Origin of the sequence: Limnothrix sp. PR1529 (genome assembly GCF_002742025.1) — a bacterium.
Classification (GTDB): domain Bacteria; phylum Cyanobacteriota; class Cyanobacteriia; order CACIAM-69d; family CACIAM-69d; genus CACIAM-69d.
This window is the reverse complement of sequence record NZ_LIRO01000064.1, coordinates 1-57,671: the sequence shown is the minus strand read 5'-3', so window position 1 is coordinate 57,671 and position 57,671 is coordinate 1. Positions and strand designations below refer to the sequence as shown.

48 protein-coding genes and 1 pseudogene (1 of these 49 running past the window's edge) are annotated in these 57,671 nt (G+C 56.5%); 19 read left to right on the top strand and 30 right to left on the bottom strand.

Annotated features, from left to right (window positions below):
- A protein-coding gene (locus AMR42_RS10265; protein ID WP_099533356.1) for a glycerophosphodiester phosphodiesterase family protein crosses the window boundary here: on the top strand, nt 1–522 show its 3' portion. 228 nt of this gene lie to the left of the window's left edge; 522 of the gene's 750 nt are visible here — the last part of the coding sequence; its start codon lies beyond the left edge, outside the window; the stop codon is at nt 520–522.
- Between the two features lie 51 nt (nt 523–573).
- Here the strand turns inward: AMR42_RS10265 and fldA are convergent, their stop codons facing one another.
- The 6 genes from fldA to AMR42_RS10235 form a co-directional block, all read right to left on the bottom strand.
- Nucleotides 574–1,086 carry a flavodoxin FldA gene (gene fldA / locus AMR42_RS10260; RefSeq protein WP_099533419.1) on the bottom strand — a complete coding sequence of 171 codons (513 nt, stop codon included), beginning with the start codon at nt 1,084–1,086 and terminating at the stop codon, nt 574–576.
- 387 nt (nt 1,087–1,473) lie between these two features.
- Nucleotides 1,474–2,979 carry a chlorophyll a/b binding light-harvesting protein gene (locus tag AMR42_RS10255; RefSeq protein ID WP_099533355.1) on the bottom strand — a complete coding sequence of 502 codons (1,506 nt, stop codon included), beginning with the start codon at nt 2,977–2,979 and terminating at the stop codon, nt 1,474–1,476.
- Nucleotides 2,976–4,046, bottom strand: a complete 1,071-nt coding sequence (locus AMR42_RS10250) for a chlorophyll a/b binding light-harvesting protein (protein ID WP_099533354.1) — start codon at nt 4,044–4,046, stop codon at nt 2,976–2,978. The genes AMR42_RS10255 and AMR42_RS10250 overlap by 4 nt, the downstream gene beginning before the upstream one ends.
- A 331-nt stretch (nt 4,047–4,377) precedes the next feature.
- Nucleotides 4,378–5,556, bottom strand: a complete 1,179-nt coding sequence (locus tag AMR42_RS10245; protein WP_099533353.1) for a DUF58 domain-containing protein — start codon at nt 5,554–5,556, stop codon at nt 4,378–4,380.
- 107 nt (nt 5,557–5,663) lie between these two features.
- Nucleotides 5,664–6,794, bottom strand: coding sequence for a branched-chain amino acid ABC transporter permease (locus AMR42_RS10240; RefSeq protein WP_099533418.1), 1,131 nt, complete (start codon nt 6,792–6,794; stop codon nt 5,664–5,666).
- A 141-nt stretch (nt 6,795–6,935) separates the two neighbouring features.
- Nucleotides 6,936–8,093: a GUN4 domain-containing protein gene (locus AMR42_RS10235; protein WP_099533352.1), complete on the bottom strand. Its 1,158-nt coding sequence runs from the start codon at nt 8,091–8,093 to the stop codon at nt 6,936–6,938.
- A 202-nt stretch (nt 8,094–8,295) separates the two neighbouring features.
- Between AMR42_RS10235 and AMR42_RS10230 the strand changes: the two genes are divergently transcribed.
- Nucleotides 8,296–9,900, top strand: a complete 1,605-nt coding sequence (locus tag AMR42_RS10230) for a glucose-6-phosphate isomerase (protein WP_099533351.1) — start codon at nt 8,296–8,298, stop codon at nt 9,898–9,900.
- A 236-nt stretch (nt 9,901–10,136) separates the two neighbouring features.
- Here AMR42_RS10230 and AMR42_RS10225 read toward each other — a convergent pair whose 3' ends face one another.
- Nucleotides 10,137–11,195: an agenet domain-containing protein gene (locus AMR42_RS10225; RefSeq protein ID WP_199312091.1), complete on the bottom strand. Its 1,059-nt coding sequence runs from the start codon at nt 11,193–11,195 to the stop codon at nt 10,137–10,139.
- Between the two features lie 424 nt (nt 11,196–11,619).
- On the opposite strand from AMR42_RS10225, the gene AMR42_RS10220 reads away from it, so the two are divergent.
- Nucleotides 11,620–12,915 carry a Glu/Leu/Phe/Val dehydrogenase gene (locus AMR42_RS10220; RefSeq protein WP_099533349.1) on the top strand — a complete coding sequence of 432 codons (1,296 nt, stop codon included), beginning with the start codon at nt 11,620–11,622 and terminating at the stop codon, nt 12,913–12,915.
- Between the two features lie 32 nt (nt 12,916–12,947).
- Here AMR42_RS10220 and pdxA read toward each other — a convergent pair whose 3' ends face one another.
- The 3 genes from pdxA to AMR42_RS10205 form a co-directional block, all read right to left on the bottom strand.
- On the bottom strand, nt 12,948–14,009 hold the full coding sequence (gene pdxA / locus AMR42_RS10215; RefSeq protein ID WP_099533348.1) for a 4-hydroxythreonine-4-phosphate dehydrogenase PdxA: 1,062 nt from the start codon (nt 14,007–14,009) through the stop codon (nt 12,948–12,950).
- Entirely contained in the window at nt 14,002–14,817 is an 816-nt protein-coding gene (locus AMR42_RS10210) for a hypothetical protein (RefSeq protein ID WP_099533347.1), read from the bottom strand. The genes pdxA and AMR42_RS10210 overlap by 8 nt, the downstream gene beginning before the upstream one ends.
- A gap of 115 nt (nt 14,818–14,932) precedes the next feature.
- Nucleotides 14,933–16,879 carry a S9 family peptidase gene (locus tag AMR42_RS10205; protein ID WP_099533346.1) on the bottom strand — a complete coding sequence of 649 codons (1,947 nt, stop codon included), beginning with the start codon at nt 16,877–16,879 and terminating at the stop codon, nt 14,933–14,935.
- Between the two features lie 231 nt (nt 16,880–17,110).
- On the opposite strand from AMR42_RS10205, the gene AMR42_RS10200 reads away from it, so the two are divergent.
- Both AMR42_RS10200 and AMR42_RS10195 read left to right on the top strand, forming a co-directional pair.
- Complete coding sequence (locus AMR42_RS10200) at nt 17,111–18,094, top strand: sodium-dependent bicarbonate transport family permease (RefSeq protein ID WP_099533345.1); 984 nt, start codon at nt 17,111–17,113, stop codon at nt 18,092–18,094.
- Nucleotides 18,095–18,141: 47 nt separating this feature from the next.
- Nucleotides 18,142–18,435, top strand: coding sequence for a transcriptional regulator (locus AMR42_RS10195; protein WP_099533344.1), 294 nt, complete (start codon nt 18,142–18,144; stop codon nt 18,433–18,435).
- A gap of 140 nt (nt 18,436–18,575) precedes the next feature.
- Here the strand turns inward: AMR42_RS10195 and AMR42_RS10190 are convergent, their stop codons facing one another.
- Nucleotides 18,576–19,286, bottom strand: a complete 711-nt coding sequence (locus tag AMR42_RS10190) for a DUF2993 domain-containing protein (RefSeq protein ID WP_099533343.1) — start codon at nt 19,284–19,286, stop codon at nt 18,576–18,578.
- Between the two features lie 36 nt (nt 19,287–19,322).
- Here AMR42_RS10190 and AMR42_RS10185 point away from each other — a divergent pair, with 36 nt between their 5' ends.
- From AMR42_RS10185 to opcA, 5 genes are all read left to right on the top strand, one after another.
- Nucleotides 19,323–19,571 carry a hypothetical protein gene (locus AMR42_RS10185; RefSeq protein ID WP_304441465.1) on the top strand — a complete coding sequence of 83 codons (249 nt, stop codon included), beginning with the start codon at nt 19,323–19,325 and terminating at the stop codon, nt 19,569–19,571.
- Nucleotides 19,572–20,183: 612 nt separating this feature from the next.
- Nucleotides 20,184–20,477, top strand: a complete 294-nt coding sequence (locus AMR42_RS10175; RefSeq protein ID WP_099533340.1) for an RNA-binding protein — start codon at nt 20,184–20,186, stop codon at nt 20,475–20,477.
- Nucleotides 20,478–20,880: 403 nt separating this feature from the next.
- The gene (gene fbp, locus AMR42_RS10165; RefSeq protein ID WP_099533339.1) at nt 20,881–21,933 is read left to right on the top strand and encodes a class 1 fructose-bisphosphatase; all 1,053 of its coding nucleotides are present in this window, start codon (nt 20,881–20,883) and stop codon (nt 21,931–21,933) included.
- A gap of 163 nt (nt 21,934–22,096) precedes the next feature.
- A complete protein-coding gene (gene zwf, locus AMR42_RS10160) occupies nt 22,097–23,626 on the top strand; it encodes a glucose-6-phosphate dehydrogenase (RefSeq protein WP_099533338.1) in 1,530 nt (509 codons plus the stop codon).
- A 136-nt stretch (nt 23,627–23,762) separates the two neighbouring features.
- Nucleotides 23,763–25,076, top strand: coding sequence for a glucose-6-phosphate dehydrogenase assembly protein OpcA (gene opcA, locus AMR42_RS10155; RefSeq protein WP_099533337.1), 1,314 nt, complete (start codon nt 23,763–23,765; stop codon nt 25,074–25,076).
- A gap of 59 nt (nt 25,077–25,135) precedes the next feature.
- Here opcA and AMR42_RS10150 read toward each other — a convergent pair whose 3' ends face one another.
- The 7 genes from AMR42_RS10150 to queA form a co-directional block, all read right to left on the bottom strand.
- Nucleotides 25,136–25,630 carry a molybdenum cofactor biosynthesis protein MoaE gene (locus AMR42_RS10150; protein WP_099533336.1) on the bottom strand — a complete coding sequence of 165 codons (495 nt, stop codon included), beginning with the start codon at nt 25,628–25,630 and terminating at the stop codon, nt 25,136–25,138.
- A 156-nt stretch (nt 25,631–25,786) separates the two neighbouring features.
- The gene (gene mnmA / locus AMR42_RS10145) at nt 25,787–26,887 is read right to left on the bottom strand and encodes a tRNA 2-thiouridine(34) synthase MnmA (RefSeq protein WP_099533416.1); all 1,101 of its coding nucleotides are present in this window, start codon (nt 26,885–26,887) and stop codon (nt 25,787–25,789) included.
- A gap of 159 nt (nt 26,888–27,046) precedes the next feature.
- Entirely contained in the window at nt 27,047–27,988 is a 942-nt protein-coding gene (locus tag AMR42_RS10140) for a glycosyltransferase family 2 protein (RefSeq protein WP_099533335.1), read from the bottom strand.
- Nucleotides 27,989–28,103: 115 nt separating this feature from the next.
- The gene (mreD, locus tag AMR42_RS10135) at nt 28,104–28,676 is read right to left on the bottom strand and encodes a rod shape-determining protein MreD (RefSeq protein WP_099533334.1); all 573 of its coding nucleotides are present in this window, start codon (nt 28,674–28,676) and stop codon (nt 28,104–28,106) included.
- Between the two features lie 54 nt (nt 28,677–28,730).
- Complete coding sequence (gene mreC / locus AMR42_RS10130; protein ID WP_099533333.1) at nt 28,731–29,600, bottom strand: rod shape-determining protein MreC; 870 nt, start codon at nt 29,598–29,600, stop codon at nt 28,731–28,733.
- A gap of 397 nt (nt 29,601–29,997) precedes the next feature.
- Nucleotides 29,998–31,002 (bottom strand): rod shape-determining protein, encoded by a 1,005-nt coding sequence (locus tag AMR42_RS10125; protein ID WP_099533332.1) that lies wholly within the window; start codon nt 31,000–31,002, stop codon nt 29,998–30,000.
- A gap of 521 nt (nt 31,003–31,523) precedes the next feature.
- Nucleotides 31,524–32,693, bottom strand: a complete 1,170-nt coding sequence (gene queA, locus AMR42_RS10120; RefSeq protein WP_099533331.1) for a tRNA preQ1(34) S-adenosylmethionine ribosyltransferase-isomerase QueA — start codon at nt 32,691–32,693, stop codon at nt 31,524–31,526.
- A 111-nt stretch (nt 32,694–32,804) separates the two neighbouring features.
- Between queA and AMR42_RS10115 the strand changes: the two genes are divergently transcribed.
- Entirely contained in the window at nt 32,805–33,194 is a 390-nt protein-coding gene (locus AMR42_RS10115; protein ID WP_099533415.1) for a hypothetical protein, read from the top strand.
- A 718-nt stretch (nt 33,195–33,912) separates the two neighbouring features.
- On the opposite strand, the gene AMR42_RS20415 is transcribed toward AMR42_RS10115, so the two are convergent.
- Nucleotides 33,913–34,056: a hypothetical protein gene (locus AMR42_RS20415; RefSeq protein WP_158234437.1), complete on the bottom strand. Its 144-nt coding sequence runs from the start codon at nt 34,054–34,056 to the stop codon at nt 33,913–33,915.
- Between the two features lie 23 nt (nt 34,057–34,079).
- Here AMR42_RS20415 and AMR42_RS10110 point away from each other — a divergent pair, with 23 nt between their 5' ends.
- Both AMR42_RS10110 and AMR42_RS10100 read left to right on the top strand, forming a co-directional pair.
- Nucleotides 34,080–35,621, top strand: coding sequence for a carotenoid oxygenase family protein (locus AMR42_RS10110; protein WP_099533330.1), 1,542 nt, complete (start codon nt 34,080–34,082; stop codon nt 35,619–35,621).
- Nucleotides 35,622–36,005: 384 nt separating this feature from the next.
- Nucleotides 36,006–36,608, top strand: coding sequence for a superoxide dismutase (locus AMR42_RS10100; RefSeq protein ID WP_099533328.1), 603 nt, complete (start codon nt 36,006–36,008; stop codon nt 36,606–36,608).
- Between the two features lie 538 nt (nt 36,609–37,146).
- Here the strand turns inward: AMR42_RS10100 and AMR42_RS10095 are convergent.
- The 3 genes from AMR42_RS10095 to AMR42_RS10085 all read right to left on the bottom strand — a co-directional run bounded on the left by AMR42_RS10095 (nt 37,147) and on the right by AMR42_RS10085 (nt 40,457).
- Nucleotides 37,147–38,745, bottom strand: coding sequence for a matrixin family metalloprotease (locus tag AMR42_RS10095; RefSeq protein WP_099533327.1), 1,599 nt, complete (start codon nt 38,743–38,745; stop codon nt 37,147–37,149).
- Nucleotides 38,746–39,014: 269 nt separating this feature from the next.
- Nucleotides 39,015–39,779 carry a pentapeptide repeat-containing protein gene (locus tag AMR42_RS21505; protein ID WP_143473018.1) on the bottom strand — a complete coding sequence of 255 codons (765 nt, stop codon included), beginning with the start codon at nt 39,777–39,779 and terminating at the stop codon, nt 39,015–39,017.
- Between the two features lie 9 nt (nt 39,780–39,788).
- Nucleotides 39,789–40,457, bottom strand: coding sequence for a hypothetical protein (locus tag AMR42_RS10085; protein WP_099533414.1), 669 nt, complete (start codon nt 40,455–40,457; stop codon nt 39,789–39,791).
- Nucleotides 40,458–40,705: 248 nt separating this feature from the next.
- Between AMR42_RS10085 and AMR42_RS10080 the strand changes: the two are divergent.
- Together AMR42_RS10080 and rimM are read left to right on the top strand one after the other, a co-directional pair.
- A pseudogene (locus AMR42_RS10080) lies at nt 40,706–41,596 on the top strand (methylenetetrahydrofolate reductase); the annotation flags it as partial.
- Between the two features lie 197 nt (nt 41,597–41,793).
- Nucleotides 41,794–42,342, top strand: coding sequence for a ribosome maturation factor RimM (rimM, locus tag AMR42_RS10075; protein ID WP_099533324.1), 549 nt, complete (start codon nt 41,794–41,796; stop codon nt 42,340–42,342).
- Nucleotides 42,343–42,551: 209 nt separating this feature from the next.
- Here rimM and AMR42_RS10070 read toward each other — a convergent pair whose 3' ends face one another.
- The 8 genes from AMR42_RS10070 to AMR42_RS10035 all read right to left on the bottom strand — a co-directional run bounded on the left by AMR42_RS10070 (nt 42,552) and on the right by AMR42_RS10035 (nt 51,835).
- Nucleotides 42,552–44,831 carry a PhnD/SsuA/transferrin family substrate-binding protein gene (locus tag AMR42_RS10070; RefSeq protein ID WP_099533323.1) on the bottom strand — a complete coding sequence of 760 codons (2,280 nt, stop codon included), beginning with the start codon at nt 44,829–44,831 and terminating at the stop codon, nt 42,552–42,554.
- Nucleotides 44,812–45,171 (bottom strand): rhodanese-like domain-containing protein, encoded by a 360-nt coding sequence (locus AMR42_RS10065; protein WP_099533322.1) that lies wholly within the window; start codon nt 45,169–45,171, stop codon nt 44,812–44,814. Before AMR42_RS10065 ends, AMR42_RS10070 begins: the two co-directional genes overlap by 20 nt.
- A gap of 172 nt (nt 45,172–45,343) precedes the next feature.
- Nucleotides 45,344–46,150, bottom strand: a complete 807-nt coding sequence (locus AMR42_RS10060) for an ABC transporter permease (protein WP_234406938.1) — start codon at nt 46,148–46,150, stop codon at nt 45,344–45,346.
- A gap of 218 nt (nt 46,151–46,368) precedes the next feature.
- The gene (locus tag AMR42_RS10055; protein ID WP_099533320.1) at nt 46,369–47,691 is read right to left on the bottom strand and encodes an ABC transporter substrate-binding protein; all 1,323 of its coding nucleotides are present in this window, start codon (nt 47,689–47,691) and stop codon (nt 46,369–46,371) included.
- Nucleotides 47,688–48,722 carry an ABC transporter ATP-binding protein gene (locus AMR42_RS10050; protein WP_099533319.1) on the bottom strand — a complete coding sequence of 345 codons (1,035 nt, stop codon included), beginning with the start codon at nt 48,720–48,722 and terminating at the stop codon, nt 47,688–47,690. Before AMR42_RS10050 ends, AMR42_RS10055 begins: the two co-directional genes overlap by 4 nt.
- On the bottom strand, nt 48,719–49,957 hold the full coding sequence (locus AMR42_RS10045) for an acyl-CoA dehydrogenase family protein (RefSeq protein ID WP_199858145.1): 1,239 nt from the start codon (nt 49,955–49,957) through the stop codon (nt 48,719–48,721). The genes AMR42_RS10050 and AMR42_RS10045 overlap by 4 nt, the downstream gene beginning before the upstream one ends.
- A gap of 100 nt (nt 49,958–50,057) precedes the next feature.
- Entirely contained in the window at nt 50,058–50,585 is a 528-nt protein-coding gene (locus tag AMR42_RS10040; RefSeq protein ID WP_099533318.1) for a DUF4242 domain-containing protein, read from the bottom strand.
- A 332-nt stretch (nt 50,586–50,917) separates the two neighbouring features.
- Complete coding sequence (locus tag AMR42_RS10035) at nt 50,918–51,835, bottom strand: sulfurtransferase (protein ID WP_190353975.1); 918 nt, start codon at nt 51,833–51,835, stop codon at nt 50,918–50,920.
- Nucleotides 51,836–52,044: 209 nt separating this feature from the next.
- Between AMR42_RS10035 and AMR42_RS10030 the strand changes: the two genes are divergently transcribed.
- From AMR42_RS10030 to AMR42_RS10015, 4 genes are all read left to right on the top strand, one after another.
- Entirely contained in the window at nt 52,045–52,239 is a 195-nt protein-coding gene (locus tag AMR42_RS10030) for a hypothetical protein (protein WP_099533316.1), read from the top strand.
- Complete coding sequence (locus AMR42_RS10025) at nt 52,236–53,381, top strand: glycosyltransferase (RefSeq protein WP_199858144.1); 1,146 nt, start codon at nt 52,236–52,238, stop codon at nt 53,379–53,381. Before AMR42_RS10030 ends, AMR42_RS10025 begins: the two co-directional genes overlap by 4 nt.
- A gap of 180 nt (nt 53,382–53,561) precedes the next feature.
- Nucleotides 53,562–55,400, top strand: coding sequence for a DNA repair protein RecN (gene recN, locus AMR42_RS10020; RefSeq protein ID WP_099533315.1), 1,839 nt, complete (start codon nt 53,562–53,564; stop codon nt 55,398–55,400).
- 562 nt (nt 55,401–55,962) lie between these two features.
- Nucleotides 55,963–57,671: GAF domain-containing protein (locus tag AMR42_RS10015; RefSeq protein WP_143473017.1), on the top strand; the 1,709-nt coding region annotated here is incomplete at its 3' end.

Below are 57,671 nucleotides of genomic sequence, written 5' to 3'. Positions count from 1 at the left end.
GGATCCTGGCTTAGTCCCCGGTTTGCGGGAACCCGGATTCCGACCCTGGCGGCGGTGTTGGCCCAAGTGGGCGATCGGGTGGCCCTGAATTTGGAGCTGAAGTGTCATGGCCAGGAACGCCAACTACCGGAAGCCGTGGTGGCTTTGTTGAGGGCGTTCCCCCAAGTACAGGTCATGCTCACGTCTTTTAATTGGGCAATGCTGCAACGGGTGCGGGCGATCGCGCCTGAGTTGCCCTTGGGCCCGATTGCGGCTGACCCGCTGGATTGGGCCGCGCTCGATCGGGAATTGGGGGCGGTGGCGGTGGTGTCGTTGCACCATGGCCAGCTCACCCCCGAAGTGGTGGCTCTGGCGCGATCGCGGCAGGCGGCCCTCTGGGTTTGGACAGTGGACGATCCCATCGAAATGGAGCGGGCCCTGAGCTTGGGGGTGGATGGCGTGATCACCAATGCTCCCGATCGGGCCCGGTTCGATCGGCTGGCTGCGGCGGCTCCTAGCCCGATCGGCTTGGACGGTCAATAGCTCACCAGCGCCCAACGGGAACCCCAGAATTTCAGGGCCAAACTTGCCCAATTACAGGCCAAATTCGCGCTTAATCTGGGCCACCCAAGTGGCAATTCGCTCATCGGTCAAGTCCGGTTGGTTATCTTCATCCAGCGCCAACCCCACGAACCGATCGCCCCGTTGGGCCTTGGATTCGCTGAAGTCATAGCCCGCGATCGGCCACATGCCCACGGTTTGGCCGCCCAGGCTGGCGATTTTTTCTTCCAGTAATCCCATCGCGTCTTGGAAATTGTCCGCGTAGCCCACCTGGTCGCCGGGGCCAAAATAGGCCACCTTTTTGCCCGCAAAGCTGATGTCGTCTAGCTCTCCGTAGAGGCCGTCCCAGTCGCTTTGGAGTTCGCCGATGTTCCAGGTAGGACAGCCCACAATCAGGTAGTTGTAGGGCGCAAAGTCTTCGACGCTGGCATCCGCCACATCGTGCAAATCCACCACGGAATCGCCGCCCAGGGCCGCTTGAATTTTTTCAGCCAAGGATTCTGTGTTGCCCGTTTGCGTGCCGTAGAACAGTCCGATCGTTGCCATAGGTTCGATTCGTTGAAAGGTTGAGGTTGTTGAGGTCGGCCGGCCGAGTACCGATCTCGCTTCAGGGGTGATCGCCATGCACTGCTGGTTACTGACGATTGACCCTTGAAAGCTTATCTAATGAAATTAACTCTCAATAAATAAGCAATAGCAGCATAGCAAGCTTTTCTTAATTGAGAAAGAATTTTAATAAACTGAAAATGCCCACCCAACCAGAAAAAAGGGGATCGATCGCCACCCCCAGCGACGGAGCGGCCCCGAATCCCCCCAGTCCTCGTAATCAGCCCTCCATGACCGATTTCGATTTCTGTAAATGACTGACTTATGGATCAAAAACTCAAAAAACGGTTTGAACGATGCTGACCAATCAGGCTGGTCGCGGATCGCCTAGAGCGCCAACAGGCCCGCCCCCTGGGTCAACAGCAGGAAGGCAAAGATCGCGCCGCCCATGCCACCTACCAAGAACATGGCGCTGAACTGGCTCCAGCCGTCCGCCGTCCGCAGGTTTTCGGGCAGCACAGCCGCATTCGCGCTCACGGCCTTGGCCATGCCTCGGAATTGATCCAGGGAGCGATCGCCCCGGTTCGGGAAGGTCACGGCTCCATAGAGCGACAGACACAGGGACAAAATCAGCAGCAGCCCCATGGTGGCAATCAGCCCCACCAGTTCCGCCGATTGGCTCGATCGCATTGGCCCCAGCTTGATGAACGGCCCCACCAGGAAGTAGCCGTGGGCCATGCCAATTTCCAGACCCCGCGACAGGGGCGACAGGTTCGGGCGATAGATCGGCAGGTATTGCACCAGGGCCAGGGTCACATCGGAGGCGCTGACGGGCGTGTCCAACGTGCCCGCTTCCGGGGAGCCGCCACCGGGCCGGACAAAGCTATCGCTGCCGAACTTGAAGCCCACGGCCTCCGCCCGCACCCGCAGGGCGTGCCACAAATGCCCCGCCAAAAACAGGATCGCAAACACAAAGTGGAAGGTGGCCAGCCAGCCCCGAGCGGTTACCGTGCCGTCCTGGGTGACGATGCCCAGGGGCCCATAGAACACTTCGGGATAGGCAAAATCATTCACCGACACAAAGTAGGCGGCGAAGAAGCCCATATAGGCCAAGGCTCCCAGGCTGTAGGACAGGTAGGCTTCTCCCGTCCAATAGAACACCCGCTCCACCCAGAGCCAAGGACGGCTGAGGATGTGCCAGAGGCCGCCCGCGATGCAGAGACCGCCGACCCACACATGGCCACCCACCAGGTCTTCGAGGTTATCGATCGCCGCCATCCCTTGGCTGCCGTGGGATCCGACCAGATAGCCCCAAATCGTGCCGAACTCCAGGGTGGGGTGCTCAACCAAGCGCACGGAGCCGATCGCCGGGTCATAGAGACCGCCCCAGGCCATGGCCTTGGCCACCAACAGGAAGGCCCCCGATCCCAACAGCAACAGGTGAATGCCAATAATCGTGGTCATTTTGTCCTTGTCGCGCCAGTCGTAGCCAAAGAAGCCACTGAAGTTGGCGCGATCGGTCGGCAGCACCTCGGGGCCCAGCACGGCGTGATAGATGCCGCCAGCTCCCAACACTGCTGCACTGACCAGGTGCAACATGCCCACCACCAAATAGGGATAGGTGTCAGCGATCGCCCCATTGGGCCCCAAGCCAAACCCCAAGGTGGCCAAGTGGGGCAACAGAATCAGCCCCTGAGTCCCCATCGGTTGGCTCGCATCGTAGCGAGACAGCTCAAACAGGGTCATGGCCCCCGCCCAGAGCACAATCAGCCCCGCATGGGCCACATGGGCCCCCAGCAGTTTGCCCGACAGGTTCACGAACCGACCGTTTCCGGCCCACCAGCCCAACTGCGGCATCGCGGGGGCCGCCGTCCGAGAGATCACAGCGCTCATGCAGCAGCCTCCTGGGTGGATTGAGTGGACGAATCAGCGGTGTTAGCAGTGGCCGGGGTGGTTTGCCCAAAGCCAAACCGCACACCAGCCGCTTGCAGGGCGTGGAAAATGTGCCCTTGCAGGAAAAAGAATCCGAGCCAGAAATGGGCGTTGGCCAACCAAACGCGGGAGGTCAATGCGCCATCGGGGCTGAAGAAATAGGGCACGCGATCGAACCCGATTTGCAACGTGGGGCCAAAGAACACCTCGGGAAAGGCGACGGCATTCACGGACACAAACAGGGTGGCCACAAAGGCCATCAGGGCCAGCGCCCCCAGGCTGTAGGACAAATAGGCCTCGCCTGACCAAATAAACAGGCGCTTCACGGCCGCGGACGGCTCCGAAACGATGTGCCAGAGGCCGCCACCGATCAGGATTGCGCCCAACCAAGCATGGGCCCCGACGATCGTGGGTAGGTCATTGACGCTAGCCAGCCAGTAGCGACCGCCGGCCCCAAAGAAGTAGCCGAAGATTTGCCCCAAATCCCAGTTCAGGTCACTGACCAACTGGACGCGGCCCACCGCCGGATCGTAAAGACCGCCAAAGGTGGTGGCCTTCAGCACCAGCAGCCAAGCGCCCAACCCGAGCAACACCAGGTGAATGCCCAGAATTTGGGTCATTTTGTTGGCATCATCCCAGCGGTAATTGAAAAAGCCGGTGCGATCGAGCCGTTCGGGCCCCTTGAGGGCATGGAACAAACCGCCTGCACCCAGGAAGGCGGCGCTGATCAGATGAATCGCTCCGATCACAAACCAATCATCGGTTTGGGCGATCGCCCCGTTGTTGCCCAGGCCCCAACCCAACCGGGCCAGGTTCGGCAACAAAATCAAGCCTTGCTCATACAGCGGCCGACTCAGATCGCAGCGGGAGACCTCAAACAGGGTCATTGCCCCCGCCCAAAGCACGATCAGTCCCGCATGGGCCACATGGGCCCCCAACAATCGTCCCGACAGTTCCGTCAGGCGGGCATTCCCCGCCCACCAAGGAATCGCGATTGCCGTCTGTGGCGGCGTGGTGGTGACAGTCATAGGAAGTTCCCAACAACAGCTTGCAGCGTTTGCAGTTTTTGCAGGTATGCGCCATTCGGTGCAGATTCGAGTAACTCTCGAACCTTTATTGAAACTTTATAGCAATAAAGCCTGAATCAAGATTTGGAAAATGTCAAGAATAATTTTCAATAAGATTTGAACAAGCAAGTCCAACGGCTAGAGATCCAACGGCTGACGATCGCCCCGTTTCGTCGCGCCGGTTTCAACCGATGCTCTGGACGGCCTGAAGTAGGGGCGTACGGCCGCACGCCCCATCAAGGGTCAATGATGCGAACGGTTGAGCGAAAACCGTTGAGCGAAAACCGTTGGGTTAAAGCGGATGGTTGCCGGCTTGCAATTGCTCAGAAATTGGGCGATCGCGCGAGATGACGCGGCCTTGGGCCTGGCGACCGAGCAGGCTGCCTGTCAACTCACTGCCGGGGGGTAACCACAACAACCAACGGCTGCGATCGGGCAATTGACTGACCCGATCGACCGCTGAAGTGAGCCACAGCACGGCCCGGGAAGGCGGTTCATGTTCAGCTAGCTCCCCGGCTTGGGTTCCGGCCAGGGTTTCCAACACCACCTGTCGCCCTCGCACCAGCCCCGTGGCCGCCGTCCAAAGGAAGGGATCGAGGTAACAGCGGCTGGCATAGACATACATGGAGGCGGCCGCTTCCACGGCCTGCTCAAAGTCTTCGGGATCCCAGGCGATCGCACTATCGAGGGCCACAATCAGATCGGGCCCCGTGGCGGCGGTTTCCAATTCGCGCACCTGAAGCTCCCCAAACCGGGCACTGCTGCGCCAATGAATGAGCCGGGTGGAGTCGCCCCAACGGTAGGGCCGCAGGGAGCGGGTGAGGCCTTCGGTTCCCAAACGTAAGGCGCGATCGCCCGCTGCGTTTTGGGCATCCCCTTCGCCCATCCAATCCACGATTGGGCATTGGGCCAGGGGCCAAACTCGAGGATAAACCACCAACTTGGCCGGTGCAGCGATCGGCTGTTGTCGCCAAAACAGGCCGAAGGGCGCACCCGATCGCAAAGTGAGACTCGGCCAACGGTGGATGCCGCGCCGCTGGGCCCGAAATTGGGACTGGATGGTGATGCTGCCTTGGGCGGGAATCAGGGCGATCGAGCCGCTAGCAATGGGCAGGGGGGTCGGTGGCCGATCGACCCATTGCAACAGGGAGCGGGCCGATCGGGCATGGTTGGTGATCCGGCATTCCACCACGGCTAAATCATCAACACTGATCGGTGGAATGGGTGATCGGCTGGCGCTCAGACCCCCGAGCGATCGCACCGTCAGCACCGCCGCCACCAACATCAGCGCCAACAGCACCCCACTCATCACGTAGAGCCAGCCGGCCATGGCGTTGGTGGCCGCCCCAAACAGAAACAGGGCGATCGCGCCCAGCAAAGCCCCTTGAAACGAAGGACTCACCAAACGGGTCTCCCAGCCCATCAGCCACATAACCCAGCGATGGCGCACCGTTGCCAGCAGTTTGAACATGATTGAAAGGGGGATCAGGGCCTTGCGATCGCAGCTTGGACTCTGGAGATCACTTGCACTGTTGATTAACCCATCATAGGGCGATCGCCCCGAATCGCCAGAGCCGCCTATTGGCCGAGGGTCAGCTCTTCCTTCTTGCCCAAAATGCCCTGGGGCCGCCACATCATCAGCACCACCAAAATCAGCCCAATGACCATTAGCCGGAAAGCACCCAAGCGGGCATCATCCAAGGGCAACAGGGCCGGCAACACAAACCGGGTGAGGGTGGTGTATCCCCAAAACAGGACAGAACCCAACAGCGTGCCCGCATTGTTGCCCGCACCGCCCAAAACCACGATCGTCCAAGCTTGGAAGGTCATCAGCGGAATGAAGCCATCGGGGTTAATGAAAGTGAGATTCCAGGCATAGAAGGAACCAGCGACCCCCGCGATCGCGCCGCCCAACATCAGGGATTGCAGTTTGTACCAAAACACGTTTTTGCCCAAGGCCCGCGCGATTTCTTCGTCTTCGCGGATTGCCTTGAGCACCCGGCCCCAGGGCGATCGGCCCAGTTGTTCCAGTTGCCAATAGACCAGACCCAAGACGGCCACCACCAGCAACATCAAGCCGCCTTTGTAGTTGAAATCCCAAAGGGCGATCGCCCCACAGATATAGAGCAGCAGCCCCAGTAGGGCCGAGATGCCACCCAACACCAGGCGACCCTTGGAGGGGGGCTGTTGGGTTGTGCCGGTGACTTGTCCTTGGGCGGCCTGTTGGCGCGATCGCAAGGCTTGCCGGAACCAACGCCACAGGGACCAACCCGCCGCCCCAAAGATGCCCGTCCAAAGGGCGATCGCCACCGGAGCCACCCAAGGCGCGTCCGGCACTTGGGCCAAGGGCAGCGGGTAGCCATAAACGCCCCTTGCGCCTCGGGTCAGCCACTCTTCATTCAAAGCCACCAGCCGCACCACCTCCGACACCCCGATCGTGACGATCGCCAGGTAATCTTCCCGCAGGCGCAGGGTGGAAATGCCCACCAACAGGCCCAGCAGAGCCGCCAACCCTGCCCCGATCGCCACCGCCAGCACAATCGGCCAACCCTGAAGCGACAGCAGAATGGTGGTGTAGGCCCCAATGGTCATGAAGGCCACATGGCCAAAATTAATTAAGCCCGTGAGACCCCATTGCAAATTCAGACCCAGACCAAAGAGGGCAAAGATGCCTGAAAAGATAATCAGTGAGGTGAGGTAAGCAATCATGGGGGCGCGATCGAGCCTCAGCGTAGGAATAGCCCAAATTTCACGCCCCATTGTAGGGCAGGGAGCTGATGGATCGATGGTTTAGGCATTGGTTGAGGCGCTGATTTAGGCGCTGGTTTCGCCTGGCGGGCCAAGGTTGGCTTAGGCGCTGCCCAAGGCCGCATTCACCACCTGAGGAAACAGACCCGAACACCACCAAACCCCCACGGCAGAACAGTAAGGCAAATGGCCCGCCGGGGCGCTGAGGCTGAAGTTACGGCTCTTTTGGCTGGTCCAACCCAGGCGATCGCCAAACCGACACCAAGCCTCCACGGGGCTGGCCGTTTGGCTGGTGACCTCTAGCCAAATGTCGTACTGAATGCGGAAGCCAAAGTGATGGTTGCTGTGGATGGTCCAGAGGCGATCGATCTCGGTTAAATCGCCCTTGGGAAATTGCTCAATATCTTCCACCCGCAACCAACTGGCCCCCTCGCGGCCCACCACCTTCAGCATGATTCGAGTGGTTTCCCGATCGGCCTCCAGCCACTTTTGCGCTTCCAACAACTGGGACAGCCGCCCGTAGCGATCGACCGGGGCCGGAGTTGGCCCCGGCGAGGGCATCACAAACTGCAAAATGGTCACCTCCTCCTCCGTGGGCAGCCCGTGGGCCGGCGGCATGGGGGCAGAAGGGCGATGTTCCGGCAAGTGGAAAGGATTTTCGTTGCGATCGGGACTTGCCAAGGTTGGGTCAGGATTGACCGCCGAACTCGGATTGCCCTTGTCTTGCAGGGCGGCCGTGTCCAAGGGGCCCAAATCAAACGGCAAGGGATCGGATCCCGACTCGATCGGATGGGATTGTGTCGGGGATCCTGCCTGGGGCGATCCTGTCTGTGGTGATCCCCTCTGTGGTGACCTTTGGGGCCCCGCACTCTGTTTCAGGGCTTGGATTTGTTGCTGGAGCTGACTCTGAAGCTGTTGCAGCGTTTCCAGCCATTCCGGCGACAGGGTTTGGAGCAGCAGTTTTTGCGATTCTTGTAGTTGTGTTAGTTCCAAATACAGGTGCGATCGCTCCTGGCGGGCCCGTTTCAGTTGGCCTTCAATGTGGTTTAACTTGGCATCCAAATTTAATCGCTGCCAAAACTCCCGGGCCCAAGTGGTGCGCACCTGGTCGCGGGCCCGCAACAGGGCAATGGTCGCCCGATCGCTCCCCGTGCCCACCAGCGCCTCCGGTAACGGGGAATTATCCCAACCACAGGTTGGGCACAGCACTTCGGTGTCTGACAACTCGGTGGCACAGATAGGACAACGCACAGCAGCCATGGGTCAAGAGGGGGGTGAGGGCAGGGGGATGCTACTGCCGCCCCTATTCTACTCAGCCGGTTGGCACTGTCGGGAACTGCGCGCTCGGCCCAGACGCAGGGGGGCCGGTGTCTGATGCAATCGTTACCGTGATCGGGGGTGGGAGCTGGGCTACACTCAAGGCGCGATCGGGACGATAAAAAGACGATAAGAAGGAGTGTTTATGACCGGCACTGCGTCATTGTGGCAGCGTTACCAAGACTGGCTCTACTATCACGAGGGCTTGGGGCTGTATCTGGACGTGAGCCGGATGCGGTTCGATGATGCATTTGTGGCTCAGATGCAACCCAAGTTGGCGAAAGCGTTTGGGGACATGACCGCTCTGGAATCGGGGGCGATCGCCAATCCCGACGAACAACGGATGGTGGGTCACTATTGGCTGCGGCAACCGGACTTGGCCCCAACACCGGAATTGCGAGACGACATCATCAATACCCTTGACCGCCTCGAAACCTTCACGGCGGCCATCCACAACGGCCAGCTCACGGCCAACGGTCAGCCTTTTACGGATGTGTTGTCGATCGGGATTGGCGGTTCGGCCCTGGGGCCGCAGTTCGTGGCGGAGGCCTTGGCTCCCAATCAGCCGCCCTTGGCCATTCACTTTGTGGACAACACCGACCCCGACGGCATCGATCGGATTCTGTCCAAGAGCACGGGCGGCTCCCCCCTGCGCGATCGCCTGGCCACAACCTTGGTGTTGATCATCTCCAAGTCCGGCGGCACACCCGAAACCCGCAACGGCATGGTGGAAATTCAAGCGGAATTTGGCCAAGCCGGTTTGCCCTATCACCGCAACTTTGTGGCCATTACCTGTGAGGGCAGCGCCTTGGATCAACGGGCGATCGCGGAAGGCTGGCTCGATCGCTTCCCGATGTTTGATTGGGTCGGTGGCCGCACCTCGGAACTGTCGGCGGTGGGGCTGTTGCCAGCGGCGCTCCAAGGGATCCAAATTCGAGAAATGCTCTTGGGCGCGCAAATGATGGATCAGGCCACCCGAGACCGCAACCTAAAAACCAACCCCGCCGCCCTGTTGGCCCTCTGCTGGTATTCCGTGGGCCGAGGCAAGGGCGAAAAAGACATGGTGGTTTTGCCTTACAAAGACCGGCTACTGCTGTTTTCGCGCTATCTCCAGCAATTGGTGATGGAATCCTTGGGCAAGGAACGCGACCTGGATGGCAACTTGGTCTATCAGGGCATTGCCGTGTATGGCAACAAGGGCAGCACCGACCAACATGCCTACGTGCAGCAGTTGCGCGAAGGGGTTCCCAACTTTTTTGCCACCCTGATTGAAGTGCTGGAAGATGGCGGCTCGGGCGTGGTGGTGGAAGACGGGGCGATCGAGTCCGGCGACTACCTCAGTGGGCTATTGCAAGGCACGCGCCAAGCGCTCTACGACAACGATCGAGAGTCAATCACCATCACGGTTCCCCGCGTCAGTGAGCGCATTGTGGGGGCCCTAATTGCGCTCTACGAACGGGCCGTGAGCTTCTATGCCTCCCTGGTGAACATCAATGCCTATCACCAACCGGGCGTTGAGGCCGGCAAAAAAGCCGCCGCCAACATCTTGGCCCTGCAAAGGCGGCTGGTGTCGGTCTTGCAAGACGCGGGAGAACCCCTGTTGATTGCGGAGTTGGCAACGCAGGTGGGGGCGATCGAGCAGGTGGAAACGATCTATTGGATCCTGCGGCACTTGGCAGCCAATGGGCGCGGCCCGGTGCTGGTGGGTAATCCTGGACAACCGGCCAGCCTGAAGGTGTCTTGGAAATAGGTGTTGGGGAAATCTTGATCCATTGCTGAGTTTGCGGTTGCCGGAATTCAATCGCAATTCAACCATTTCCCGGTTTACATTAATGTCCAAACCAATGTCCAAACCAATGTCCAAACCAATGTCCAACTAATACCCAACTAATGTCCAAAAGCGAGTCGGGGTAGATGCAAACCTACCCCGATTTTTTGGGCGATCAATTCCCAATTTGGCTTGATGCAACCACGCGCCCCGCTGCCCTATTCCGGTTCTCGCAGGCGATCGGGCCCCACCCACTCATCCCAATTTTCGTCGTAGTCGTCATAGCTAATATGGTGCAGGCCATACCAAGCCTTTTTGATTGTTGCGGGATACCAATCGCCCGCCTCATCCTGCACCTCCACCGCCGCTCCCAGGTCATACATCACCGGTTCGTAGGGACGGATGCGATCGGGCGTGACCCACTCTTCTGACTGATCCACCACGTATTGCACTCGGTATTGCGGATCGCCGTCTGAATCGCTCACCTCCACAATTTTTGCCCGATACCAATCCTCCTCATATTCCACCTCCACCCGGCGGCCCAATTGGGGATCGAACTGATCGGTCACTCGTGACAGTTGCATTTGGGGATCAAAATCATGAGTTGTGAAAAACATTGATTTTTGGTCTTCAATGAATGCCACTTCCAATTCCGTGTAGCGGGCAAAATCATAGAGCGTAATCACCCGATCTTCATCCAAATCAACCGTGGGATCTCCTTGTAATCCCTTCAGCAAAGAAGCCGTAAAAGTCCAAGCGCCCGTTGAAGTGTTGTGGGCATAGGCAGAGGTCACACAGGCGTAAGCAATTTCGCTTTCCCGCCGTTTGGCTTCATCAATCAGTCCCCCAGAGAAGCAACAGTCCGCCATCAGCAAGGCATGGGAACCATTGAAGTTTTCTTCAATATCATCAAAGATGCTGGACACTTTCCAATAGGTTTCCGTATCTTCCGCATCGGCATCATAGTTGTAAAAATAATGTTCTCCCGATTCGGAATCCCAGCCGCCATGACCAGCAAAGTAGAGCATTAAGAGAGCATTTTCATCGGTGCTGGCCAAAAAATCCGGCAGTTTAGATTGAATGGCGGAGAGGGTGGCTTGACGATCCTGAAGATAAATAATTTGGGATTGGGGCACGCCTTGGTTGCGGAAAAATTCCACTAACTGCGCGTCCGATCGATTGGGGACAGCATCAGGAAAAGGGGCGAAGGCTTCTGAGTCTTGCCACTCCAGCAAACCCACCGCAAAGATCCAAGTTGTTTCGGGATTCCATTCCATGGTCAAGGGCATTCTAGGAGGATGCTGTGGGGAGGATAAGGCTACGACTGGGTTCGATCGAACGGCTCTTGGCCGCCCTTGAACTTAGGACAATCGCGATCGGGCGGCGCAATTGAGGGGCAATTGGGGCGCGATCGAGCCATCCTCCGCACATCGGGCCCATCTTAATCCTGGCGTTTGGGATCTGACCACGGGCCCAGTTCGGTTTTGGGTTGCCAGAGGATGATCCCGGCCACCGAGCGATCGCCCTGGTTTTCAGGATTTGGCTCGCTTTCCACATGATCTTGACTTGATCTTTCCTTGATCTCTACTTGATCCCTGCCTGGTTCTTGCTTGAACCCTGTGGCTGGCGAGCAAACCGTAACAAAGACTACAATTTAAACAGGAAGGTTGCTCCAACTACCTTCAAGGAACGACCCGAAGCATGGAAAGCCAATCGCTGTTTGTGGGTGCGCGCCAAAATCTCGATTTGGCCCTGAAGCATATCGCCATTTCGGAAGATGCGATCGAACATTTAAAGCATCCAAAAGCCAGTCTGCAAGTTTCAATTCCCGTGCGGATGGATGATGGATCGTTACAGGTTTTTCAGGGCTATCGAGTTCGCTATGACGATACGCGCGGCCCTGCGAAAGGCGGGGTTCGCTATCATCCCCAAGTGTCCTTGGATGAGGTCACATCCTTAGCATTTTGGATGACCTTTAAATGTGCAGTTTTGGACTTGCCCTTTGGCGGTGGCAAGGGTGGAATTACGGTTAATCCTAAGCAGCTTTCGCGCTTGGAGTTGGAGCGTTTAACGCGCGGCTATATTGATGCGATCGCGGATTTTATTGGGCCCGATGTGGATATTTTGGCCCCCGATGTTTACACCAACGCCACGATTATGGGTTGGATGATGGATCGCTACAACATCATTCAGCGCAAGTCCTGTCCGGCGGTGGTGACGGGCAAGCCGATCGCCCTGGGCGGCAGTGCGGGCCGAGAAACGGCCACGGCCATGGGAGCTTTTTTTGTGATGCAAACCATTTTGCCCAAGTTCGATCGCCCACCGGCCGAAACCACCGTTGCGATTCAAGGATTTGGCAATGCGGGCAGTTTTTTGGCGGAACAAATCTATCGTGCGGGCTACCGAGTGGTGGCGGTCAGCGATTCCAAAGGCGGAATCTATGCTCCGGCGGGGTTAGATATTCCTGCCATCCGCCACAACAAGGAAGCGGGGCGCGGCATGGAGGCCCTTTACTGCCATGGCACGGTTTGCAACATGGCAGATCATCAATCGATTACCAATGCAGCACTCTTGGAACTGCCCGTTGATGTGTTAATTCCGGCGGCGCTGGAAAATCAAATTACACCGGAAAATGCCGATCGAATTCAGGCCAAACTGATCTTTGAAGTGGCAAACGGGCCGATTACCTTTGAGGCCGATCGCATCCTGAATCAAAAGGGAATTTATGTCTTGCCGGACATTTTGACCAATGCAGGCGGCGTGACCGTTAGCTACTTTGAGTGGGTGCAAAATCGGAGCGGTTTGTATTGGTCGGCGGCGGAGGTGGAACAGCGGTTGGCGGAACGGATGACCCGCGAAACGGAACGGATTTGGCAGCTCGCCCAATCGCTGGATTTGTCCCTGCGGACGGCGGCCTATGTCCATGCGCTCGATCGCCTGCGAGCAGCGATCGAGGTGAAGGGCACACGCGACTATTACGCACAAGCCAAAGCCTAAGTTCCAATTTCAGCCGAGTTCAACAGCCGGGTTCATTCCCGGTGGGCAGCGGTCACAACCCGATCGCGCCATTGGTTGCGGGTTTCCGTGAGTTCGATCGCCCAATGGATTGCCTCAATCATGCTGGTGGGGGTGGCGATCCCTTGGCCAGCAATGTCAAAGGCCGTGCCGTGGTCGGGGGAGGTGCGCACAAAGGGCAGGCCGATCGTGGTGTTGACGGCGCGATCGAAGGCCATCAGCTTCACGGGAATCAACCCTTGGTCGTGATAAAGCGCTAAGTAGGCATCGGGCAACCCGGCTGGAAGGGTGGGCCCAAACCAAGCTTGGCCCGCTGTCACCCACATGGTGTCTGGGGGAATGGGGCCGCGCAGGGTGGCGTTGGGGTAGCGATCGCGTGCTTGGGCTAACCAGGGAATCAGCCAATCGCGCTCCTCAGTGCCCAGTTGTCCCCCTTCGCCGCTGTGGGGATTCAGTCCGGCGATCGCGATGGTGGGATGCGTGATCCCCAAGTCTCGATCGAGCATGGTGATCAGCAAATCTAGCTTCCGATCGAGCAGTTCTGCCGTGAGCACCACAGGAACCTGATGCAGGGGAATGTGAGTGGTGGCCAGGAGGGCGCAAAGTTTCCAACCAGTTTGGGGTGATCGACCTACAAAGGCCATCCCAAACCGATCGACCCCGGCCCGTTCGGCACAAACCTCCGTTTGTCCAGGGAAGGCGTGGCCCGCTGAATGCCAGGCGGCTTTGCTGATCGGCGCGGTGACCACTCCCGCAAACCGGCCGGCCGCCGTGGCCGCCAAGGCCGCATCGAGCCAAGTGAAGCTGGCGGCTCCGGCGGCCGCATTTTCAACCCCCCAATGAATCGATCGCTCCAACAGCGGGTCGATCGGAATATCCAGAATCCTCAATTTGGCCGGATCCGCGATCGGCTGGGAACTGCGCGGCTGAAGTTGCGCATAGGTGCGGCTGAGAATCGATCGGCTGCCCACCAGCACCGGCCGCAAAGCCGCCACCGCCGGATCCGCCAGCGCCTTCAGCACGACTTCCGGCCCAATGCCCGCCGGGTCGCCAATGGAAATAGCTAGTCTAATCATCTTGGGATCTGGAGCGTTGTTGTCGAGAGAGGGGGTGAAGGATGGGGCGCGGCATTGCCAAGGGCCTCGGGTCGATCGCCTGGTTGAGTTCGGCCCCGGCCGCTTGGGCGAAAGACCGAAACGTCCAGCCCGCTGCCCGAAACACCGGCCGATGGTCTAACCAGACGGCTCCTAGGGTCAGGGTCAAAAACCAACGATGGGCCACATGGGTCAACTTTTGATTCAGGGGCGATCGACCCCGGCGCAATTGGGCCAGTAACTGACCTTGCATTTGCAAATGTTGGCTTTCGTCCCACTCAATTTGCCATGCAACCGCTTGGGCGATCGGGTGGTCTGTGGCCCCCTGCAATGCCCGGGCATACAACAACCCCATCACCTCCGCCGTTAACAGCATTGCCAGCGCCAATTCCCAATTCATGCCCCCCCGCAGCCACCGAAAAGCCGCGTCGGCCCAGTGGTGTCGCAGGCGGGGAAGCTGTTCGCGATCGAGCAGTCGCCCCAAGTCCGCCGCGTGGCGCTGTTCTTCCCGCACAAACCACTTGAACACATCCACCCAAACGGGATCCGCTCCTTGGGCAACCCAAGCCCGCACCGTTCGCATCAACCGATGGCCCTCGGAACTTTCCCCCAACTGGAAAATCGCGATCGATTGGCGAAACCGTTTTTGTTCTTGGGGGGTGAAGCCCCCAGTTTGCTGCCAATTAATCGGCAACAATTGGCTGTGATTCTGTTGGAAGTAAGCGAGCCAATCGGCGGCCGTGACGCGATCGGCTGTTGTCGATCGCGCCAACGAAATTGGGTGCAACATAGGATGTTTTTGCCCATGCTAGCGCACCCATTTTTCTATGGGGTTAATAATCGCCATTGGGTCGATCGCCCTTTGGTTAACCGGAAAGGTGCTGACTGTTGCTCGGTTGGGGAGTTTAGTCACCCATTGAGTCACCCAAATTAGCAATTTCGATCGGGTCGATCGCCTCCGCCGGTTCAAAGCCAAAAACCTTGGCATAAAAATAGAATTCTCCATCCAGAGCGCGACGGATATTTTCTGCCTTGCGGAATCCGTGCTGCTCCCCTTCAAAGGGCACGTAGGCTACCGGAATTCCCTTTTTCTGAAGCGCATTCACCATCATTTCCGCTTGATTAGGCGGCACAATTTTATCTTCAAGTCCCTGGAAAAAGGCCACGGGGCAATTGAGCCGATCGATGTGATGAATGGGCGATCGATCAATGTAGATATCCTGGCGCTCCGGGTAGGGGCCAATCAGTCGATCGAGATAGCGAGCCTCGAACTTATGGGTATCTCGGGCCAGGGCTTCCAAATCGCTCACGCCGTAGTAGCTGGCTCCGGCCTTGAACTGGTCGCGGAAAGCCAAAGCGGCCAGGGTTGTGTAGCCCCCGGCGCTGCCCCCGGCAATGGTCAAGCGATCGCCATCCACCAATCCCCGATCGACCAAATATTGCGCACCATTCACGCAATCATCCACATCCACCAGCCCCCATTGGCCATCCAACCGGCAATGGTAGGCGCGGCCATAGCCCGTGCTGCCGCCATAGTTCACATCCAACACCGCAAAGCCGCGACTCGTCCAATATTGAATCGACAAACTCAAACTACTGGAAGTTTGGGACGTGGGGCCGCCATGAATCTTGACTTTTAATGGTGGCTTTTCGCCCTCCGGTGCTTGGAAATCACGATTTTTCGGCAGATACAAGAGGGCATAGGCTTCCCGATCGCCCGTGGTGGGAAACGCGATCGATTGCGGTTCCGACAAATAGCCCGAATCAATTTCTAAAGTGCTGCTGGTTTTTAAAACCTCGATTGTTTCCGTTGCCAAATCCAGCCGGACAATCGCCCCTGACTTAACGGCTGAACCACCCCCAAAAATGACGAAACTCTGCGCCACAAAGGGATCAGAAATTGAAGTATAGGGCTGGTTAATGACCGTTAGTTTTTCATCAGCAAGGGCCAATTTCGCCAATTGCCACAGACCATTTTGGGTATAGGCACAAACAAGGGTTTCTGAGTCCACAAACCCATAGGTGGTCATCCCAAAAACCCACTGCGGCAAGCCAAATTCTGCCTCCATGGGGCAAAGATGCCGCGCCTGGCCGTCCGATTCCTGGCGATATAAATTCCACCAGCCGGAGCGATCGCTCACAAAATACAATTGGCCGTCGGGCGACCAACTGGGCTGAAACACGGATTCTTCGGCCCCGCCGGCCACGATCTGGGAATTTTGCAGGGAGCCATCATCGGCAATCGCCGCCACCCACAGGGTGGTGCTGTCCCAAGGCAAATTGGGATGGTTCCAAGTCAACCAAGCCAACTGCGACCCATCGGGACTGAGGGCCGGCGAGGCGTAAAAGTCCCAACCCGTTGCCAATAGGCTCACCTGTTGCGATCCATCCAGGGCGATCGCCACCAACTCGTTCACTGGCTCCCGATCGGGCTGGCTGTGATCTTCACGGATGCCAATCACCCGATCGCGCTGGGCATCCACCACAAAATCCGCATAGCGCCAGGGTTGTTCAGGCGTGAGGGCGATCGGCTCCTGGCCCGGCCGGGTGCGATACAGTCGCTGATCGGCAAAGTTCACAAAATAAATCCAGCCCCGATCGACCGTCCAAGCACCGCCACCATACTCATGCACCCGACTGCGAGCGTTCCAAGGAGCCGCAATCACATCTTGGGTTTGGCCCTCGGGCGATCGGGTCACGATTGCCACACGTCCGCCCTCAGCCGGCCGCGATTCACTCCAATACAACGTTTCGCCTTCCGCACGGCCACCGCCCAGCCCGATCGTTCCCGCCACGATCGCTTCGGAAGTAATCGGCGATTTCCAAGTCCCGTAGGGCGCAATTTGAGGCATAGAACCCACTACAACCAACAGTTTCTAAACAATTTCTCATCATCATCCAGCCTTGATTCTGTCGCAAGCAAGGGGAACCGTGACACCTATGGTGGAGAGTCTTCATCAGTGAAAGCGAATAATAGTGAATAATTATGAAGAATAATCTTAATTAGTTTCAGAGGTTTACCTAACCCTAAACCTGGGCTAGGTTGGAATTTATCCCTTTCTAGTTTTTGCCCTGGATAGCCGATGGATAGTGGACTGATTCTTTCCAATATTCTCAATCCTCCCATTTTGTTCTTTTTCTTGGGAATGTTGGCCGTTTTCTGTAAATCAGATTTGGAAATTCCTGCACCACTGCCCAAGCTATTTTCGCTCTATCTATTGGTGGCGATCGGGTTCAAAGGGGGCTATGAGCTACTAGAAAGCGGCATTACTCAGCAGGTGGCTGGCACGCTGCTTGCTTCGATTGTGATGGCTTCTTTGGTTCCAATTTACACATTTTTTATCCTAAGAATTCGCCTGGATCCACCCAATGCGGCTGCCATTGCGGCCACCTATGGCTCCATCAGCGCCGTGACTTTTATTACGGCCAGTTCTTTTCTGGATCAACTGCACATTAGCTATGGCGGCTACATGGTGGCAGCTTTGGCGCTAATGGAATCACCCGCCATTATCATCGGCCTAATTTTGGTGCGAATTTTTGATGCCAAGGATGATAAGGACGATCCCGATCATCCCTTTGCTTGGGGTGAAGTGCTGCGAGAAGCCTTTTTGAATAGCTCTGTGCTGCTGTTGGTGGGCAGCGTGATTATTGGAATGCTGAGCGGCCCCAGCGGTTGGCACAAACTAGAACCCTTTACGCAGGGCATCTTCTATGGTGTGCTGACGTTTTTCTTGATGGATATGGGCATCATTGCCGCCAAACGAATTCGAGATCTGAAAAAAACAGGACTATTTTTAATTGGCTTTTCGGTAATTGTGCCGCTGCTGAATGCGGTGTTGGGGATTGTGATTGCCAAGCTGCTGGGCATCGGTGAAGGCAATGGGCTACTGTTTGCGGTGCTTTGTGCCAGTGCTTCTTATATTGCGGTTCCGGCAGCAATGCGGATGACGGTTCCGGAAGCAAATCCGAGTTTATATGTTTCGATGGCGCTGGCTTTGACCTTCCCATTCAACATTATTGTGGGAATTCCGCTGTATTTAGAACTGGAAAAAATCCTGGGGCTGTAGGGGCGTTTTTGGGGTTCATGGATTGGCTTGTTGGCTAGTAGGTTGATATGCAATTAACAAAACGTGTGGAAATTATTGTTAGCTCTTTGGAGCTAGAGGAAATTTTGGAAATGCTGGATGGCCTGAAGTTTCCGGGCTATACGGTAATTCGCGATGCTTCGGGAAAGGGTGATCGGGGAGAATTTACCAATGATTTAGGTCGAGAATTTGGCAATTGCTATATTCTGACCACTTGCCAGGATGTGACCCAATTGGATCAGTTGGTGACGCTAATTCGCCCGATTTTGAAGCGGGTTGGGGGGCTTTGCTTGGTCAGTGATGCGGCTTTGGTCATTCACTAAATTCCGATGCAGCTAGATCCGCCAGATGGGGCCCGCCTCCCCGTTCGGCCAACTGGATTGAGTCAAATTTGCCCCATCTATCTATATAGACAACTGGATAGGCAACTGCCATAGATAGACAACTGCCATAGATAGATCGATTAAGGGCGCACTAGCAAAGTACCGGTGCATTGGAGTCCTTCCGGTTCGATCGACAGGCTGTTGATGGCCACGTCTTCGCCTAATGGTAGGAGCACGGAGGATCCCTGGGCGATCGGCTCACCTGCCTGGTTCAGCCACTGGGGATTGCAGAGTTGCAAGGTTTGGGGGTCAACCAATTCCAACCCCAGGCAGAGTTGCACCGGTTGCTGCTCGATCGCCCCTGACAAAATTAACTGCCCCCCGGCTAGGGTGGCTTGGGGTTGCTCGAAGGTGACGGGTCGCCCCCAAAGGGCCAACAGCGGAGCCAGAAAGTCTGCCAACGCCGGGGCCAGCAGGGGAGCCGCCAAAGAGGCTGCCAAGTCGGGGGCAAAAAGTTTTAATTCCGCACTGACGGGAATGGGTTGCAGTAGCCTGAGGGGTTTGCCGCGCAGCACTTGCCCCAAATTGACGGCAATGTTGGTGGCTTGCAGGTTGAGATGGCTGAGGTGCAAGCCCTGATAGATCACGGATTCGGCGTTGATCTGGGCTTGGGGCAGGCGGCCCGCGAGAATGTCTCGATCGCGCCCATCCAGCCGCACGGTGATTTCAGTGGCGGCTTCCACCTGGGATCGCAGCCAGAGTTTGACCGCTGGCGCAACTAGGGAGGTAATGAGGCGGCTGCCCTTGCTGGAGTTGCTTGGGGCGATCGACTCTTGATTTCCACTACCCATCAACCAAAAACCTCTTGATACACTGGACAGCAATTCTTGCAATTTGTAAACGGTGTGTCCGGCCCTATGTTCCTAGAAGAACTCAAACCCCTTGTTGAAGAAGGCCTCAAACAGCCCGTGAGCTTCTTGGGTGGACTGGCTTCCGGCCTGTTGCGCCTGGATCTGAATCAGGATCCAATTAAGAGCTGGTTGGAGCAACAGTTGGGGAGCGATCGCCCCAATGGCTCCACGGAGTCTGCACCCAGCAGCCCCAGCGGCGGCCCTCAGTCGATCTCGATCGAGTAACTGGATTCAAGTCAATGAATTTGAGTGAATGGGTTCAAGTCAGTGAATTTGAGTCAGCGAATTCCTGACCCCGTCGTCAACGTCTGAATCTGAGCGGCCAAAGCTCAAGGCTCAATGGGCGGGATCCCGCTGAGGGTTCCTGGGTTATTGGGGATCCTTATCCATCGGGGATCTTTATATAGATAGATAGAGATCCCCGGGGGATCGAGGCTGAGAGCCGGGCGGGAAGCAACGGGGCGATCGCCCACGGCCGCCAAGGATCCGGACAATTGGGGGGAAAGGTCGTCAACAATTGGTAACGATCGCGAAGGGGCAATTTGCCCCCAAATCCAAGCCATTTACCCGCTGCCAACCCCTGACTTACCCCGGATTGCAAAATAAACTCCCAAGTTTACGCCAGTAGTACCCCTTTAGGGCGCTATCATGGTGATGTCCTTTCAGCTTCTTTTGTTTTGAGCGCGATCGCGATCAGGCACAATCTCAATAGACTTGGGGCCTAGCACCGCGTGGGAATTTAGTTTGTGGAACTGTGTCCCAGTCCGCCAACCCAAGTTCTCATGAGACAAATTGAACTGAAGACTTCACGCGCTTGTTTTACCGTTCCGGACTCAAATGACGATTTACGTTGGCAATCTTTCTTACGACGCTACCGAGCAGGATCTCCAAGAAGTTTTCTCGGAGTATGGCGTTGTTAAGCGTATCACCCTGCCGATCGACCGCGAAGTGAACCGAATTCGCGGTTTCGCCTTCATCGATCTTGAAAGCGACCAGGCCGAAGAGCACGCCATCAAAGAACTCGATGGAGCAGAATGGATGGGCCGCCAAATCCGTGCCAATAAGGCTCGTCCTAAGGAGCCTCGCTCCGGTGGTGGCGGTGGGCGCTCGTTTTTCCATAACGCGTTCTAAGTCTTCAGAGATGGAGCGCGGCGGAAAACAGTCTGCCTAATTCAGAATTGCCCGATCGGGGAACCAAGGTTTTGGTTCCGCTGAAATAGCAATACTCTTCTGGAAAAGGGGTCAGTCTACGAGACTTGGCCCCTTTCGTTTTTGGATCTTTCTGGGTTTTGAGCGATCGCTTAGAGGCTGAAAAGTTGGTTGAATGCTGGCCAGGACACCAATAAACGGGCGCAGCGGATCATCCATCGGTCAATTGCGACGGACTGCAAAGGACTACGACGAACTACGACGAACTAATGAAGTTTCTCTAAAAACGCCCCAGCTTTTCGGAAATCGGTTCCTACACTGAAGGCATGACCCCCGGGGGCAATGTTTCGTTGTCGTTCCGTCGTCAGTCACGAGAGGTTCTGAGATGGCTGATGCTGCCAGTGTTGATTCCGCCAGTTATGTCGTGACCCAGGAGCGATCGCTCGATCGAGATTGCACCACGCTGGGTCGCCATGTGCTGCAACAACTGCAAAGTTTTGGCTCCGATGCCCAAGATCTCAGCGCCCTAATGAACCGAATTGCCTTGGCGGGCAAGCTCATTGCTCGCCACCTGAGCCGATCGGGTTTGATGGAAGATGCGCTGGGCTTCACGGGCAGCACCAACGTCCAAGGCGAGGCCGTCAAAAAGATGGATCTCTACGCCAACGATGTTTTTATCTCGGTGTTTAAGCAAAGTGGCTTGGTTTGTCGCTTGGCTTCCGAGGAAATGGAGCACCCCTATTACATTCCCGAAAATTGCCCGATCGGTCGCTATACCTTGCTTTATGACCCGATCGACGGTTCCTCCAACATTGATATTGACCTCAATGTGGGATCCATCTTCGCCATTCGCCAGCAGGAAGGCAACGACGAGACGGGTGAAGCCGCCGACCTGCTGCAATCGGGTCACAAGCAACTGGCCGCTGGCTACATTCTCTATGGCCCCAGCACCATGCTGGTTTACTCGATCGGGCGCGGAGTCCATGCCTTCACCCTCGATCCCAGCCTTGGCGAATTTATCCTCAGCCACGAAGACCTGAAAATTCCCCCCAGTGGCAAGCTCTACAGCGTCAATGAAGGCAATTTCGGCCAGTGGGAGCCAGCCACCCAAGCCTGCATTCAATATTTTCGAGAAGTGGGCGGCTATTCCTCCCGCTACAGCGGAGCCTTAGTGGCCGACCTGCACCGCATTCTGTTTCAAGGGGGCGTGTTTCTTTATCCAGGAACCCGCCAAAAACCTCAGGGCAAGCTGCGTTTGCTGTATGAGGCAGCTCCCCTCGCTTTTTTGATTGAGCAAGCGGGTGGCCAGGCCAGCGATGGCCAGAAACCGATCATGGATCTGATTCCCGATCGACTCCATGCCCGATCGCCCCTGATTATTGGCAGCCCCGAAGAAGTCAACCGAGTGGAATCTTTGCTACAGCGGGGATCGGGCTAACCCCTGACGATCGAGATCAGCAGCCCCTCAAAACCCCAACTGGGCGATCGACCCTCGGCCTTCCCTCCGCGGCCCGTGATCATCGATTTTCCTGCCCAACCCCCTTCCCCATTCAGCCTCGATCTTTCGCCTCGATCGCCCTTTTCAGATCCCACTTTCCCCAATGCTGACCTTCCAAGAAAATCCCCTGCGCGTTGGTCTTCAGCAAGAACGCATCCCCGAACCCCAAATCCTGATTATCTTTGGGGCCTCCGGTGACCTCACCCAGCGCAAACTGGTACCCGCCCTCTACCAAATGAAACTAGAGCGGCGGCTGCCCCCCGAACTCACCATCGTCGGAGTTGCCCGCCGGGAATGGAGCCACGACTTCTTCCGCGAGCACCTGCGCGAAGGCATCGAAGAATTTGGTGGCGGAACCCAAAGCGACGACCTTTGGGAAGACTTTGCCAAAGGCCTGTTCTATTGGCCCGCCAACATTGACGTACCCGAAGACTATCAAAAGCTCAAAACCTTCCTGGCAGAGCTAGATGAACTCCGAGGCACTCGGGGCAACCGAGTCTTTTACCTGTCCGTAGCACCCAAATTTTTTGGGGAAGCGATCCAGCAACTGGGGTCTGCCGGGATGCTTGCCGATCCCGACAAGCAACGCCTCGTGATCGAAAAGCCCTTTGGGCGCGACTTGGCCACCGCCCAACAGCTCAACCGCGTTGTGCAGGCCGTCTGTTCCGAAAAACAGGTCTATCGGATTGACCACTACCTCGGCAAAGAAACCGTTCAGAATCTGTTGGTGTTTCGGTTTGCCAACGCCATTTTTGAACCCCTCTGGAACCGGCAGTTTGTGGACTGTGTGCAAATCACCGTGGCGGAAACCGTGGGACTGGAAGGACGCGCCGGATACTACGAAACTTCCGGGGCCCTGCGGGACATGGTGCAAAACCACCTGATGCAACTGTTTTGCCTCACGGCCATGGAGCCGCCCAACTCCCTTGATGCGGACAGCATTCGCAACGAAAAGGTGAAAGTGCTGCAAGCAACCCGGCTCGCAGACCTGCAAAATTTGGATCTCTGCGCCGTTCGGGGCCAATACAGTCGCGGTTGGATGCGTGGCAAGCCGGTTCCGGGCTACCGCGAAGAGGACGGGGCCAGCCCCACTTCCACCACGCCCACCTATGCGGCCCTCAAGCTGTGCATTGATAACTGGCGCTGGAAAGGTGTGCCCTTCTATCTACGCACGGGCAAACGGATGCCGAAAAAGGTGACCGAGGTGGCCATTCAATTCAAGGAAGTGCCCCTGTTGATGTTTCCGTCGGCGGCGCGCCAAACTAACCCGAATGTGTTGGCCATGCGGATTCAGCCGAATGAAGGGATCTCGATGCGTTTTGAAGTGAAAATGCCGGGCGCATCCTTGAAGACGCGATCAGTCGATATGGACTTCCGCTATGAAAGTGCCTTTGGCCAATCCCAAGGCGAAGCCTACGGTCGTCTGCTGATGGACTGTATGTTGGGTGATCAGTCCCTGTTTACGCGAGATGACGAAGTGGAGGCTTCTTGGCGGGCCCTCACGCCGGTTTTGGGGCTGTGGGATGCTCCTGCGCCGCCGGAAACGATTCCGCTCTATGAAGCGGGGACTTGGGAGCCGGTGGAGGCGGAGTTATTGCTGGAGCGTGACGGTCGGCACTGGCGACGACTCTAGGCAGAACGGGAGGTTATCGAAATCAGGTGTTGCAACTCGGCAATTCGGAAATCAGGCGTTGAACCGTAGGTCGTTCAGCGTGCTCAAGCAGATTCCTCAACCAGATCTTTCAATCAGATCCCTCAGCAGGCAAACCATGACCACAACGATTACACTCCAAACCCCCAAGGATATTTCGCTCGGGGAAATTGAGGCAGAGTTAAACAAGATTTGGCTGAGTCAGGGATCCGGTGATGCGGCGATCGCCACCAGAGCTGCCACGTTCTGCATGGTGGCCTATGAGCCGGAGGAGTTTCAGCAGTTGTTGGGTTCCCTGGGGTTTTATAAGGGGGCGATCGATGGGTTGCATGGCCCCGACACCCGTAATGCTATCAAGTTGGCCCAGTCGGCCTATGGGTTTCGGGCAACCGGGCGCGTGGATATGGACACCCTGCGGGCCTTGCGCGAAGACCACGTGAGCTTTGGGCAAACGCGCTCCCCCAATTTAGATTTGCGCGGGGCCACCGTCAGCGATGCGATCGCGGCGCAAAATCCTTCTCGGATCATTGCCCTTTGTCCCACCCTGGGGCCCGATGAAGGGGTGACTGCCCAAGTGTCCGCCTATTGCCCCGTGCAAAAGAGCAAGAGTCGGAATTTGGTTTGCTGCGAATACATCACGCTGCGCGGAACCAAGGAGGCCCTGGAGCGGGTTGCCGATTTGGTGGTGTCGTTGTTGATTCCTGATTTGCCGAAGTTTGCCTGGTGGAAGGCCACGCCCAATCCTGAACAGGGCCTGTTCCAAACCCTGGCGGAAACGGCCAATTGCCTGATTTTGGATTCGTCTTACTTCAGCGATCCCGAGGCGGAATTTTTGAAAATTCAGTCGCTGATTGATCAGGAAACCTACATTGCTGATTTGAATTGGCACCGGCTGTCCCTCTGGCAGGAACTGACGGCGGCTTCGTTTGATCCCCCGGAGCGGCGGATGTGGCTGGGAGAGGTCGATCGAATCTCGATCGATTACGAAAAAGGCAGCGCGGCCCAAGCGTTGATGTTCCTCGGGTGGTTTGCGAGCCGCCTGGGGTGGGAGCCGATCGCCTATCGGGCCACGGGCGGTGACTATGACTTGGTATATGTGGATTTTGAACGCGGTGACGGGCGATCGATCCAAGCAGAATTGGCCGCCATTCCCACGGCCGATGTGGGTGAAATTCCGGGGGATTTGATTGGGCTGCGTTTGGCTTCCACCAATCCCAATGCTGACTGTGCCACGATTCTTTGTTCAGAAATGACGGGCTGTATGCGGATGGAGGCGGGGGGCAGTGCCCAATCGGCCCGCACCGAGCAGGTGACGGCTTTGCCCGACCAAAAGGCAGAATTGCTCATGGCCCAACAGCTTCAGCGTTGGGGCCGGGAGGTGCTGTATGAAGAAAGCATGGCCGTCACCATCAAAATTCTGCAATTGCGGTAGCCCAGAAAAGACCGACTAATGATCGACCAATCATCGATTCACGGTCGCCTAGCGGTGGCCTAACAGTCGCCGGTTTGTTCGCAAGCGCCGATGCTGACCCAGTTGCTGGAACCATCGGCCCAAAATTCTTTTTTCCAAATGGGGGCGTTGTGCTTCAGTTGGTCGATCGCGTAGCGGCAGGCCTCGAAAGCTTCCGATCGATGGGGAGACCCGATCGCCACCAGCACGCTGATTTCGCCAATTTTTAGCTTGCCGATCCGATGGTGAATCACCACCCGATTCACCACGGGCCAGCGTTGGCGAATCTGGGCGGCAATTTGCTGAAAGATAACGATCGCCATGGGTTCGTAGGCTTGATAATCCAGGGCCACCACGGGTTTGCCGTCTGTTTCTTGGCGCACAGTGCCATTCATCACCACGATCGCGCCGTTGGCCGGGTCATCGGCCAAGCGATATACCGCGTCCAGCGAAAGGGGCGCAAAGGTAATGGCGAAGGAGTCGCGTGAGTCGGCCAGGGGCGCGGCTTTGGCAAGGGGAGACGGCACGGACAACATGGCTCTGATCAGGCTCGATCGGGAACGGCGACTCCTGCTATCCTAACGCCTGGCCTTGGACGATCGACACCAATGGCGAGATGGAATCCTAGAACAGATCCATCAGCCGTTCTTAGCTTGCGGTTAGCCTGAGCTTGAAGTCAGCCTTAAACTGGCTTAACCGGCGCTTGAGCTGGCCGCGTCCTCGAAGCGATCGATGATCCCGCCGCCGAGCAACACTTCACCCCGATACCAAACGGCCGCTTGACCCGGCGTGACGCTGAATTGTGGCTCATCAAACACCAGCTTCACCCGATCGCCCCCCTCTAAGGGCACGATCGTGACCGGCACGGCGGGCGATCGATAGCGAATTTGCACCTCCGCGTGAATCGGGGTGCGGGGCGGGGCGATCGACACCCAATTCACACGGCTGACCGTGCAACTGGGGCGGGTGGCTCGATCGCGCGTGGCCACTACCACTCGATTTCGCACCGCATCCAGCGCTACCACGTAAAGCGGTTCCGGCGCTGAAATGCCAATGCCCTTGCGCTGCCCGATCGTGTAGTGATGAATGCCTTCGTGTTGGCCCAACACCTTGCCATCGAGATCCACAATCTCGCCCGCCTTGGGGGTGATGTACTTGTCGAGGAAGGCCTGCATGGAACCATGGGCCTCAATCAGGCACAGGTCTTGGCTTTCGGGCTTGTCGGCCACATGCAGCCCAAACTTGCGAGCAAACTCCCGGGTTTGGGCCTTGTCATATTCCCCTAGGGGAAAGAGCACCGCGCCCAACACGTCCTGATCCAGGTCGTAGAGGAAATAGGATTGATCCTTGTTGCGATCGAGCGCCCGCAGCAATTGATAACGCCCTTGATCCGGGTCGTAGTCCGTGCGAGCATAGTGACCGGTGGCAATGCGATCGGCTCCCAACTCCTCGCGGGCATAGCGCAACATGGGGCCAAACTTCACCGCCTTGTTGCATTGGGAACAGGGGAGCGGCGTGGTACCGCTTTGGTAGCCATCCACCAAATAATCAATGATGTAGCTTTCAAAGGTGTCGCGAATATCCACCACATGGTGGGTAATGCCCAATTTTTCGCAGAGTTGGGCCGCGTCCACCATGCCTTCCGAGCAGCATTGGCCCTTGCCGCGCATCAACCAAAGGGTGACACCCAGGACTTCAAACCCCTGCTCTTTCAGCAACACGGCCGTGGTTGAACTATCGACTCCACCGGACAAACCGACGGCGACTTTGGAATGGAGGGTGGCGTTGCTCATGGCGCGACGAAAGCTGACCCAAGGGGTGTTTTCAACGGGGCGTTTCCTATGATATGGGCGATCGCGGATCTTGCGGATCCAGACCGACTCCAAAAAAATGGCGAATTCCGGACGAATTTTCCTGGCCGGTGCGGTCTGGTTGCCTGGCAATTGCTGGCGTTAGGGGGCAACTTCCACGCCCGATCGGGCCCGATAAACCGCCTGCACGTTGTACCAGTTGAGGAAAACCCGAGCCACCTCCAGGGCCAGTTGCGGCCGACCCCGATCGATCAACCACTGCAACAGGGGGCGAAGCGTGCGCTCGTTCAAGCGGCCGCCCAAAGACAGCAACCCCCACAGGGCCACATGCAGCCAGGTCATTTGAATCATCAAGCGTACATTCCAGGTGGGATGCTTGCGATAAAACTCAATGCCCATTCGGCCCCGTTCCATTTCCCGCCGAATCAGGCCCGGAATCTCATCGAGGCTGAAGGGAGGATGCCAGTGATAGCCCACGGCTTCCGGACAGGGAATGAGGCGCACGCCCAAAGCCTTGAGCCGCACCCCCAATTCCAAATCTTCCCAGCCATAGAGGGTAAAGCGCTCATCAAAGGCCCCCGCACGATCGAGCCAATGCTTCGCGATCGCCACATTTCCCGTCGCAAAAAAGGCACGGGAAAGATCCGTGATCTTGAAGGGTTCAGCGGTGGGATCGTCAAAATTGCAAGTATTCACCACCCGCCCGTAGGTGAAATAGGCATCACCACCCGATCGGGTCTGAGCCGCCGCCAGCGCTTGGGCATGGCACTGCAAAAAATCCTCCAGCACCACCAAATCGCTGTCAATGAAGACGATCGTATCTCCCTTGGCCGCCCGCAAGCCCCGGTTCCGGGCCGCAGCAGGCCCGCCATGATCCTGCTCAATTAAGCGCACATGGGGCAGGCGATCGCGCGACTCCGACAGCCAAGCCACCGTGCCATCCGTCGAGCCATCATCCACCACCACGATTTCATAGCCCGCGATCAGGTCGGGGCCATGCCACCGCTGATGCTCCATGGCCAACAGGCACTTTTGGAGGATGGGCAAGCGGTTATAAGTTGGAATGATGACACTAATAAACACAAGTAGGGGCAAGACCGGGATCTATGGTTGATTGCTTTCTAGGATTGATTGTAGAAGGGGGGCTTGGAAAGGGGGTGCTCAAGGAGGGGGAAATTCTGGAAGAGAAGGCTGGGGTTCAACGATTGCCCAAGGATTCCATCATCCGCCACCAACGCCCCAAGGGCCAGGACACCACCGGCGACCACAAACTGCTGAGAATCGCAGAACAAAGCGTGACCTTTTGATGCAGCGCCCACACGTCGCCCGCGTCGCGGCCATAGAGATAGGCAAATTGGGCCGCCATCGTGGTTTCCGAAACCGCCACCAAAACAAAGGTGGTTAGGGGAATCATCACCCAGGCCGTGGTGGTGGCGCGTTGGTGGATGCGGGCCGTCAGCAGGGCTACCAGGGCCAACCCCCAAACATGGCTGGGCCAAAACTCCGTCATCCCATCCTGAAGCAGGCCCGCCACCACGCCACCGAAGATGGCCACCCACCAGGGGCGACCCACACTCCAGCTCACAACCCAAATTAGGGGCCAGTCAACGCCTACCCCCAGCAGTTCCAGTCCGGGTAGCCGCAGCGGCGTAAGGGCAGCGCAAAGTAACAAGGAGCCGGCCGAAACGGCAACGTTAATCGCCACCTGCACCAGCACAGGGTAGCGGTCGAGAATATCGCGTAGTTGGGGTTTTTGCTTGATTCCGTTCAAGGCCTAGACGGCAACCATGCCGATCGAATCAATGGTGGGCTAATCAATGGTGGGTTAGTTGGCCGATGCGCGGGGCGTTGCGGGCGGCTTGGGTGCTGGGTTGGTTCCGGAATTGGGGTTAGGCTTGGGGTTCCCCGATCCGCTGGGCGTTACGGGGGTGGGTTCCTGGAACTGCTGAAAGAGTTCTGGGTTATGGGGCAAGACAGTCACCCATTCCAACGTGCTCAGGGGAGCGGATAGTTCCACCACCGCTTCCGGGGCGAGGGATTTCTTGGTGTCGATCGCGACGATGCGCCCGATCGGCAAGCCCGCTGGGAAGAATTGACTGTAGGCAGAGGTGACGATCGCGTCGCCTGGTTTCACATCGGGCAACTTGTCAAAAAATTCCACCGTTGCCGTGCGATCGCTCTTGCCCCGGAGATAACCCATATAGCGCGATCGGGTCACCGAGATGCCAATGCGGCTGCCGGGATCGCTAACCAACAGCACCCGGCTGGTGTGGGGAGTCACGGCCGTGACACGGCCCACCACGCCCCCGGGAGCCATCACAATCGCCCCCTGTTGAATGCCATCGGCTGTGCCGCGGCCCAAGGTAATTTGTTGCCACCAGCGATCGGCACTGCGGCCAATGACCGGCGATGCAATGCCCTCCACGGGCAGAGTTTTACGGTAATTCAGCAGGGTTTGCAACTGAGCATTGCGGCTCTCCACCTCCTCAAGCCGCTGCTGAAGTTCACGGACTCGGGCATCCGCGAGGTCACTTTGAGAAGGTGCTCCCAGGTGCAGGGGCAACGTCAAGGCCCGGTAGGCTTCCACCAAAAAACCGGCCCGGCTCTGTCGCACACCAAGGGCTAAGCCCAGTGCAGCGACGGCTAGGACTGCCTTTAGCCAATTGCGCCCCCACCATCGTCGAACGTCATACACGACCAGCGCTCCGTTCTAGAAATTGAGTGGCTTGCTTGCCCACGAAAGTTGCTGATTAATCCTGAAATTAAGGGGTTTGTTGGCGGGTTGGCTCCAGGATTTGCGGTGATGCATTCCGGGCTACTTCCGTCTAACCAAGATGGGCGACCCGTGATTGGCCATGACGAACGGTGGTTGGTAAGGGCCAATCGATACCGGTTAAGGAAACGGTGAATTGGGGTCAGCCAAGATCAGTGCAGTGCAGGCTGAGCAATGCAAGCTGAACGCCAGAAGCTGAACAGTGCAGGCTCAGGCTGAATGCAAACCGAACTCAAACAATGCAACGCAGAGGCAAGCTATGCAACGCAGGCTTAAACTGCACCTCCACCTTAGCGGAGGTCAGGTGCTTCAGTCGGTCTTAGAGATTACGCGAGCTGCCACTAAAGACCCGCTCTAATTGTTTGAAGTTTTCGAGAACGCGACCGGTTCCCAACACCACACAGCTCAGCGGATCGGGAGCCACGTGAACCACGATGCCCGTTTCATGGCTGATCAGGGTGTCTAGGCCCTTGAGCAGTGCGCCGCCGCCCGCCAGCATAATTCCCCGATCGATGATGTCTGAGGCCAATTCCGGCGGGGTTCGTTCCAAAGTCCGCTTTACGGCTTCCACAATCACCGACAGCGGCTCCGACATGCTTTCGCGCACTTCGCCCTGTTTTACGGCAACGGTGCAAGGCAGACCGGACAGGAGGTGCAGTCCGCGCACTTCCAACACCACGTCATCTTCGTTGCTGGGGTAGGCAGAGCCAATTTGGATTTTGACTTCTTCCGCCGTCCGTTCCCCAATGACGAGGTTGTGGACTTTTTTCATGTATTGGGTGATGGATTCGCTGAGTTCATCGCCCGCCACGCGCACGGATTCGCTCAACACCGTTCCCTGTAAGCTGAGAACGGCAACTTCGGTTGTGCCGCCGCCGATGTCTACGATCATGTTGCCAGTGGGTTCCGCCACGGGCAGACCGGCCCCGATCGCCGCTGCGACCGGTTCATCAATCAAGTAAACGTCTCTGGCTCCGGCTTGGTGTGCCGCTTCCATGACGGCTCGCCGCTCCACGCCGGTCACGCCGCTCGGAATTCCGATCACGATCCGGGGTGGCACCAGGGCTTTGCCTTCGTTGACGCGCCGAATGAAGTGCTTCAGCATCAACTCCGCTGTGTCGAAGTCGGCGATTACCCCGTCACGCAGGGGCCGCAGGGCCATGACGTTGCCGGGCGTTCGACCCAACATCTTTTTGGCATCTTCGCCAACCGCTAGGGGGACTCGCTTGTCTTGATCGATCGCCACGACGGACGGCTCTTGGAGCACGATGCCCTTGCCGGACACATACACCAAGGTATTGGCCGTCCCGAGGTCGATGCCCATATCCCGAGACAAGGAGAAGCCATTAAAAAGACCCACGTTTTAAGCCCCCACAAGGTCAGGAACTGAAGTTGCTTCGCCAAAAATGACTGTACCGGTGACAGTCGAGCTGGATTCTATTACGTTTTGTACCAGCCGTCTATCCCTGAGTTGGGCGATCGCCCGGGCCGTTGAAACCCTCCTCTCAGTTGCAGGCAGGCTATTTAAAAGAAGCGATGGCATGGTGTGTGGCGATCAGTGGCGATCCGGTAAGTTATGCGCTGGATTCTCTGGATCTTTCCAAGGAGTACGGGGGCGAATCCTGATGGATTTGCAACCCGCTTTCCTGAAGATTTGGGCCTGAGATTTCGGCTTGCCTAGGGATTTGGGAGGAGATTTTGGCCGGGAATCCCTAGGTTTACAAGGAATGGGAAAACAAACGAATTGACAGGGCGTTGGAGAAAAACCGGCTCAGGCAGAGATTGGAATGGGATGAGGAGATAGCTGCCGAATCTGGACTGGTCTTGCCACCAGTCTAGCGTTGATTAGTCCTCAGTCTCGAAACGGGGGGCGATGCAAGCATCCGGCAGCAGCAACATGGCATCTCCAAAGGAGTAGAACCGGTAGCGATCGGGGTAGGGATCCGCTGGCGCATCCAAGGCAGCCTGATATAGCTCCAAGAGACGGGCCCGTCCCACAAAAGCCCCCACCAGCATCATCAAGCTCGATCGGGGTAGGTGGAAATTGGTGATCAGGCCGTCCACAACCCGCCATTGATAGCCGGGATAAATAAACAGATCTGTTTTGCCGCAAAACGCTTCCACTTGGCCATGGCGTGCGGCGGACTCCAGGGTTCGCACCGCCGTTGTGCCCACCGCAAATACCCGGCCGCCATTGGCCCGAGTCGTCCGAATTTTTTCGGCCACCTCCTCGGACAGCAGGGCCCATTCCTCATGCATTTTGTGGGCGGTGATATCTGGGCTGGCCACGGGCCGAAACGTTCCCACGCCCACATGCAGCGTCACGAAAGCCCGCCCCACACCAGCGGCACTCAGGCGATCGAGTAATTCTGGGGTAAAGTGCAAGCCGGCCGTGGGAGCCGCCGCCGAACCGGGATCGCGGGCATAAACCGTTTGGTAGCGATCGGGCGGGGCCGCCGAATCGGTAATGTAGGGCGGCAGTGGCATTTCGCCCCAAGCATCCAGAATTTCCAGCAGGGAGTTGACCCCTGGCGGCAACTGAAACCGTAGCAGGCGGCCCCCCGTGTTCCGGTCAACGGCCACCACTTCGGCGGACAGTTTGGCGACTGTCGGAACTGCTGTCGGATCTGCTGTCGGATTCGTCTGTGCCATGCCGGGCGGTGGGTCAAATTCAATTTGGGTTCCCACCAGCAGTCGCTTGCCGGGCCGCACCAGGGCCAGCCAGCTATCGGGCGATCGCGCTTCCAGCAACAACACTTCCACCGCCGCTCCGCTGGCCTTGTGGCCATGGAGCCGAGCTGGAATCACGGAAGAATCATTCATCACCAACAGATCGCCGGGTCTTAAGAATTCCAGCAAATCGCGAAACTGTCGGTGAACAATCTCGTGGGGCGAGGTGGCCACCAGCAATCGCGATCGATCGCGGGGTTCTCGCGGATTTTGGGCAATTCGATCATTGGGTAGCTCGTAGTGATAGCCGTCCAGCGATCGATCGGGGTCGTTGATGTATCCCATAAAAAGGGAATAGTCACGTTTTGTAAGAATCGCTTAAGATTTTAAGTCAAGAAACGTAAATCTTGAGAGAATATTAAATGTATCGATCGCTTGGAAATCCAAGCTCGGGCCATGGAATACCTCTACCGCTTCGCCAACGCCAGTCTAACGCTCCGAGCGATCGAGCATGTCAGCACCTCCTGGCGCTCCTCTCTGCAATTTGTCACCGTTCTCCATCAGATTGATGGATGGATTTTGCGTCTCAAGTTGTTTTCGCCGCTCATTTCCAAAGCCCATCTCGATTTGCAAGCCTTTTTGCAAGAATTAGGCTCGCCTTACTTGCCCTCGCCGCAGCTCAAAGTTGTGCTCTGGAGCCTTGAATTGGGTCAATCTCCTATTTCCGTCATGGAACGTCATCAGGTAGCCGTCATTTCCCACGGTCGTCCGGACAAGGAAGAAATAGAGGAATTCTGCAAGCAATTTATTGCTGGTTTGGGTTACTGCCCCGCAACCCTTGCTTGATGAAGAGGCTATCGTCTTTTCTATCAGGGCCAAAGCGGCTGATGTTTCTTAAAGCTCAAACCTGAAGGACAGCTACTTTGCTCCCTGATTTTTAGGTTCAGGAATTGTGGTCTCTGCTCTCCAAATGACTGCTAAGAATCAGGAAAGTTGGGACAAATTCCGGAAACCCCAAAGAGATTGATCAATCAATAAATAGTGGGGATGAATAATTATCATGGGCGATCGCAACGATCCCCAACCATGATAACGACCTCACCCCCTGCCCATAGCCACCTGAAAGATCAGCGCTAAATTCTGAATAATACCCTGACTGAGATTCATTCTCGAACTCATTTGCTAAATAATAAAACAACTTAATTATTGCCTTGATTGTTTTTGAAGATTGACCAATTTGATCGGGTTTATACTTAAAATCTGACCATCAAAACCCATGAAAATCCATGAATTCTTATGAAAACAAGCCGATAAAGATCAAATCAAAATAAAATCAAGATAAAATGAAAATAATTGAATTTGAATAATTATTTGAATAATACAAATTAAAGCAAAAATCAAGCAAAAAATACGAAAAAGCACCTAAAAATCTTTGATAAATATCTGGAATACCTAAAAGATCAATTTTGACCCGAAACAAAATTCACTTGATCGCGATTTGCACCAATAGGGGCTAATTGCCCGGGAATTCCCGGTTCTGCGCGGTTCCAGACAAGACAGACCATTAGACTAGAGAAGCAAGCCTTACGGATTGGGCGTTGGAGCGATCGCCCTGTGTGATTGTCCATTGTGATTGTGCATTGCGGTCACCCATGGGCCGCGATCGCTCCGAAATTGGTCGCCCGATCGAGTCTTCTGCAACCGCCACCCAACTCGATTTGATTGCGATCCATGCAAAGCCTTGAAACGAAAACCTCATCAAAACCAGTGCCCTATAGTCTCGCGGACTGGCAGCGGGGCTATGAATCTCAACCCCAAGAGTTTGAGACCTGGATTGATGACATTGAAGGGGAAATTCCCAGCAACCTCACCGGCACGCTGTTTCGCAATGGCCCCGGCCTGCTGGATGTGGCCGGCGAGCCGATCGGACATCCCTTTGATGGGGATGGGATGATTTGCCAAATTACCTTCCAAAATGGTCGGGCCCATTTTCGCAATCGGTTTGTGCGCACCGAAGGCTATTTGGCCGAACAGGCAGCCGGCAAAATTCTCTATCGCGGCGTGTTTGGTACGCAAAAGGCCGGCGGTTGGCTGGCGAATTTGTTGGATCTGAAGATTAAAAATATTGCCAATACCCATGTGATGTATTGGGCCGATCGACTCTGGGCCCTCTGGGAAGCGGCCGAACCCCATCGTTTGGATCCGGAGACCCTGGAGACGATCGGGCTGGATTCGATCGATGGACTGCTGCAGCCCGGCGATGCCTTTGCCGCCCATGCCCGCATTGATCCTGGCACGGTTCCCGGCGCGGCCGAAACAGCCACCGGAGCCAACCGCTGGGCCATGAGTCCCAACTCGGCGGGCGATCGGCGCTTCGTGAACTTTGCCGTGAAGCCCGGCCTTTCCACCAACATCACGATCTATGAATTAGACGAAGCGGGAAAACTCGCCAGCCGCCAAACCCGTAGCGTGCCGGGATTTGCCTTTTTGCATGATTTTGCCATCACTCCCCATTGGTGCATCTTTTTCCAAAATCCCGTCAAATTTAATCCGCTGCCTTTCATGCTGGGATTCAAAGGGGCGGGGCAATGCCTGGAATTTGACCCCAAACAACCCACTCGGGCCCTGCTGATTCCTCGGGATCCGAGCCAAGCGGTGCGCGTGCTGGATGTGCCGCCTTGCTTTGTGTTTCACCACGGCAACGCCTTTGAAAGCCCCGATGGTCAACAAATCACGATCGATTCCGTTTGCTATGACTCGTTCCCAACCCTGGAACCGGGCGCAGACTTCCGATCGGTTGATTTTGGTAGCCTGCCGGAAGGACAGCTTTGGCGATTTGAAATGGACTTGACCACCGATCGGGTGCGATCGCACTGTATCGAAAGTCGCTGCTGTGAATTTCCCAGCTTGCACCCCAATGCCGTGGGCCATGAACATCGCTACCTATATATCGGGGCAGCCCGATCGCCCCAAGGCAACGCGCCCCTGCAAGCGGTGTTGAAATTGGATTTGCAAACGGGCGATCGGTCTCTGTTTGACCTGGGCGCGCGGGTTTTTGGCGGTGAACCTCTGTTCGTTCCCAATCCCCAAGCCACCCAAGAGGACGATGGTTGGGTGTTGCTGCTGGCCTACAATGCCGAGCGCCACGCCTCCGATCTGATCATCCTGGCCGCTCAGGATCTGTCCCTGGTGGCTCGGTTGAAACTCAAGCACCATGTTCCTTATGGTCTGCATGGCAGCTTTGTGCCCCAGGTGTTTGGCATCGCAGACTAGAGATCGCAAATCTAGAGATCACAAATCTAGAGATCACAAATCTAGAAATTGCAGAGCTAGAAATTGCAGATTAGAACCGGAAAAACCCGATCGACTGGGCTGAACCATTTGAGCTGGGTGATTTGAGCTGGGTGATTTGAGCTGGGTGATTGCCCAGCCAAGACCCAGCCCGGTGAACGGTTTCAACCCATCGGCCAAGACCAACCAGCAAACTTGTCCCTGCACGGGATGCACAGATTTTGCGATACCCTAGAGGGCGGCTGTTTTGCTCGCCAGAAGTTGTTTTAATCGGCTGGCCGGTGGCGTGCGATCGCCCCAGTCTGCCGCCAACAACCGTGCAATCGCCAAGAACCGAGAGAAGCACCAAGAGAAAGCACTGCAATCATGGCTTACCAACTTCCTGCCCTGCCCTACGATTACACGGCGCTGGAACCCTACATCAGCAAGAACACCCTGGAGTTCCACCACGACAAGCACCACGCCGCCTACGTCACCAACTACAACAAGGCCGTTGAAGGGACTGAGCTGGACGCACAGCCGATCGAAGACGTAATCAAAGCCATTGCTGGTGACGCATCCAAAGCTGGCATCTTCAACAACGCTGCCCAAGCCTGGAACCACAGCTTCTACTGGAACTGCATTAAGCCCAACGGCGGCGGCCAACCGGCCGGCGCACTGCTGGACAAAATTGTGGCTGACTTCGGCAGCTTTGATGAATTCGTGACCCAATTCAAAGCCGCTGGGGCTACCCAATTCGGTAGCGGTTGGGCTTGGTTGGTGCTCGATAACGGCACGCTCAAGGTGACCAAAACCGGCAACGCCGAAAACCCCATGACCGCCGGCCAAATTCCCCTCCTGACCATGGATGTTTGGGAACATGCTTACTATTTGGACTACCAAAATCGTCGTCCCGACTACATCAGCGATTTCGTAACCAAGCTGATCAACTGGGAGTTTGTGGCTGAAAACTTCGCCAAAGCTGCCTAGTGGTTGCCCTTTAACCTTTGGGTTTTTGAATTTTTCCGATGATTTAGCCCCCAATGGGTTCAATGCTTTTTTCCTTTGCCTGTTTGGTTACAGGTTTGGTAAAAAGTTGATCTGCTGAATCATCTAAATCGTCCCTGGCCGACCCAAGATAGTTTGGGTCGGCATTATTTTTGGTTTTCCCGAAGGTCAAATTTCAATCACCCTGAACAATCAATTCGGGTGAAAAATGACCTGAAAAAAAACGTCCCGCACCGCTCAGGCTTGGGACGCGTCGCTGAATTGTCGCATTTAACATAGCAGACGACGATCGCCCAAAGACGGATGCCAGTTGTTTGCAATCCTTAATTGGCAATTGTGGTCTTGTTATTTCGGCTGCCCTATGCCCGCAAAATAACCCTTTCAGCTGATCGAATCCGACCCGACATTAGGGGTTAAATTCCGGGCAAAATTTCAAAGCGGGCAGCTCCCGCGCCCGATCGACCCGCGATTGGCTCAGGCATCTGCGAACCTGCGAACCAATGATCCCGATCGATCGCGCTTAGGGAACCGGCGAGGCAATCAGGGCCGCCCCGATCGCCTCAGCCCCCACGCCGGGCACAAAGGCCAAGAAAGCATTGCTGCTGCCCGCAATACTCATCATGGTTCCAGCCTGACCGTTGAGCGTAAAGGGCGCATAGGCCACGGCCGAGGGAGAGAATCCATCCGTCAAACCGATGCGATCGACCCCTGGGGTGAAGTCCGTCAAAATATCCGTCACTTCCGGCGTGGGCGCAGGGGTGCTCGTCCGCAACACAAAGATATCGGCTCCATCGCCCCCGGTCAGTTGATCCCGTCCCCGATCGCCCGACAGGATGTCGTCACCAGGGCCACCAATCAACACATCAAACCCAAAACCACCCCGCAGCAGGTCATTGCCCGCCCCGCCATCAAGGGTATCTGGGCCAATCCGCCCGGAAATTTGGTCATTGCCCGCGCCCCCTTGCAAGACATTCGGCAAGGCATTGCCCAAAATTTCATCAGTACCAGCCGTGCCAACCACGTTTTCCAAATTGGCCCCAATCCCAACGACCCAGCCGTAGCCCATGTCTTGGTAGTCGGGGCCGGTCGGTTCGTTTTTGCCCTTGTAAATACGTGCGCCCAAGGCAGAACGCTCCGTCAAGCGGCCGTTATCGATCAGATCAAACAGGTAATCGCCTGCCGGGAGGGCCGATGCGTCCACCGTGTCATTGCCCCCACCATCCCAAATCGCTTGCACCGTGCGTAGATTACTGGAATCTAGGCGATAGGTGGTGTTTTCTGCCCGTGAACCGCGATTGGTGCCATACAAGAACTGCAACGCGGCAATATCCAACGCCATCAACGTTGAAGGATCCGCAAATCCCTTGTCCTGCTGAGCATCGCCGTTGTAGCTCATGACCGTGTTCACGATATTGTCGCGAGCCGAATCAAGAAACGGTTCTTCACCTGCGTTTTCTGCGGGTTGGCCAGGATCCTGGTTGGCGGTGGCGTTGTAGTTTCCGGGGTGCTTCAGGCCCAAGGCGTGACCAATTTCGTGGATCAGCGTCGAGTAGCCATAGCTGCCGGGGCCGGAGGTAAAGGCCGTGCTCGGGTCGCTGTTGTTTGCGGGCTGGAGGTGAACTGCGCCGCCCCGCTCGGAATTGCTGGGATAGTAGGCGTAAGCATTGCCCTCTGGCCCTGGTCCCTGGGAGTAAACGATCCGTACCTTGCTGTCTGCGGAGTCCGCCACTTCCACAAAATTCAGCGGCACAATTTCGCTGTAGTGGCGAAAGATTGCCCGCACGTTGTTTTTAACGGACTCTTCGACCTCTTGGATGTTGGTTTCATCCGAACCGGCGTTGTAAGTGCTAGCGGTGGCAGGGGAAATGAAGCTGTAGGTGATGGTGCCGCCGGGGCCCACGGGCCACTTGTCGGGAGCGCCTGAGTCAGTGGTGGCGATGATCGTATCCACCACGGGCGAACCGCTGCCGGCCGCTAGGGGGCGGGTGGGGGCTGAGCTGCCGTTGGTGCTGCCACCCCGGGCCGATCGACAGGCCCGACAACTGCAACGGGAAGATTCAGGAGCAGTGGGGAGAGAGGCGGGTGCGAGAACAGAGTCACTGAGAGAGAAAGTGGTCATAAAAATAATGAACGGTTTAACATCCCTTCAACCATTCATCCATTTATAGAAATCCTTTCTGTGAATGCCAAGGTAAAAAGGAAAGTGTTGCTATCCGTAAAGGAATGAATCCTAAATTGATGTTTTGTGGGGAGCTGTGATTAGTCCCTTTCCTTGAATTGGATCATTAGGGACGCAAGGTGATTGAGGCGATGATTGAGGCTCTCAGAATGCTTGCTCTGGAGTAAATTGACCCAAGAAGTTGGAGATTTTGTGGGAGCAAGATCAGGCTAGGGTTCTGGCCAAAGGGTGTCTAGGGTGATGCTGAGGCTCCAATCGGCATCGGTCAGCAAGGCTCCGCGTAGGTCGGCGCGACAGAGGTTCGCTCCGTGCAAATTGGCCCCTCGTAAGTCGGCTCCTTGCAGGTTGGCATCGCTGAGATTCGCCCAGGCAAAGTCTGCACCAACCAGGCTGGCTCCGGACAGGTCGGCTTCGGCCAGTTGGGCGGCGGCCCAGTGGGAGCGATCGCCCCGTAATTCTCGGGCCTGGAGGCCGTGGGCTTGCAGTTGCCCAAATTCGGCCCCCAAGACCAAGGCGCGATCGAGCAGGGCCCCTTGCAAAATTGCCCCTTGGGCACGGGTGAAGGCCCAGGTCGATCGCGCCAGTTGGCCGCGACTGAGGTTGGCTCCCCGCAGGTCAGCTTCGGCCAGGTTCACGCCGGCCCAACTCACATCCCGCAAGTCTGCGTGGCGCAGGTCGGCTTGGCGGAAGTTGGCCGCAATGGCTTGGCTGTGGCGCAACTGAATTCCGAAGCCCTGCATCCCGATCGCCCGTAAACCGAGACCTTGCAGATGGGAACCGTTGGCCCCTTGCAAGTCGGCGCGATCGAGAATTGCCTGCTGGAGTTGGGCCCCGGTCAAGTCCCACTGGGGCAAACGCCAACCGCTCAGATCTGCACCGCGCAAGTCGGCAGGCCGATCGCCCTGTTGTGCCCGCCAATCGGCCCACTGTCGGGGCGATCGGGCCAAATACATAAGATCCGCTGCGTCTGCCACGATCGATTGCTACTCCTTTCGGGTCAGGAGCACCGGGGTGCGGCCATCGTTGCCGTCATCCCGATCGCGTCCAGAAACATGGGCGATCGCATCCTCAACCGCTGCCACCGCCGCCAAAATATCTCGCTCTTCGCCACCGAGGTACATCCGCCCAAAGCTGCCCACCGCCGTGATGTGCAGAATATTGATCAACGCGGCCTTTTCCGCCTCGTTGGCGGCCAGGGCCGCATAGGCCGCCGGTTCCACCTCAAAAACATAGAGGGTCTGCCCCGCCAGCAGCATGTTGCCACGGCTGGTGCGGTTAATTAATTGCGCCTGGTGAGGATCAATATTGCGGATGATTTGGCTGGAGATGACGCGGGGCTTGAGGCGATCGCTCTCCCGCACTCCCAAAGCCTGCAAAATGGCCCGGCCCGCTGTCAGGGTTTCCCCTTGGCGGCTGGAGTGAATTTCTAACAGGCCATATAACCGTTCCACAAACTGCACGCCGGGCCGCACGGAGGTGGCCTTGAGGGCCACATCGGTGATGCGGTTGATTTCAATCCCGGGCGATACTTCAATCCAAAGGGAACTGTCCCCGGGGAGCGGCAAGAAGCCGATCGCCACTGTGCCAATGTAGGCCGCATGTTGGGGTTGCAGGCGATCGAGATAAACGTAGCTTCGGAGTTCGATACCCAAGGAGGAGGCTGGCTTCCGCAGCGGGGGCAATGGCCGGAATCTGTGGGCAATCCACGGGCTTCATTGTGCCAAGGGGCCGGCCCCAACACAAGGCCGATCGCCCAAGGTGGGGGAACAGCGGGCGATCGGGCCAGAAAATTAGACTAGCCTGCACAATCCCTCGCCAAAGGGAAGATTTTGGGGGGAAAACTTCCGGGTAGAATGTCGATCTATGCCTGCGCAACCCCTGTCTCTTGCGCCGTTAGTTAATGCCCGTGTTATCGCGTTTTCGTACTGCTGCCAGCGCTGGCACTTTTTTGGTGACTGCCGAGGTGATGCCACCGAAGGGCAGCGACACTAGCCACATGTTGGCCATGGCCGAGCAGTTGCAACCTTGGGTTCATGCGGTGAACATCACCGACGGCAGCCGGGCCGTGTTGCGGATGTCTTCGTTGGCGGCCGCGAGCTTGCTGTTGCAACGGGGCATTGAACCCGTGTGGCAGGTGGCCTGTCGCGATCGAAACCGAATTGCCCTCCAAGCGGATTTGATGGGGGCCCATGCCCTGGGGATTCAGAACGTATTGGCCCTCACGGGTGACCCGGTGAAGGCCGGTGACTTTCCCGAAGCCCGCAGCGTCTTTGACTGGGAAGCGGTGCGCCTGTTGGAAGCGGTGAAGCGGCTCAACCAAGGGCAAGATGCGACCGATCGCCCCTTGGAAAATAGCGGAACGGATCTCTTTGTTGGAGCGGCGGTGGATCCCCAATGCAAGAGTTGGTCGGGGGTGCAGCGGCGTTTTCAGCGCAAATTAGCTGCCGGGGCCCAGTTTTTCCAAAGTCAATTAATTTCTGACTTCGATCGCTTGGATCAGTTCATGACCCAGGTGGCTGCCGGTTGCGGAAAGCCAATTTTGGCGGGGATCTTTCTGCTGAAATCAGCGAAAAATGCGGAATTTATCAACCGCAATGTGCCTGGCGTAGAAATTCCTCAGCATTTGATCGATCGCCTGGCTCGGGCCCAAGATCCCTTACGCGAGGGCATGGCGATCGCCGCTGAACAGGTGGCCATGGCCCGCCAAATTTGTCAGGGAGTCCATATGATGGCGGTGCGCCGCGAGGACTTAATTCCCGAAATTTTGCAGATGGCTGGTTTGGAACCCGTGACCCCGCCCGCCCAGCCGATCGACAGCAATGGCCAGTCCAATGGTGATGCCCATAGTCATCCCAACAACCATTCAGGCAGCCCCTTAGGCAGCCAGTCAGGCAGCCAGACCACCGATCAGACCACCGATCAAACCACCGGCCAAGCCACCGCCAATAGTTCATCCCCTTCCTTGACCTCTACCTCCTTTTTGCATCCATGAGCACCCCTGATGATTGGCTTGAAGTGGGCAAAATTGTTGCCCCCCAAGGTCTGCGGGGGGAACTGCGGATCTATCCCGACTCCGATTTTCCAGAACGATTTATGGAGCCGGGCCAGCGCTGGTTGTTGCCGCCGGGGGCCAAGCTGGGGCGGGACGAACCCCAACCGGTGCGCCTGCTGAGCGGTCGATATCTGAATAAGCAAAACCTGTATGTGGTGCGGTTTGCGGAAGTGGTCGATCGCACCAGTGCCGAAAACCTCCGGGGAGCCAAGTTGCTAGTTTCGGCCCACAGCCGCCCTCCCTTGGAAGCGGGGGAATATCACCTGATGGACTTGATGGGCATGGAGGTGTTTGATCAGGTGCAACAGGTTGCGATCGGGCAAGTGGTGGGCCTGGCGACCGCTGCTCAGGATTTGTTGCAAGTGCAACTCACGGACTCGGAACAGGTGATTTTGATTCCCTTTGTGGATGAAATTGTCCCGATCGTTGATCTAACCACCAAGCGTCTGGAAATTGTGCCCCCCGCTGGTCTTTTGGATTTGTAATTCCAGCGGATAAATTCAACCCAAAATCTGCCCGAAATCTGCGGGCGATCGGCTGTTACAGTCTTTACCTAAAACAATTGGCACGCCATAGCACAGATGCTGTGAAGCAATGATTCGGTGGGCAATGCCCACCCTACGGGTAACTGTGCTTAGTCAGCGAGGTAAGGGCTGTATGTCGGTAGTTATTTCGGTTGTTATTCCGGCTTTGATTAAACAGCTTCTGCCAGTTCCGGCGCGGACAATTGAGAAGTAACCGCCCAACCCGCGCGTCGAGGCAGCCGGATTTCAAAACCCGTTCCTTGACCCGGTGCAGACTGGCAACTGAGCCGACCATGGTGTTGTTCCACCACAATTTGGTAGGCGATCGACAGGCCTAAACCAGTGCCCTGACCGATCGGCTTGGTGGTGAAAAAGGGGTCAAAAATGCGTGATCGCACCTCTGGGTTAATGCCCGTGCCGTTATCGGTAATTTTAACCACCACCTCATGGTCTTCCACGACCGTTTGAATGGTGATCTTGGGAACGAGTTTCGTGGAACTTTCCCCACCAGCAACACCATAGGCTAACGGCTGAAACTGGCTTTCCAGGGCATCGATCGCGTTGCTGAGTAAGTTCATAAAAACCTGGTTCACTTGCCCGGGATAGCATTCCACCAGCGGCAAATCACCATATTGGCGATCGATTTGAATCTCCAAGCCCTTCAACGAGGGTAAGAGTCGATGCTGCAAAATCAACAGCGTACTTTCCAAGCCCTCATGTAAATCCACCGCCTTCATTTCCGCTTCATCAACCCTTGAAAAATTACGCAGAGACAGTGCTAGCGATCGGATGCGATCGGTGCCGGTCTTCATCGAGGTAATCAGCTTGGGTAAGTCAGTCTGAATAAAATCCAGATCGAGTTGATCAAGAATTTCTTCTTGCAAGTGAGGCGATTCTTGGTGTGTTTTCAGCAGTTGAATGATCTTCACCAGCTCCGCAGCATATTCTTCGAGATAACGCATATTGCCATAGATAAAACTGACAGGATTATTCAATTCATGGGCAATTCCCGCTACTAATTGACCGAGGCTCGACATTTTTTCTGCCTGAATGAGTTGGAGTTGGGTTGATTGCAACTCTTGCAAGGTGGCTTGCAGGGTTTGTGCCTTTTCTTGTAAATGAACTTTGGATGTTCGGAGCTGGTCTTCCACCTGCTTGCGATTGGTAATGTCGGTGTGGGAACCGGCCATGCGGTAGGGTCGCCCTTGATAGTTCCGTTGCAAGGTTCCTCGGCACAACACCCAGCGATAGGAACCATCACGATGTCGCAGGCGATATTCCAACTCCCATTGGGTGCGATCGCTGGCAAAAAATTGGCTTAAGGCCTGAGTGAACCGATCACGATCGTCGGGATGCAAGCGATCAAACCATTGATCAACATGGGGCGGAATGTCTGCGGGTTGATAGCCCAACAAAGCCGCCCAGCGATCGGAAAATAGCGTCCGGCCCGTTTCTACCATCCAATCCCACAGACCATCGTGGGATCCCTTCACCGCCAGGGCAAAACTCGCTGTGGTGCGCCCAAAATCTCGATAGGGCGGCACTTGCAGCACCTGGAAACATTCATGCACTGACTGATAATTCAGGGGAATTGTCCAACCAGCGGCCCCAGCCGCTTGGGCTGCGGGCGCGTCAGTGGGCATCTGCAACAGCGCAATGGTCACCGCCTCCGAGATCGCCCGAGGAACCATGGGCAAAACAGCGAAGGGCCATTCCGGATAGAGCCGAGTGCTGAGGGCAAAGGGCAGCGCCGACGGCACAATCGCTGGAGGCGGCAGAATTTGAATCGTGTTTAAGTCCAGCGCCCCCGTTGCCGCGAGCTGTTCCAAAACATGGGTGCTGACGATCCCCACCTCTGCTTGACCCGATTGCACGGCGGCCACCACCCGATCGTGGCTCCCCAAAAACTCCAGCGCCGCAAAATCTCGATAGGGATCGATCGCCGCTTCGACCAATTCCCGCCACGCCATCCGCCAGCCCCCCAGGGAGGTTTCCGCCACCGCCGCCACCGATCGCCCCTTCAAATCTGACAACTGAGTCATGGGCAGGCGATCGCGCCGACTAAAAATTGCGCCGCCAAATTCTGTTGCCGGTTTTCCCAATTGCAGTGTTTTCAAAGTGGCAATTCGGTTCAGACCAAATTGTGTTTCAAACTCCACATACAGCCCCGGATTAACAATGGCAAACTGTACGGCTTGGCTGGCAATAGCTTGATGGATATCATCAAAGCTCAGGGGAACCATTGTAAATTGACGATCAGAAACAACGGCCGATAAATAATCAGCCGTTGGTTGCCACATGGACTCAGCAATCTTTAATCCTCGGTTGGCTAACACTCCAATTTTGAGTGCAGTGCCAAATTCAGATCCTTCACCATCCCATTCAGGATTTTGGTGACTTGCCTCTCCAAAATTAAATGACTTTGCAGAACTAAATTGAATCGCTTTCATTCTTCACGACGGTTGGATAACCCGCTGCTTTCCAAGCTAAAATTCCTCCCTTCAGATGCACCAACGGTAGATTGCGATCGCGCAAGAGTCGCTGACCTCCTTCAGCCGATCGTCTGCCGCTGCGGCAATATAACACCACTGTTTCTGATTCAGCACTCCAAGCTATCCCATTTAGTTGACTCAAGGGTTGTAAAACAGCACCAGCAATATGCTCTGCCTCAAATTCTTGAACTTCTCTCACATCAATTAAGGTAATTTTTTGAGTTTTCAACCATTGGTTGAGTGTCTCAGGTGTGATTTCTGAAACTGTTTGTTCCGAGATGATCTCTTGAATACTCATGATGTTTAGAATTGAAGATTGAGACTTGAGACTGGAGACTTGAGGTTTATTGCAATCGTTCGAGATCTTTCTAAAATGGGCTATTCAGAACGCCTAGAAAAATCAACCTAAACATCACAATGCTATTTGTGTTTTCACTGGCTGTGGTTTGACTGAATGCAATCAACAGAAACTAGGAATAATGGGTGAGGCGATTGAGCGATCGCAACCCGGTATCCAGCCCATAGCCGATCGCGCCGATGGTCAAAATCGCAGCCATCAATTCGCTATAGGCCAGGCGATCGCGCGTATCCAAAATGAAGTAGCCCAAGCCCGAGCTAACCCCTAACATTTCGGCGGGCACTAACACGATCCAAATCACGCCGACTGCCAGGCGCAGCCCTACGAAAAGGTGCGGCCCGATCGCGGGCAAAATGACCCGACCAATCACCTCCCAACGGGTTGCACAAAGGCTGCGGGCTAACAGCAACCATCGCCGATCGACGCTATGCACTCCCGCCGCCGCATTCAGCAACACGGGCCAAACCGCCGCCACGGTGAGCAGAAAGTACACGGGCGCATCTCCAATCCCAAAGGCCATCACAGCCAGTGGCATCCAAGACAGGGGCGACACCATCCGCACAAACTGAAACAGAACAGACGTGCCCTGCTCCAGGGGCCGCCACAGCCCCAGGGCAATGCCAACGGGAATCCCAATCAGGGCGGCAGCGGCTAAGCCAACCACGACCCGCCGCAAACTCGCGCCAATGTGGGGTTCCAAAGTGCCGTCACCCAGCAGCTTCAGGACGGTGGTGAGCGATTTTTCTGGTGAAAAGTCCCCCACGATCGCGCCGGGATGCAACAGCGGGGACGTGAGCACCCACCACAGCAACAGCCCCAGCAGCAGGCCAAGCAAGGGGCTACTCACGATCCCCAACACTCCGCGAAGTTGTCGAGCAACGCCCGATCGCCCTGCTTTTTGCCACATTCCAACCGCCATGGCTGCCCAATCCCTCCAATGCCTAATGCTTGTCTTGACGATGCTGGCTGAATGAGTGGGGCCAATGAGTGGAATCGCTGGCCACCCTTCCCCGAAATCGGCGTGAATCTAGATCGGCATGACTCGGCATGACTGTGATCTGTCGATCGGGAACTGACCCGGTGAAATTGACGTGGAATTGATGCTGAAGCGAGCTGGATCGGGTGATGCCCAAGGCTTCAGAGCGCGATCGTTTCCTTGCGGGTCAGGTTTTCGGGTAACCGGAAGGCAGCGGGGCCGCCCACCGCAGCCAGGGCCGCCTTCACCAAGGAGTCATCCACCAAGTCTTGGGCCACCCACTCGGGGTCAAGATCCTGTAAAAACTGGGTTTCTCCTTCCACTTGGGTTTCCTTGAGCAAGCGCACCAACTCAGCGGTGTAGGACGGAAAAGGATAGGGTTGAAAATCAATTCGATCGATCTGCCAATCGGGATGGGCGATCGCCCCTTGGGCTTGATAAACGGCTGGGTCGTAGGCCGTTAGGGCCCGAATCAGGGCCGCTTTCGGATGAGGCGTATATTTGCCCCCCTCCTTCGACAAAATTTCAGCCACACCTGCGCGGTTTTCGCCGCTCCAATGCTGGGCCTTGACGATCGCCTGCACCACCCGCTGCGCCCAATCGGGATGCTGGGTGAGGTCGTCTTCATGCATCAGCACCACACAGCAGGCGTGATCCTTCCACACATCGCCGGTAAAGCGCAGAATTTTTCCTGTTTTGAGGTTTTCTGCCGCCGCGTTGAAAGGTTCCGCCACGATGTAGCCCGCGATCGCTTGGTTGGCGAGGGCCGAAACCATATCCGGTGGCGGCAGCACGATTAAATTCACCTCGTTGGCGGCCACCTTGGCCTCTTTGGGCCGCCGCACCACCTTCAATCCTGCTTTCTTCAGCAGTTGCTGGAGCACCACGTTGTGGATTGAATACCAAAAGGGCACAGCCACCTTGCGACCGCCCAGGTCTTCCAGGCGATTAATTTCCGGCAAGACGGTCAGGGCTGAACCATTGGTGTGATTCCAGGCCACAATCTTGGCCGGAAACTTGCGGCCATAGCGCAACCACAAGGTGGCGGGCATCAGGATATGGATGACATTCACCTGTCTGGCCAAAAACGCTTCGACCACCTGCGGCCAAGAACGAAAGAGGGTTGGTTTTTCGGCCGTTAGTCCCTCCGCTTGGTATAGCTCGCGGGCATGGGCCACCAACAGGGGAGCCGCATCGGTGATCGGCAGGTAGCCAATTTTGACCGGGGGTTGGGCCGTGGGTGTCGCCGGGGCTGAAGCAGCGGGGCTAGATTGAGCGGGGCCTTGGGTTGGCTGGCAGCCCCCGACGGCCAGGGTTGCCCCCAGGGAGGCTGAGAATAGTCCTGTGAGTTGCAGGAAATCTCGCCGACTGAGGCCGCAGCAGTCGCAACCCAGGCCGGCAGTGGGGCCGCTGGCAAAGGGGGGCGCAATCCAATGGGGGGTGGCACGGCTCGATCGAGCGCGGGCTTGGCGATCGCTGGTCATGGTTGGACACCTCCCGCGATCGAGGGCAGAACAACGGGGTCAATCACGGTCAACAACTCCTCTAAAATTTCGCGACGCAGGGCCCCTTGGGCGGCGGGGTCTCGCAGGGCGCGATCGTTCGGATCTGTGGGGGGCGATCGCAAAATCCACTGGCGACGAATCCGCCCGGGATTGCGATCCATCAACACCACCCGATCGCCCAGGGCCAAAGCCTCATCAATGTCGTGGGTGACCATGAGCACGGCCGCTGGGTAGCGGGCGATCGCCTGAAGCAGCAACGCTTGCATCGATCGGCGCGTAATCGCATCCAGGGCACTGAACGGTTCATCCAACAGCAGCAGTTCCGGTTGCCGTACCAGGGCCCGTGCCAGGGCCACCCGCTGCGCCATCCCGCCCGAGAGTTGGTGAGGATAGGCCCGTTCCACGCCCCCTAAGCCAACGCTGGCCAAGGCTTCGGCCGCACGCGATCGGGCAACTGCTTTGGCAATGGTGGGCATTCGCCGCAACTTCAATCCCCAGGTGATGTTTTGGGTCACCGTTAACCAGGGCAGCAAGGCCGGCCCCTGAAACACCATCCCCACCGAGGGTTGTGGCTCTTGGATAGGTTGACCCTTCAGCCGCACTTCTCCGGCTGTGGCCCGTTGCAAACCGGCGATGGCCAACAGCAAAGAAGACTTGCCGCAACCGCTGGGGCCCAGCAGGCAAACCAACTCCCGAGGGTGAAGGTCGAGGTTAATTTGCGCGAAGGCCAAGACCCGATCGCGTCCTGCGGAGTAGTGATGGGTTAGCCCCCGCACGGTCAGTAATGGGCGATCCGTTCGATCTGTTTGATCCGTTTCCCGATCGGCCGCAGCGTTCCCGACACCGGGTTGAGGGGCGACTGATGGGGGCGATCGAAGAGTTGAGGTTTTGAGGTGATCGGGCGGCTTTGGGGTAGGGATGTCTGAGACCGTGGATGAGCGATCGGGTAACTCCCCGGACTCCCACAGATCCGGCGATCGGCCCACGGTCACCGGCAGCAACTCACTCATCGCCTGACCTCCGATCGGGAGGGCGATCGACTCGCGGCGGTTTTGGCGATCGACGGTGGAATGGCCCCCGTAGCCAGACCGGGGGCCGTGGTCAGGGCTGTGCGGGAGGGGTTGTGGATCGCGGGGCTAATGGTTGACTCGATTTCCGGGTCGCTCACGATGGCGGGCGTGACGCGGGCCAACTCCGTTTCCAGTTGCACCAAGCTGGGGGTGAGCACCGGTAAAAACGCTACTTCCCGCCAGCGCCGGGCCGTTGCATGGTCGTTGAGATAGGCCCCGCCCCCCTGTGCTTCCAACTCCAGCGTGATGGCATCCACGGCCAGGCGGGTTAAGGCAATGCGGACTTCAAACAGATGCCGCGTTTCAGCAAAGGAAAACTCGGAGAGCGCCGCCAATTGCCGCAGTTGCGTGGCCAGCTCGTCGTAGCGGTGATCAAGCTGCTGCAAGGCTCCCCGCAATACCTGCGATCGGGTTTGGAGCGTGTTGCGAATGGCCCGCCGAGCCGATCGAGCCTTGCCCAAACTCAAACCGCACTGCAACAGCAAGAATGCCGGCCGAATGGTTGGCAGAAACTGCCTTGCTCGATCGCTCAAAACCCAAGTGCGATCGACCTCCACCCCTTCCAGGGTTAAGGCCGCCGTGTTGGAACCACGCAGCCCCAACAAATCCAAATCCGCACTACGCGACAGGCCCGGGGTATTCGCCGGAATCACCGCCACGATCGCCTCCCCCTCAGGGGTTTCCGCCGCCACCGCCACCAAAAACTCACCCGGCACTAAATTAGAAGCCCAGGGCAAATGGCCATCCAAGCGTAACCGTTGCCCCTGCCAACGGGCTTGTACCCGCAAGGCCTCAATGCCTGCCAAGTGCTTCATGGCGTTCGATAAACCCGTCGCGCCGAAGCGATCGGCCCGTACCACCTGGGGCAGGAGGGTTTGGCGCAACTTGTCGTTATCACTGGCCACCAAATATTCCGCAAAGGCTCGCTGGCACCAAAACACAAAGGCGCTGGTTAAGCAGTCCTCCGCCGTTTGGGCGATCGCCTCGATGGCATCCAAGCGCGTGCCCCCCGTCCCGCCTTGGCGCTCAGGAATGCCCAGCCCAAGCCAACCAACCGATGCCAACAACCGCAACGAGTTCCGACTGTCTCGGTAACCCTCGCCATCATTCACTGCTTGGGCTTGCTCTGCCAGCAAAGCCCGAATCGCCTGTGGATCGACAACACCAGTTTTCACATCTATTGCCTACAGAATGATTGCCTACAAAATTACCGACCTAAATCGACCCTAAATTGGTCATTTTTCTGGGCATTAACCTGAGTCTTAAACCTGAGTCTTAGTCCAGCGTTTCCAGACTGGTGAGCCGATCGATGGGCGCACCCACCACCTCGCGGGCTTGCTTCACCGTTGCCTCATCGGGACTGTCATAAAAACAGAGACACTTACTCAAGTCTTCGCAAACATAGGTTCGCTCAAAGGAAACTGCCGGTACTTGAGCATAAAGAGGGGATTTTTCAGCCTTGCGTTGCAAATACTTTTCCATCGTTAGCCCCGCTGGCAAATCCCATTCCACCAGGTAATTAGCTTTGTCCTTCTGGTTTTTAACGGCAGCTAAGTCTTGCCCCACCAAGCGCACAGGTTTAACCAGCTCGATCGTCAGGCTACTATTCAAAAAAGCCGCACGCACTGATACTTCATCCTGGGCATCAAGGATGGCAAAAAGCCGAAAAAGATCCTTGCCAATTTGGGCCTCAATCAATTCCGAATCGGTTGCGAGGGCCGCTTTTGATACTTGATCCAAAGCGGTACGAATTTCATCCCCATGCCGGTTCAATATGGATGCTTCAACCAAAAATAGTGTCATTTTTATCTCTCCTGGTTCTTCGGTTTTGGGCAATGATTGGCAGAAAATTCAGGCTAGTCCATTCATACAGCCTTTACCGAGAACGATTGGTGCGTCAAACCGCAGGTGCTATGAAGCGGTTAGGAGGTGGGCATTGCCCACCCTACAGGTTTGAGCTAGGTACAGGCTGTAATTTTGAATCAAGTGAATTTTGAATCAAAGGGATTGGTCAATCAGTACCGGATCAATACCAGATCAATGCTGATCAACGGGTTAAAGATTGACCAATTTTGACAACCGACCCCAAGAATCAAAATCCTGGCCTGAATTTTCAGTCAGCTTTGGGTCAATGCCTAGGCGCGATCGGGGCCAGTTTCCACCGGTAAATCAGTGGTGCTGTACTCAGTCCAAGACCCTTCATAAATGCGCACATTGGGATAGCCCAAAAGATGCTTCAGCACCACATATTGCAAAGTGGCTTCCCGTCCAGTGCTGCAAGAAACAATGATTTGTTTGTCGGGGGTGATGTTACGGCTGGCCAGAATCTGCCGAATTTCATCCAAGGACTTCAGCTTGTGGGGATTTTTGAGCGCTTCTTGGGAATTGTTGGCTTCGGTAAAGGTTGGCCAAGGAATATTTCTCGCACCGGGAATGTGACCGTTTCGCACCCAAAGGGGCTTTTCACCGCTGAATAATTCCGGAGGGCGAGGGTCAATAAAAACCACATTGGGCTGGCCAATTAATTTCCGCACATCGGCCAGGGTGACGCGAACGGAGGGATCGTCTTTGAGTTGGAATGTTTGCCGATCGTACCGGGGATATTCCTTTGTGACGGTTTGGCCCGAGGTCTGATAACCGGCAAAGCCACCATCCACGATCGCAATGTCTTTGACTCCCGATCGCTCCAACAGGTAGGCCACCATGGTTGCGCCTAACACGTCATTGCCGTTGGAATAAACGGCGACCTTTTGGCGATTGTTAACCCCAGCTTTGCCAAAGAGCGATGCGATTTTTTCGTTGTCCCAATATTGCACCGGCAAAAAGCCATCGGGGCCGCGAAAGGCTAAATCTGCAATATGCACAGCGCCGGGAACATGGCCCCCGATGTAGTCCAGGGGCGAGTTGCGCACATCCAAAACGCGCAAGTTGGTATCACTCAAATGTTGGCTGAGCCACTGGGGTGACACAAATTCAATTTTTGCCTTGGGAGCGTTGGCGACGGCGGGTAAGGCCCAAGTGGGCAACAGCACCACAAGGGCGATCGCCAACATGCCCCACAGCCAGGTTGTGAAGTGCCAACGCCGGAACGCTCGTTTTGTCCAACGATCGCTGCCATTGATCCTGCCCATTTGTCGAAACCCTCATTTGCCCTTGAACTGCTTGGATCTATAAAGATCGGTTTTCCGATCGGATTACCGTTTAATGCAGTGCATGGTATCACTCCTGTTCCAAAAAGTCCACTTTCCCGATCGGGTTACCGATGATTATCAAGAAACGATCGGGGCAAGCGCTCCTGGGGGGAATTGTCCGGTTGGCTGAATCCTTGGCGGGCAAAGAGGGGAAAGTTAGGCTAGGCGATAATGGCCCCAGCCGATCGCCCTGTGGATTGGCTCCCGACCTGGGCCCGATGGCTGGCCAGGTCGATCGCTCGTCGCTCATTGGTTTTTCATCGTGACCTCAGAACAACACCCCCGTCCCCAAACCCCAACGACGATCGCGGTTTTTTATCCGTTTTTTGCGGGTGGGGGAGCGGAAGCCGTGACCCTGTGGATGTTGAATGCGTTGCAGGCGGACTATGACCTGACGTTATTTACACTGACCCCGATCGACCTCAATCGGTTAAACCAGCTCTATGGAACCCAACTTTCTGATCGGGTCAAGGTGCGCTATTGCATCCCGGCTCCCTTCAAGAATCTGGTGGAATTTCTAATCGCCAATAGTCAATTTTTTCGCAAGTTTTTTTGCCACTTTTGCATCCGATTTTTCAAGAAATTTAGTCGGCAATATAACTTGGCAGTTTCTGGCTATAACGCGATTGATTTGGGTTGTGATGGGGTGCAATATGTCCATTGGGTGGGTGTCTTAGAAAATCGAAATTTCTATTGGGTTTCGCAGTTTTCGGAAGCCAGAATGCGGCGCAATTGGTCGATCGCCAATTCACGAATGGTGGCTACGGTGACCCAGGAGCGTTACGGTGGCCAACCGCTGGTGGTTTATCCGCCCGTGGCTGTGGATGCGCCGACGGTGGCTTGGCCCGATCGCGAAGAAGCTTTTATCTGTAGTGGGCGCTTGACCAAAGCCAAGGAACCGCATCGGGTGCTGGAAATTTTGAAGCGGGTGCGCGATCAGGGTTTTCCGATCAAGCTCTATTTCACGGGCGGCGGTGGCGGGGTTTATGGTCAAAAATATCGGCAGTTTTTACAACAAAAAATTGATGAAAATGCTGATTGGGTGACCCTTTACGAAAACTTGAGCTATGCCGATTATGTGAATGTGCTGTCCCGTTGTCGCTATGGACTCCACTGGAAAAAGGAACCCTTTGGCATCTCGATCGCGGAAATGGTGAAGGTGGGAACTATTCCCTTTGTGCGCGATCGGGGAGGTGGTCAGGTGGAAATTGTTGGAGAACAGAACAAGGAATTGATGTTCGCCAATGACGAGGAAGCGGTGGCTAGAATTGTGGCGCTGCTGTCCTCTTCGGAGCTGCAAAATCGAATGCGATCGGCCCTTGAAAAACAGGCTCAACTGTTTTCAACGGAGCAGTTTTCCCAGGATATTCGGCAAGCCATTGAAACCTATTTGAAGCGGCGCTCTTGATCGATATTTGATCGATTTTGATCGATACCTGAAAGGGTGTCTGAAAAGTCGCGATCGCCTGGGCCGGCTGAATCAACATAGGTTGCCGAAAGCCTTGACCAGTTGCCAAGCCTTTCGACCTGGTAGGCGACACGCCTTAAGCTAGGAGAGCGCTAGGCGAGTGGGGTTAATCAACGGTCCATGCTGCTGTCATTGCGGATTGAAAACTTTGCGCTGGTGGATGCGCTGGAAGTGACCCTTGGGCCCGGGCTGAATGTGCTGACGGGAGAAACGGGCGCGGGCAAGTCGATTATTCTCGACGCGATCGAGGCGGTGTTGGGCGGGCGCATCACGGCCCGATCGATCCGCACCGGCTGCGATCGGGCAGAAATTGAGGCGACCTTTGCCATTGATCGATCGCTGCGGGCCTGGCTGGAAGCGAGGCAATGGGACATGACGGGCGATCGGCTGGTTTGCAGCGTGGAAATTGTCAGCAGTCCCGGCAATGGCGACGGGGGCAAAGGCGGCCGCAGCACGGTGCGCAGCCGGTTTCGCTGCAACGGGCAACCCATCCCAAAAACCCGCATGGCCATCCTGCGTGATCGACTGGTGACCATTGCCGCCCAAGGACAAACGGTGCAATTGCTGCAAGCAGAATCCCAGCGGGATTGGCTGGATGAGTTTGGCGGCGCACCGATTTTGAAGCAGCGATCGGCCGTGGCCAAGGCCTATGACCGGGCCCAGGAATTGTGGTTGCAACTGAGCAGCCGCCGACAACAGGAAGCCCAGCGACAACAACAACTCGATCTCTATCAATTCCAGTTGCAGGAGCTGATGGCGGCGGCCCTCACGGAAGCGCAGGAACTGGCTGACCTGGAGCAGGAGCGCGATCGCCTGACCCATGTGGTGGATTTGCAACAGCAGAGCTACCAGGCCTATGAGTTGCTCTATGCCGGGGCCGACGATGCGGCTTCCTGTGCGGAACTGTTGGGCAAAGCGGAAGCCCTATTGGAGCGATCGGCCCGGTTCGATCGACAGGTGGAAGCCATTTTGGAGATGGTGACCAGCGCCCTCACCCAAGTCACGGAGGCGGGGCTGCAAATCAACGCCTACGGAGCCAGCCTGGAAAGCGATCCCGATCGGCTGGAGTGGGTGGAGGGGCGAATCATGCAACTCAAGGCCCTTTGCCGGAAATATAACCTCGACCTGGGTGCGCTGATTGCGCGGCGCGATGAGCTGGAACAGTGGGTGGCGGAGTTGACGGACGGGGGGCAATCCCTGGAGGCCTTGGAGCACCAATACCAAGCGGCCTATCAAGCCCTCGAAGCCGAGTGCGATCGCCTGCATCAACTGCGTCGCCGGGCCGCGCGGGATTTGGAAACGCAACTGGTGGCGGAATTAGTCCCCCTGGCCATGGAGCGGGTGCAGTTTGCTGTGGAGTTTGGGCGGGTTCCCCCTTCGTCGGCCGGGTTCGATCGAATTACCTACACCTTCAGCCCTAACCCCGGAGAACCCTTGCAACCCTTGAGCGAAACGGCTTCCGGTGGGGAAATGAGCCGCTTTTTGCTGGCGTTTGAAGCCTGTTTTTCCCAGGTGAGCCAGGTACAAACGGCGATTTTTGATGAAATTGATGCGGGGGTTTCCGGGCGGGTGGCCCAGGCGATCGCCCAAAAGCTCCATCACCTCAGCCAAGATCACCAAGTTCTGTGCGTGACGCACCAGCCGATTGTGGCGGCCATGGCTGATCACCACTTCCGCGTGGCCAAAGTGACGATCAGCACCCCCCTGGCCGAATCGATCACTGACCAAAATGATGCAGAAGGAATCCGAACCGTGGTGCGCCTCAGCGCTTTGGGATCAGAACATCGCCGGTTGGAGCTGGCCCAACTGGCCGGGGGCCTCGACGGCCCAGCGGGTTCCACGGAAACCCTGGCGGCGGCCAATGCCTTTGCCGATTCCCTGCTCGATCGAGCCGCCCGGTTGCGCCAGGGCGATCGACCCCCACGGGCCCCGCGCCGCCTCCCTCGAAAAACGTCGTAAAATCAACGACAATCTCGACTCCTGAATCCCTCTATGGTCAGAGTAGCGATCAACCCGTCATCCCAAAATGGCTTTTCAACGCTGGATCGCCCATTCTGGATCGCCCGTTTTGTTTGATCGCCTCTTGGACTCCCACAACCACGGCTTCATTCATGGCCCCGGGCCTAAGCCACCGAAGTTGCCCCCTGAGGAAAATAGAATAAACAGACTACACTAGGGCGTAAAAACAATGCTTCGGATTGCATCCCTGAAGCGATCGCCCTAGATCCGTGGACTCAGAAACGCCACGATCCACGCCAATTCTCAGGTTCGGGCAATGGTCTTCAAAACCAATTGCGAACCGGTTAATCACTGGTGACTCATCCAGTAGGGCGATCGATCATCAGCCGCTCCCGACAGTTGTTTCAGTTCCGTGATTGTTTGAGGTTTCTTCGCACCCATAATCTCCACCCACCGCTGACCCATTTCCCCGCGCACCCTATTTGCACCCCATTCAAGTTACTTCCCTGCTGATTCTGCTTCGATCGCACCTTGACCCGCAGCGATAATCTCCCGAGCATCTATGGCCCCCTCGTCGCCTAAGCAACCGATCGCCCAAGCCACCATTCTCGAAGCCACCGTCGTGGATGTCGTCGCCACGGACTCCCGCGCTACCGAGGTTGTGACGGATAACACCGCTGCCACCCACGAGGCCAGCCGGCCCCCAGCCAATCCGCGCCCCTCCAGCAGCGGCGGCGGTGGGTTAGTGGTCTCGCGCCAAGGCGGGTTTAAGGCGTTCCTCGCACCCCTGAAGCGCGACACCTTTAAACAGGTGGTCACCGACGTGGAGGACAAGCTCCGGGTCGTGAACCAAACCCTCTCCATGTTGGACGTGCTCAACGACAACCAAGGGGGGTTTGAAACGGTTCTGGAGGAAATGCTCGAATCGATCAGCCTGAAAACCGGGGAACTGCTCAACGCCGATCGCACCACCATCTACCTGTTAGACGAAGAGCGGGGGGAACTGTGGTCGAAGGTGGCCAAGGGCGCACCCGAAATTCGGATTCCTTCCACCGTCGGGATTGCCGGAGAAGTGGCCACCTCCCGCAAAGTCATCAACATTCCCTACGACTTCTACAACGATCCCCGATCGGCCGCCGCCAAAAAGTTTGATCAGCAAAACCATTACCGCACCTACACCATGCTGGTAATGCCCCTGCTCAACGAGTTTGAAGAACTCGTGGCCGTGGTGCAACTGATCAACAAACTGAAGCCCGGCGTGGATCCGAGCACGGGACTGGCGGACAAAATCGATCTCGAAGGCTTCACCGGCCACGATGAGCAGGTGTTTCGGGAGTTTGCTCCCTCCATCCGTCTAATTTTGGAGTCGTCGCGGGCGTTCTACGCGGCCATCAAACGTCAGCGGGCGGCCAATGCGCTGATGAAGGCCACGGAAGGCCTGAGCAAGAGCAGCTTGGACTTGGAAGAAACCCTGGCCAATGTGATGGATCAGGCCAAGGAACTGATGCAGGCCGATCGCAGCACCCTTTGGCTCTACGACGAAAATAAAAATCAGCTCTGGACCAAAATTCCGATCAACGGTCGGCCTACGGAAATTCGGATTGATGCGGCCAGCACGGCCTTCGCCGCCCAAGTGGCCCAGTCTGGTCAGCCCCTGCGGATTGACTTTGACCTGTACGATCGCCCCGATTCCGAAACCTCCAAACAAACCGACCAGCGCAGCGGCTACCGCACTTGCAGCATGTTGTGTATGCCGGTGTTCAATGCCGATCGGCACTTGATCGGCGTGACCCAGCTCATTAACAAAAAGCGCCAAGGCGAATTTCCCGCCTACGATCCCGCCGATTGGCCCGCTGCCCCCGAATGCTGGAAAGCCAGCTTTGACAGCAGCGACCAAGAATTCATGGAAGCCTTCAACATCCAAGCGGGGGTGGCGCTGCAAAATGCCAAATTGTTTGCGGAAATTAAACAGCAGGAGCAAATGCAGAAGGACATTCTGCGATCGCTCTCCGATGGGGTGATTTCCACCGACAAAAACGGCAAAATCCTGGCCGCCAACGACAGCGCCAAAAAGCTGCTGGGTCTGGAGTCCGATGACGAACTGGAAGGGCTTTCGGTCACGGATGTGGTGCGCCTGAAGGCCAAGGCCGATCGGGAAGGGGGCGACAAGTTTAACCAGTGGGTGCAAGCGGCCCTTTCCGCCAGCGAGGAAAAAGCCCGCCGGCAATATTACCCCGACCAAACCTTGATGCCTTCGACCCTGATCGAAGT

Coding starts and splice junctions, on each gene's coding strand:
- AMR42_RS10035 (WP_190353975.1), bottom strand. CDS start 51,835: ATGTTGGCGATCGCCCTTGTGGTGCTGTTGCCCACTTGGGCCTTACCC.
- AMR42_RS10210 (WP_099533347.1), bottom strand. CDS start 14,817: ATGTTGCACCCAATTTCGTTGGCGCGATCGACAACAGCCGATCGCGTC.
- fbp (WP_099533339.1), top strand. CDS start 20,881: ATGGCTGATGCTGCCAGTGTTGATTCCGCCAGTTATGTCGTGACCCAG.
- AMR42_RS10065 (WP_099533322.1), bottom strand. CDS start 45,171: ATGAGTATTCAAGAGATCATCTCGGAACAAACAGTTTCAGAAATCACA.
- AMR42_RS10030 (WP_099533316.1), top strand. CDS start 52,045: ATGATTATCAAGAAACGATCGGGGCAAGCGCTCCTGGGGGGAATTGTC.
- AMR42_RS10070 (WP_099533323.1), bottom strand. CDS start 44,831: ATGAAAGCGATTCAATTTAGTTCTGCAAAGTCATTTAATTTTGGAGAG.
- AMR42_RS10200 (WP_099533345.1), top strand. CDS start 17,111: ATGGATAGTGGACTGATTCTTTCCAATATTCTCAATCCTCCCATTTTG.
- AMR42_RS10110 (WP_099533330.1), top strand. CDS start 34,080: ATGCAAAGCCTTGAAACGAAAACCTCATCAAAACCAGTGCCCTATAGT.
- opcA (WP_099533337.1), top strand. CDS start 23,763: ATGACCACAACGATTACACTCCAAACCCCCAAGGATATTTCGCTCGGG.
- pdxA (WP_099533348.1), bottom strand. CDS start 14,009: ATGATTAGACTAGCTATTTCCATTGGCGACCCGGCGGGCATTGGGCCG.
- AMR42_RS10050 (WP_099533319.1), bottom strand. CDS start 48,722: ATGAGTGAGTTGCTGCCGGTGACCGTGGGCCGATCGCCGGATCTGTGG.
- AMR42_RS10225 (WP_199312091.1), bottom strand. CDS start 11,195: ATGGAATGGAATCCCGAAACAACTTGGATCTTTGCGGTGGGTTTGCTG.
- zwf (WP_099533338.1), top strand. CDS start 22,097: ATGCTGACCTTCCAAGAAAATCCCCTGCGCGTTGGTCTTCAGCAAGAA.
- AMR42_RS10095 (WP_099533327.1), bottom strand. CDS start 38,745: ATGACCACTTTCTCTCTCAGTGACTCTGTTCTCGCACCCGCCTCTCTC.
- mnmA (WP_099533416.1), bottom strand. CDS start 26,887: ATGAGCAACGCCACCCTCCATTCCAAAGTCGCCGTCGGTTTGTCCGGT.
- queA (WP_099533331.1), bottom strand. CDS start 32,693: ATGGGATACATCAACGACCCCGATCGATCGCTGGACGGCTATCACTAC.
- AMR42_RS10235 (WP_099533352.1), bottom strand. CDS start 8,093: ATGGCTGCTGTGCGTTGTCCTATCTGTGCCACCGAGTTGTCAGACACC.
- AMR42_RS10125 (WP_099533332.1), bottom strand. CDS start 31,002: ATGGGCATCGACCTCGGGACGGCCAATACCTTGGTGTATGTGTCCGGC.
- AMR42_RS10245 (WP_099533353.1), bottom strand. CDS start 5,556: ATGTTCAAACTGCTGGCAACGGTGCGCCATCGCTGGGTTATGTGGCTG.
- AMR42_RS10100 (WP_099533328.1), top strand. CDS start 36,006: ATGGCTTACCAACTTCCTGCCCTGCCCTACGATTACACGGCGCTGGAA.
- AMR42_RS10205 (WP_099533346.1), bottom strand. CDS start 16,879: ATGCCTCAAATTGCGCCCTACGGGACTTGGAAATCGCCGATTACTTCC.
- fldA (WP_099533419.1), bottom strand. CDS start 1,086: ATGGCAACGATCGGACTGTTCTACGGCACGCAAACGGGCAACACAGAA.
- AMR42_RS10190 (WP_099533343.1), bottom strand. CDS start 19,286: ATGGGTAGTGGAAATCAAGAGTCGATCGCCCCAAGCAACTCCAGCAAG.
- AMR42_RS10250 (WP_099533354.1), bottom strand. CDS start 4,046: ATGACTGTCACCACCACGCCGCCACAGACGGCAATCGCGATTCCTTGG.
- AMR42_RS10240 (WP_099533418.1), bottom strand. CDS start 6,794: ATGATTGCTTACCTCACCTCACTGATTATCTTTTCAGGCATCTTTGCC.
- AMR42_RS10060 (WP_234406938.1), bottom strand. CDS start 46,150: ATGGCGGTTGGAATGTGGCAAAAAGCAGGGCGATCGGGCGTTGCTCGA.
- AMR42_RS10115 (WP_099533415.1), top strand. CDS start 32,805: ATGGAATACCTCTACCGCTTCGCCAACGCCAGTCTAACGCTCCGAGCG.
- recN (WP_099533315.1), top strand. CDS start 53,562: ATGCTGCTGTCATTGCGGATTGAAAACTTTGCGCTGGTGGATGCGCTG.
- AMR42_RS10175 (WP_099533340.1), top strand. CDS start 20,184: ATGACGATTTACGTTGGCAATCTTTCTTACGACGCTACCGAGCAGGAT.
- AMR42_RS10040 (WP_099533318.1), bottom strand. CDS start 50,585: ATGACACTATTTTTGGTTGAAGCATCCATATTGAACCGGCATGGGGAT.
- AMR42_RS10195 (WP_099533344.1), top strand. CDS start 18,142: ATGCAATTAACAAAACGTGTGGAAATTATTGTTAGCTCTTTGGAGCTA.
- AMR42_RS10220 (WP_099533349.1), top strand. CDS start 11,620: ATGGAAAGCCAATCGCTGTTTGTGGGTGCGCGCCAAAATCTCGATTTG.
- AMR42_RS10150 (WP_099533336.1), bottom strand. CDS start 25,630: ATGTTGTCCGTGCCGTCTCCCCTTGCCAAAGCCGCGCCCCTGGCCGAC.
- AMR42_RS10230 (WP_099533351.1), top strand. CDS start 8,296: ATGACCGGCACTGCGTCATTGTGGCAGCGTTACCAAGACTGGCTCTAC.
- AMR42_RS10055 (WP_099533320.1), bottom strand. CDS start 47,691: ATGACCAGCGATCGCCAAGCCCGCGCTCGATCGAGCCGTGCCACCCCC.
- rimM (WP_099533324.1), top strand. CDS start 41,794: ATGAGCACCCCTGATGATTGGCTTGAAGTGGGCAAAATTGTTGCCCCC.
- AMR42_RS10255 (WP_099533355.1), bottom strand. CDS start 2,979: ATGAGCGCTGTGATCTCTCGGACGGCGGCCCCCGCGATGCCGCAGTTG.